General features: G+C 59.7%; 42 protein-coding genes and 1 pseudogene. 25 read left to right on the top strand and 18 right to left on the bottom strand.

The genetic code is table 11. The annotated features are described in order from the left end of the window. Nucleotides 1-192: 192 nt before the first annotated feature. The 3 genes and pseudogenes from D8V06_RS18980 to D8V06_RS18970 all read right to left on the bottom strand — a co-directional run. On the bottom strand, nt 193-1,560 hold the full coding sequence (locus tag D8V06_RS18980; RefSeq protein WP_130931532.1) for a J domain-containing protein: 1,368 nt from the start codon (nt 1,558-1,560) through the stop codon (nt 193-195). Between the two features lie 6 nt (nt 1,561-1,566). Next, a complete protein-coding gene (locus D8V06_RS18975; RefSeq protein WP_130931531.1) occupies nt 1,567-3,258 on the bottom strand; it encodes a molecular chaperone HscC in 1,692 nt (563 codons plus the stop codon). Between the two features lie 250 nt (nt 3,259-3,508). Next, a pseudogene (locus D8V06_RS18970) lies at nt 3,509-3,913 on the bottom strand (transposase); the annotation flags it as partial. Between the two features lie 124 nt (nt 3,914-4,037). Here D8V06_RS18970 and D8V06_RS18965 point away from each other — a divergent pair. The 3 genes from D8V06_RS18965 (at nt 4,038) to D8V06_RS18955 (ending at nt 5,860) form a co-directional block, all read left to right on the top strand. Then, nucleotides 4,038-4,325, top strand: a complete 288-nt coding sequence (locus tag D8V06_RS18965; protein WP_130904651.1) for a barstar family protein — start codon at nt 4,038-4,040, stop codon at nt 4,323-4,325. A 316-nt stretch (nt 4,326-4,641) separates the two neighbouring features. After that, nucleotides 4,642-5,037, top strand: a complete 396-nt coding sequence (locus tag D8V06_RS18960; RefSeq protein ID WP_130904652.1) for a hypothetical protein — start codon at nt 4,642-4,644, stop codon at nt 5,035-5,037. A gap of 463 nt (nt 5,038-5,500) precedes the next feature. Then, the gene (locus tag D8V06_RS18955) at nt 5,501-5,860 is read left to right on the top strand and encodes a DUF6124 family protein (protein WP_130906624.1); all 360 of its coding nucleotides are present in this window, start codon (nt 5,501-5,503) and stop codon (nt 5,858-5,860) included. Nucleotides 5,861-5,939: 79 nt separating this feature from the next. Here the strand turns inward: D8V06_RS18955 and katG are convergent, their stop codons facing one another. The 7 genes from katG to D8V06_RS18920 form a co-directional block, all read right to left on the bottom strand. Then, nucleotides 5,940-8,195, bottom strand: a complete 2,256-nt coding sequence (gene katG / locus D8V06_RS18950; RefSeq protein ID WP_130906623.1) for a catalase/peroxidase HPI — start codon at nt 8,193-8,195, stop codon at nt 5,940-5,942. 341 nt (nt 8,196-8,536) lie between these two features. Further along, complete coding sequence (gene phnE, locus D8V06_RS18945) at nt 8,537-9,304, bottom strand: phosphonate ABC transporter, permease protein PhnE (protein ID WP_130931530.1); 768 nt, start codon at nt 9,302-9,304, stop codon at nt 8,537-8,539. Beyond that, complete coding sequence (locus tag D8V06_RS18940) at nt 9,301-10,128, bottom strand: ABC transporter permease (RefSeq protein WP_130906621.1); 828 nt, start codon at nt 10,126-10,128, stop codon at nt 9,301-9,303. The genes phnE and D8V06_RS18940 overlap by 4 nt, the downstream gene beginning before the upstream one ends. Further along, nucleotides 10,122-10,919 (bottom strand): ATP-binding cassette domain-containing protein, encoded by a 798-nt coding sequence (locus D8V06_RS18935; protein WP_130904656.1) that lies wholly within the window; start codon nt 10,917-10,919, stop codon nt 10,122-10,124. Before D8V06_RS18935 ends, D8V06_RS18940 begins: the two co-directional genes overlap by 7 nt. Next, complete coding sequence (locus D8V06_RS18930; protein ID WP_130931529.1) at nt 10,916-11,767, bottom strand: putative selenate ABC transporter substrate-binding protein; 852 nt, start codon at nt 11,765-11,767, stop codon at nt 10,916-10,918. Before D8V06_RS18930 ends, D8V06_RS18935 begins: the two co-directional genes overlap by 4 nt. 183 nt (nt 11,768-11,950) lie before the next feature. Further along, nucleotides 11,951-16,054: a bifunctional nitrate reductase/sulfite reductase flavoprotein subunit alpha gene (locus D8V06_RS18925; RefSeq protein WP_130931528.1), complete on the bottom strand. Its 4,104-nt coding sequence runs from the start codon at nt 16,052-16,054 to the stop codon at nt 11,951-11,953. Nucleotides 16,055-16,337: 283 nt separating this feature from the next. Continuing rightward, on the bottom strand, nt 16,338-16,820 hold the full coding sequence (locus tag D8V06_RS18920; protein WP_056853348.1) for a hypothetical protein: 483 nt from the start codon (nt 16,818-16,820) through the stop codon (nt 16,338-16,340). 393 nt (nt 16,821-17,213) lie between these two features. Between D8V06_RS18920 and D8V06_RS18915 the strand changes: the two genes are divergently transcribed. From D8V06_RS18915 to D8V06_RS18890, 5 genes are all read left to right on the top strand, one after another. Beyond that, the gene (locus D8V06_RS18915; RefSeq protein WP_130931527.1) at nt 17,214-18,074 is read left to right on the top strand and encodes a hypothetical protein; all 861 of its coding nucleotides are present in this window, start codon (nt 17,214-17,216) and stop codon (nt 18,072-18,074) included. A 145-nt stretch (nt 18,075-18,219) separates the two neighbouring features. After that, complete coding sequence (locus D8V06_RS18910; RefSeq protein ID WP_130904660.1) at nt 18,220-19,218, top strand: bile acid:sodium symporter family protein; 999 nt, start codon at nt 18,220-18,222, stop codon at nt 19,216-19,218. A gap of 100 nt (nt 19,219-19,318) precedes the next feature. Then, entirely contained in the window at nt 19,319-19,699 is a 381-nt protein-coding gene (locus D8V06_RS18905; protein WP_056853351.1) for a RidA family protein, read from the top strand. Between the two features lie 270 nt (nt 19,700-19,969). After that, nucleotides 19,970-21,967 (top strand): U32 family peptidase, encoded by a 1,998-nt coding sequence (locus D8V06_RS18895; protein WP_056853352.1) that lies wholly within the window; start codon nt 19,970-19,972, stop codon nt 21,965-21,967. Between the two features lie 172 nt (nt 21,968-22,139). After that, nucleotides 22,140-23,012 carry a mechanosensitive ion channel family protein gene (locus D8V06_RS18890; RefSeq protein WP_056853353.1) on the top strand — a complete coding sequence of 291 codons (873 nt, stop codon included), beginning with the start codon at nt 22,140-22,142 and terminating at the stop codon, nt 23,010-23,012. Nucleotides 23,013-23,031: 19 nt separating this feature from the next. Here the strand turns inward: D8V06_RS18890 and D8V06_RS18885 are convergent, their stop codons facing one another. After that, a complete protein-coding gene (locus D8V06_RS18885) occupies nt 23,032-23,448 on the bottom strand; it encodes a RidA family protein (RefSeq protein ID WP_130906616.1) in 417 nt (138 codons plus the stop codon). A gap of 121 nt (nt 23,449-23,569) precedes the next feature. Here D8V06_RS18885 and D8V06_RS18880 point away from each other — a divergent pair, with 121 nt between their 5' ends. After that, nucleotides 23,570-24,511, top strand: coding sequence for a LysR family transcriptional regulator (locus tag D8V06_RS18880; protein ID WP_056853355.1), 942 nt, complete (start codon nt 23,570-23,572; stop codon nt 24,509-24,511). A 39-nt stretch (nt 24,512-24,550) separates the two neighbouring features. On the opposite strand, the gene D8V06_RS30410 is transcribed toward D8V06_RS18880, so the two are convergent. Then, the gene (locus D8V06_RS30410; protein ID WP_177434451.1) at nt 24,551-25,135 is read right to left on the bottom strand and encodes a hypothetical protein; all 585 of its coding nucleotides are present in this window, start codon (nt 25,133-25,135) and stop codon (nt 24,551-24,553) included. Nucleotides 25,136-25,333: 198 nt separating this feature from the next. Here D8V06_RS30410 and D8V06_RS18870 point away from each other — a divergent pair, with 198 nt between their 5' ends. Then, nucleotides 25,334-25,876, top strand: a complete 543-nt coding sequence (locus D8V06_RS18870; protein ID WP_130931533.1) for a hypothetical protein — start codon at nt 25,334-25,336, stop codon at nt 25,874-25,876. 149 nt (nt 25,877-26,025) lie between these two features. Here D8V06_RS18870 and msrA read toward each other — a convergent pair whose 3' ends face one another. From msrA to D8V06_RS18855, 3 genes are read right to left on the bottom strand one after another with little or no spacing between them, the layout of a single operon-like run. Continuing rightward, the gene (gene msrA, locus D8V06_RS18865; protein WP_130931525.1) at nt 26,026-26,532 is read right to left on the bottom strand and encodes a peptide-methionine (S)-S-oxide reductase MsrA; all 507 of its coding nucleotides are present in this window, start codon (nt 26,530-26,532) and stop codon (nt 26,026-26,028) included. Nucleotides 26,533-26,583: 51 nt separating this feature from the next. Further along, on the bottom strand, nt 26,584-27,087 hold the full coding sequence (locus D8V06_RS18860) for a copper chaperone PCu(A)C (RefSeq protein ID WP_130931524.1): 504 nt from the start codon (nt 27,085-27,087) through the stop codon (nt 26,584-26,586). Beyond that, nucleotides 27,087-27,692, bottom strand: coding sequence for an SCO family protein (locus tag D8V06_RS18855; protein ID WP_056853360.1), 606 nt, complete (start codon nt 27,690-27,692; stop codon nt 27,087-27,089). Before D8V06_RS18855 ends, D8V06_RS18860 begins: the two co-directional genes overlap by 1 nt. Nucleotides 27,693-27,935: 243 nt before the next feature. On the opposite strand from D8V06_RS18855, the gene D8V06_RS18850 reads away from it, so the two are divergent. From D8V06_RS18850 to D8V06_RS18835, 4 genes are all read left to right on the top strand, one after another. Continuing rightward, nucleotides 27,936-28,136, top strand: a complete 201-nt coding sequence (locus D8V06_RS18850) for a CstA-like transporter-associated (seleno)protein (protein ID WP_056853361.1) — start codon at nt 27,936-27,938, stop codon at nt 28,134-28,136. A gap of 523 nt (nt 28,137-28,659) precedes the next feature. Further along, nucleotides 28,660-31,221, top strand: a complete 2,562-nt coding sequence (gene nirB, locus D8V06_RS18845) for a nitrite reductase large subunit NirB (protein ID WP_130931523.1) — start codon at nt 28,660-28,662, stop codon at nt 31,219-31,221. Continuing rightward, nucleotides 31,221-31,598 (top strand): nitrite reductase small subunit NirD, encoded by a 378-nt coding sequence (gene nirD / locus D8V06_RS18840; RefSeq protein ID WP_130931522.1) that lies wholly within the window; start codon nt 31,221-31,223, stop codon nt 31,596-31,598. Before nirB ends, nirD begins: the two co-directional genes overlap by 1 nt. Nucleotides 31,599-31,629: 31 nt before the next feature. Beyond that, the gene (locus D8V06_RS18835) at nt 31,630-32,070 is read left to right on the top strand and encodes a CBS domain-containing protein (RefSeq protein ID WP_056853364.1); all 441 of its coding nucleotides are present in this window, start codon (nt 31,630-31,632) and stop codon (nt 32,068-32,070) included. 87 nt (nt 32,071-32,157) lie between these two features. Here the strand turns inward: D8V06_RS18835 and D8V06_RS18830 are convergent, their stop codons facing one another. Next, entirely contained in the window at nt 32,158-32,589 is a 432-nt protein-coding gene (locus tag D8V06_RS18830) for a nuclear transport factor 2 family protein (RefSeq protein ID WP_056853365.1), read from the bottom strand. Between the two features lie 175 nt (nt 32,590-32,764). Between D8V06_RS18830 and D8V06_RS18825 the strand changes: the two genes are divergently transcribed. The 7 genes from D8V06_RS18825 (at nt 32,765) to D8V06_RS18795 (ending at nt 41,980) form a co-directional block, all read left to right on the top strand. Then, nucleotides 32,765-33,433 (top strand): DUF2238 domain-containing protein, encoded by a 669-nt coding sequence (locus D8V06_RS18825; RefSeq protein ID WP_130931521.1) that lies wholly within the window; start codon nt 32,765-32,767, stop codon nt 33,431-33,433. A gap of 103 nt (nt 33,434-33,536) precedes the next feature. Further along, nucleotides 33,537-35,150, top strand: a complete 1,614-nt coding sequence (locus tag D8V06_RS18820; RefSeq protein WP_130931520.1) for a methyl-accepting chemotaxis protein — start codon at nt 33,537-33,539, stop codon at nt 35,148-35,150. A 422-nt stretch (nt 35,151-35,572) separates the two neighbouring features. Continuing rightward, complete coding sequence (locus D8V06_RS18815; protein WP_241667847.1) at nt 35,573-37,117, top strand: ABC transporter substrate-binding protein; 1,545 nt, start codon at nt 35,573-35,575, stop codon at nt 37,115-37,117. A 14-nt stretch (nt 37,118-37,131) separates the two neighbouring features. Next, nucleotides 37,132-38,073 (top strand): ABC transporter permease, encoded by a 942-nt coding sequence (locus D8V06_RS18810; RefSeq protein WP_130904681.1) that lies wholly within the window; start codon nt 37,132-37,134, stop codon nt 38,071-38,073. After that, on the top strand, nt 38,070-38,945 hold the full coding sequence (locus tag D8V06_RS18805; RefSeq protein WP_130904682.1) for an ABC transporter permease: 876 nt from the start codon (nt 38,070-38,072) through the stop codon (nt 38,943-38,945). The genes D8V06_RS18810 and D8V06_RS18805 overlap by 4 nt, the downstream gene beginning before the upstream one ends. Nucleotides 38,946-38,947: 2 nt before the next feature. After that, a complete protein-coding gene (locus D8V06_RS18800) occupies nt 38,948-40,579 on the top strand; it encodes an ABC transporter ATP-binding protein (protein ID WP_130904683.1) in 1,632 nt (543 codons plus the stop codon). A 114-nt stretch (nt 40,580-40,693) separates the two neighbouring features. Further along, complete coding sequence (locus tag D8V06_RS18795; RefSeq protein ID WP_130931519.1) at nt 40,694-41,980, top strand: OprD family porin; 1,287 nt, start codon at nt 40,694-40,696, stop codon at nt 41,978-41,980. Nucleotides 41,981-42,183: 203 nt separating this feature from the next. Here the strand turns inward: D8V06_RS18795 and D8V06_RS18790 are convergent, their stop codons facing one another. Continuing rightward, nucleotides 42,184-43,062, bottom strand: coding sequence for a GntR family transcriptional regulator (locus tag D8V06_RS18790; RefSeq protein WP_130904685.1), 879 nt, complete (start codon nt 43,060-43,062; stop codon nt 42,184-42,186). Between the two features lie 189 nt (nt 43,063-43,251). Here D8V06_RS18790 and D8V06_RS18785 point away from each other — a divergent pair, with 189 nt between their 5' ends. The 3 genes from D8V06_RS18785 to D8V06_RS18775 are packed head-to-tail and all read left to right on the top strand — an operon-like array spanning nt 43,252 to nt 47,526. Further along, nucleotides 43,252-44,751, top strand: a complete 1,500-nt coding sequence (locus D8V06_RS18785; protein ID WP_130904686.1) for a serine hydrolase — start codon at nt 43,252-43,254, stop codon at nt 44,749-44,751. 30 nt (nt 44,752-44,781) lie between these two features. Then, entirely contained in the window at nt 44,782-46,089 is a 1,308-nt protein-coding gene (locus D8V06_RS18780) for an aminotransferase class III-fold pyridoxal phosphate-dependent enzyme (protein ID WP_130904687.1), read from the top strand. A gap of 9 nt (nt 46,090-46,098) precedes the next feature. After that, nucleotides 46,099-47,526 (top strand): aldehyde dehydrogenase family protein, encoded by a 1,428-nt coding sequence (locus D8V06_RS18775; protein WP_130904688.1) that lies wholly within the window; start codon nt 46,099-46,101, stop codon nt 47,524-47,526. A gap of 207 nt (nt 47,527-47,733) precedes the next feature. Here D8V06_RS18775 and ilvD read toward each other — a convergent pair whose 3' ends face one another. Next, nucleotides 47,734-49,416 (bottom strand): dihydroxy-acid dehydratase, encoded by a 1,683-nt coding sequence (gene ilvD, locus D8V06_RS18770; protein WP_130931518.1) that lies wholly within the window; start codon nt 49,414-49,416, stop codon nt 47,734-47,736. Between the two features lie 365 nt (nt 49,417-49,781). Here ilvD and D8V06_RS18765 point away from each other — a divergent pair. Beyond that, a partial coding sequence (locus tag D8V06_RS18765; RefSeq protein ID WP_177434450.1) for a malate:quinone oxidoreductase occupies nt 49,782-50,292 on the top strand: 511 nt, incomplete at its 3' end.

The raw sequence follows: 50,292 nt of genomic DNA, 5'->3' as shown, positions 1-50,292 counted from the left end.
TACTGGGGGTCGGCCGGGGTGCAAGTGGAAGTCGAGTTCGCCGGGGTAGGGCGGGTTGCCTTGTCGACTTGATGCGATTCAACGGCTCTCAACTCTTTACAATCGCTATGCGTCGAATTGCTTCGGGCCAATAGCTTCCTACAGACGTTTAGCAACTCGTCTTGCCTGCGCAATGCCACGGAATCTCATCTTCTAAAAACCAGGTTTCATACGCGAATAGGTCGAAACACCCATCACCAGCATGATGATCAAGACCACGAAGACTTCGCGCTGCAATACTCGCAAGAGTAACTGCCCGACCTTGTGTCTAATCGCTCGTAGCGCTGCAGTCCACATCGAGACCTTCCCGCCGCGCAGTGCCATATTCGTGAAATAAAGCGTGCCCAGGAACACTACCAGCGGACTGACCCAGCGTATCCACGGCACATGACTGGCCCACGCATATGCCAGGGCTGCGGGCACGGCAGTGGGGAGTACATGGCGCAGCAACAGCAGCCCGGCACCTTGCCTGTACCAACGGCGCGGGAGTATCCGGCGGCTGAGCAGCACATCCAGCGACCCCGCGGACACCGCCACCAGGGACCAGATCTGGTAAGCCTTCATCCCCAACCAAATCACGAGCGGTATGAACAGGGGGATGACAAGCAGACCGGCCAGCCCATCCCTTTTTGCAGTTTCGGCAAACACCGAAGGCATAACAACAACCGCCAACGCGAGCCACAGGAAAAGGTACACCCCTCGAAAGCTCTCGGGCGGCAACCAATCCCGCCAGTTGTCCAGTATTTTTAGCCCGAGACGTTGAGGCAACTCTGGGTACTGGTATTCGATGGATTGCGCAATCTGAGTAAAACGTTGCCAGTCGAGGCTGGTGAGGTAGTCGGCCAATCCACGACGTCGGCTATCGCTCATGGGTTTGAATAGTAAGGCGGCGGCCTGCCCATGAATATTATCGGCGTCGAACCTGGCAAGGTCACGGCGCACGGATTCTTCCATGACCTGCATTTCGCATCGCCGGATCAGGCGATCCCAGCGCCAGTATTCACACGGCAAATTACCCTGGGCTTCGTCCCACCCCATGGCCTGGCAGACGTCGTCGAAAAAGGATGGCGACCATTGCGAGGCAGATTCGAGCCAATCCAATATGCTCTCCTCAAACTGCTGGCGGCGCTCGAAGGGAAGTAGCCAGTCGCTGGCAAGCCAGTGGCGCAAGGCGTCCATTACCTGGCGGCCTTTACCCTCGGCCAACCATTGCTGCATTTGCTCCAGGGACGGTTCTGGAGGACTGACGGTGATCAGGGTGTCGACGGACTCCAAGGGGCTGACCAGTGGGGAGTATTCTGCGGTAGGCGCGATGATGGCTAACGGGGCATCAACGACCTCCTCTTCAATCTGCGCGCGCCAGCGAGCCTCAGCCAGTGAGGTTTCATAGGCTTCACGCAGGCGCTGAAATACATCGGGATTTTCGTCCGGGCGGTGATTTTTCAACAGCCGCGCATAAGCGCGCTTGATGCTGCGTTCGTCCGCGTCCGGGGTAAGATTGAGCAATTGCCAATGGCTCATGGTGGCTTAACCCTCTCGTTCGAAATGAGCAAGGCGCTGAGTGATATCGCTGCGCGCTGCGCGTATCCGGTGCTCGTCCTGGGTGTCGAGCATTTGCTGGAAATAGTTCGCCAGCCCGGCAATATGCTCCCGGCCATCACCGAGGCTTTCCTGATACAAACGGTCCAGTCGTGCCAGCAACAGGGTATTGATCTGCTGATCGCGTGGGTGCACCTTCAGCGATTCTAGGGCGACCAGCCGCCGGGCGATTTCTTCTGCAGGCAGGACGCCAGGGTTGTTCTCGATCACTAGCCGGCGAGTGTCGCCGTTGATCGGCAAATGCACCTGAGCTTCGAGCAAGCCGTTGTTGTCGTAGGTGAAGCGCACATCCAGGGTGACTTCACCGGCCTTGCGCGGCGGCACCGGAATTTCCAACTCCCCCAGGAAAATGTTGTTATTCACCAGCCGGCTTTCGCCCTGATAGATACCCAGTTTGACCACGCTCTGGTTGTCACTGAGGGTGGACACGGTACGGGACCGGCTTACCGGCACCACCGTGTTGCGCTCGATGATCGGCAAGTAATGGCCGCTTTGGAAACCGCCACCTTGCTGTACCGACGTCTCGATGCCCAAGGTGTAGGGGCACACATCGGTGAGCACCACTTCTTCAAGGGAGGCATGGCGAGCCTGAAGCGCCGCCTGAATGGCCGCACCTTGCACGACCACTTCGTCCGGGTTGAGCTGCATCGCCGGGATTCGCCCGAACAGGGATGCGACCAGCTTGCGCACCAGCGGCATGCGTGTCGTGCCGCCCACCAACAATATTTCGTTCAGGTCCGCGACCTTGATGCGGGCATCACGCATTGCGCGTTCGATCGGCGCACGCAGGCGGTCCAGCAGGGGACGAACGATGTCAGCAAGCTCGCCTTGAGTCAGTTCAATGCTCCACTCACGCGTTTGCTCGCGAAGGGTAAAGCGTGCCGCCTGCGCCGGCCCCAAGGCATGGCGAACCCGTTGAGCTTCACGCCGCAACCGCTGTGCGATGGCAGGGAGGCTGGTGTCTGGCAGGTCAGCGGTGCCGATTTTTGCGATGAAATGCTCCACGAGCAGGTCATCGAAGTCTTCACCGCCAAGGAAGTTGTCTCCCGCGCTCGCGCGGACTTCCATCACGCCTTCGAATAGTTCCAGAATGGACACATCAAAGGTGCCACCGCCGAGGTCGAACACCAGAAAGGTCGCTTCGTTTCGCTGTTGAAGACCATAGGCCAAGGCTGCGGCGGTGGGCTCGTTGACCAGTTTTTCAATTTTCAACCCGGCCAGTTCGCCAGCAATGCGCGTCGCCTTGCGCTGAGCATCGCTGAAATACGCAGGCACGCTGATCACCGCTTCGTGAACAGGCTCGCCCAAGGCACGTTCGGCGTCAGCCTTGAGACTGCGCAGCAGCATCGCCGAGAGCTCTTCCGCGCGGTAAGCGCGTGCGCCCAGTAGCGTTTCGCGGGAGCTACCCATGTAGCGCTTGAACAGAGACGTGGTGAGGTGCGGGTGGGTGTGCAACCGCTCGCGGGCAATATCCCCGACGACCAGTTGGCCGTGGTCGTCGAGGCCAACGACGCTAGGCGTGAGAAGGTTACCCAGGGCATTGGGGAGTATCCGGGCATGTTCGCCGTCCCAGGCAGCCACGAGGCTGTTGGTGGTGCCCAGATCGATACCTATGATCACAATCACTTTTCCTTAAATGACGCGGCCGATCAGCAGAGCACTTTGGTCGCAAGGTCAGTCGTCACAGTCGTACCAGCGGTACGAAAATCCATGGCTGGAGTTATCGGCAGTGCTGGCGGCAGCTTTAACCCGACTCGAGGAAAAATGGGGACCGTCAGCAATCGGAAATGGCGCCGAAGCGAACCCGCAGAAAAGGGGACGAATTTATTATTCTAAAAATAGATCTGTCCCCTTTTTCACGCTTTTTCACGAACAGTCCCAACTGCTGACACAGCACAACGAACTGGCGGCAGACGCCTCGGGTGGCCTTGCTGTTGTCTTTTCGGAAGTTGGCGATGGTCTTGAAATCCGGCATCAAACGCCCGGTCAGCCACATCAGCTCGACGTTGCGTTGGGCTTCCCGCTCCAGGCGTCGACTCGACTGAACCCGGTTCAGATAGCCGTAGATGTAAATCTTCAACAAGATCGCGGGGTGATAAGCTGGCCGGCCCGTCACTGCCGGTATGACACCGTCAAAACCAAGTTTGGCCAGGTCGAGTTCGTTGACGAAGACGTCGACTACGCGCACCGGGTTGGTATCGCTGACGTAGTCGTCAAGACTCTCGGGAAGTAAGGTGCTTTGACCGCGATGTTCGCCTTGGATGAAGCGCTTCATTGACGATTCCTGGAGTTAAACACCTCGGAAAATCATAGCAAAGGTGTATACCGGCATAGGCTCCCTGACAGAGGCGGACTTCAGTTACCCCTCTTACTGGCGAACAATTTTTGAGGTGCTGACGATGACCCGCTTACAGGTTGTAAAGTTTGACTTAAGTGAGGTGACGAATTCTGACGAACTCCATTCCATCTTGAAAGATGCACTCGAATTCCCTGGCTGGTACGGCTGTAATTGGGATGCTTTCTGGGATGCAATTACGGGACTTGTGGAAATGCCCATACACTTGAAAATCTCAGGGTGGAATACTTTATCCAGACGTTTACCGGAGGATGCGAAGCTGATGCAAAAAATCCTTGAAGACATGAAGATCGAGTATCCAGAACTCGCACCAGATGTGGAGTTCGACTAAACGATTTTTAGGTCGACATTTGGCCGGAGCCACGTAAACCGCCAGCCTTCCTCAGGAAAATTTTCAGTAGATCCCGCACCGAGATTCTTGGCTCACTGCCGTTGGCTGCCGGCACCATCTGTTTTTACACACTCTGGGCCGATCGCTGCCTGTCTACAACACCCACTATCGGCCCCATACCTAACGAATGCCAACAAAACGTAGAAGTGTGCACCTCACCGTCAACCGTTGGGCGCCTGTACCGGGGTGGGTCAAACGCGTTGACTAAGCTTTGATTTACCGAAAATTTTTTCGGAAAATACAAGGAAGGTGCGGCATGACTTTCTTAAAGTTCGGAATGATCGCCTCGTTGATTTTTCTCGCTGGATGCGCAAGCAGTAGCGCTTATCAACCGCCATCTGTGCCGGCAAACGCCGTCACGTTAAATGACGAGCAAATCCACGGCACGTTAATGAACAAGAAGCTGTATGGCACCACTCGGGAGGGCAGTCGTCCGTATTCGATTTTGTTTTCGCCCGATGGAACGGACATTTTTCAAATGGCACCTGACCCTCCCGAGAAGGAACGCTGGACACTTAACGAGGGTGTTGTTTGCGTCATACCCAAAGGCTACCCAACGGAATGCAGCCAGGTGAAAGTAGCTAATAATGAGTTCTGGTTTGTTGATCCAAAAAGCGGGCGGGTCAATGCGCATTTGAAACTCAATCCGTGACGCGAGGCAGGTCCACGGGGGCTCCGGCTGGAGCGGCACCGTCCTCTCTGGCTCTTTTCGCGAGCAGGCTCGCTCCTACAGGTGAGTGTTTGGCGTTTTTAAACGTCGATGTGGGGTTTGTGTTTAAACGTCCTCAGGCTTTCTTCCAGAAAGCCACAAAACCTTGCGCCGTTGCCTACGGTTACGCCAGAATCCGCCGGCTTGTGCGTCTTGGGGCTGGGTTCTATTGTTTGCCGGTCGCTGAAAAAAACAGCGATCGGGTTTGGTAGCCCGGCCACCACAAGGCGCACAGCGTCACCTTTTGCAGGTGCTTTTCGACACCTGTTTTATGGTGGCCATGCGCAGGGCGCCTTCGGGCGCGCCGGGTTTGCCTTGTGTGCCGGTCTACCAACCTTCGTATGGTCACCACCCTTCGTTTGGTAGCAAGGGTGATGACTCCTTTAAATACACAAGGAGTTTCATCATGATCAAACCCACGCCGAATCCGCCAGAAACCGATCCCACGTCACCCTACGAACCCGATCCAAAGACTCTCAACGACGCCGCCGAGCGCGCGCTCAACTCCCACTTCCCCTCGACGGCCGACATCAAGGCCACGCCGCGCACAGTCAGCACGCTGTTTACGGTAGACCCCGAGGTCAAGACTGAAACCCTGATGGTGTATCTGGTGGAGACGCTGGCCTCGGTGGATGTGATGGTGCATCAATTGGTCGATCATCTGGAGGGTGGCGACCGCAATGCGCTGCTGGGCATTTCCAACAGCATCATGCTGGCGGAGATCACGGCGAACCGCGTACTGGATCAGATTGACCCGCCGCAATGATCCGCTAATTGACGAAGGACCAAAAAAAAACCACCCCGACACCTTCAATGCCGGGGTGGCTCATCAGTACTTCGCTATTTCACTTCAAGTCGAACCGATCCAGGTTCATCACCTTGGTCCACGCTGCCACGAAGTCCTTGACCAATTTCTCCTGGCCGCCGGCGCTGGCATAAACTTCGGCCAGCGCCCGCAGTTGAGAGTTGGAGCCAAAGACCAGATCGACCCGCGTCGCGGTCCATTTCTGTTGCCCGGTCTTGCGGTCTGTTCCGGTGAATTCCTCATTGGCCTCCGACACCGGTTTCCATTCCACGCCCATGTCCAGCAGGTTGGTGAAGAAATCATTGGTCAGCGCTTCCGGGCGGCTGGTGAAGACGCCGTGGGCGGTTTTGCCGACGTTGGTGTTGAGCACACGCATGCCGCCAATGAGCGCAGTCATTTCCGGTGCGGTGAGCGTCAACAATTGCGCCTTGTCGATCAGCAACTTTTCCGCCGGGACGGTGTAACGGCCCTTGAGGTAGTTGCGGAAACCATCGGCGATGGGTTCAAGGAAGCCGAAAGACTCGACATCGGTCTGCTCCTGGCTCGCATCCATTCGCCCGGGTGTGAAAGGCACCGTGACGGTGTGTCCGGCATTTTTCGCTGCCTGCTCGACCCCGGCACAACCGGCCAGCACGATCAGGTCAGCCAGCGAGACTTTCTTGCCGCCGGCGTTGAACTCCTTCTGGATACCTTCGAGTTTTTCCAGCACACCCGAGAGTTGTTCCGGCTGATTGGCCTGCCAGAATTTCTGTGGCGCCAGACGCAGGCGCCCGCCGTTGGCACCGCCGCGTTTGTCGGAGCCGCGGAAGGTCGACGCCGCCGCCCAGGCTGTGGAAACAAGCTGCGACACCGACAGACCCGAGGCCAGCAGTTTGCTCTTCAACGCAGCGACATCACTGTCATTGACCAGCTCATGATCGACCGCTGGAATCGGGTCTTGCCACAGCAGTTCTTCGTTGGGCATTTCCGGGCCGAGGTAGCGCGAAAGCGGCCCCATGTCACGGTGGATCAGTTTGTACCAGGCGCGGGCAAAGGCGTCGGCCAGTTGGTCGGGGTTCTCCAGGAAGCGCCGTGAAATCGGCTCGTAGATCGGGTCGAAGCGTAGCGCCAGGTCGGTGGTCAGCATGGTGGGATCACGCCGTTTGGACGGATCGTGGGCATCCGGGATGATGCCGGCGCCTGCTCCATTTTTTGGCTTCCACTGATGCGCGCCAGCAGGGCTCTTGGTCAGTTCCCACTCGAAGCCGAACACGTTCTCCAGGAAGTTGTTGCTCCATTGGGTCGGGGTCGTTGTCCAGGTGACTTCCAGGCCGCTGGTAATGGTGTCGGGGCCTTTACCGGTACCGAACTTGTTCCGCCAGCCCAGCCCTTGCTCTTCCAGGCCGGCCGCTTCGGGCTCGGCCCCGACATTGTCCGCGGGACCCGCGCCGTGGGTTTTGCCGAAGGCGTGACCACCGGCGATCAGGGCCACGGTTTCTTCATCGTTCATCGCCATGCGACCGAAGGTTTCGCGAATGTCCAGGCCGGCGGCGACCGGATCCGGATTGGCTTCGGGGCCTTCCGGGTTCACATAGATCAGGCCCATTTGCACAGCGGCCAGCGGGTTTTCCAGATTGCGGCCAGGCTCGACACGGCTGTCTTCGTTTTCCCCAGGCTCGGCAACGAGCGGGCCTTCACCGGGTTTCTGCATCGGTTGATCGTTTTTGCCGTAACGGGTATCACCGGCCAGCCATTTGCTTTCCGAACCCCAATACACATCTTCGTCCGGTTCCCAGACGTCCGGGCGGCCACCGGAAAAACCAAATGTCTTGAAGCCCATCGACTCCAGCGCCACGTTGCCGGTGAGCACGATCAGGTCGGCCCAGGAAATGTTGCGGCCGTATTTTTGCTTGATCGGCCAGAGGAGCCGGCGAGCCTTGTCGAGGCTGACGTTATCCGGCCAGCTGTTGAGCGGTGCAAAGCGTTGCTGGCCCGAGCCGGCACCACCGCGCCCGTCACCGGTGCGATAGGTGCCGGCGGAGTGCCAGGCCATGCGCACAAAGAGCGGGCCATAGTGGCCGAAGTCGGCGGGCCACCAATCTTGCGAGTCGGTCATCAGTGCCGTCAGGTCTCTTTTGACGGCTGCAAAGTCCAGCTGCTTGAAGGCTTCGGCATAGTTGAAGTCTTCGTCCATGGGATCGGAGAGGGACGAGTGCTGGTGCAGGATCTTCAGATTCAGTTGATTCGGCCACCAGTCGCGGTTGGTTGTGCCACCGCCGGCGGCCTGATGAAACGGGCATTTCGATTCAGTTGCCATGTGTGAGCTACCCTCGGTCGTGTCATTCAGCTGACCGCCCCGGTTGTGGTCGGACAGCGGTGATTGAAATCAATGACTCAGGCTTGCGGCCGTGCAATACGATCTTCTGATCGATCTGGCCTTGCGGGTATTCTGAACACAGGCAACGCAATTGCCGACAGGATGACCCACGGTACGCCCAGTCAGTTGCAGACTCGTTCTTATCTCGTTATCAGGTCTTGGCCGGCCAGATGGCACCGGCGTTAGATAATGCTAGTCGCCCCTTGGTAAGTCAGCTAATAGCCGCAGTATTGGCAGCCGATAGGCGAAATCTTTCAGGGCGAGGCGTTTTGCAAAAGCCGTCAGGCCTTGACCCAGCGTTGACGGCTCCAGCTGCTCAACGTATCGACAGCGAATACCAGTAATAGCATGGCCAGGATGACTGTGCTGGCCTGAGCCTCTTGAAACAGGCTGAGACTGACGTACAGCATCTGTCCCAGACCACCGGCACCGACGAATCCGAGCACACTGGCCATGCGGATGTTGTTTTCCCAGCGATACAGAATGTAGGCCACCATTTGCGGCCACAGGTTGGGCAGCGTGCCGTAACAGAACGCCCATATCGCGTTGCCACCTTGCTGGCGGATCGCTTCGGCAGGTTGCGCCGGGGTGTTTTCCAGCGCTTCGGCGAACAGCCGGCCGAGTACTCCGGTGGTGTGCAGGGCCAGCGCCAGGGTGCCGGCATTGGGACCGAGCCCGGCCGCCAGCACCATCAACGCCGCCCACACCAGTTCCGGTACTGCGCGCAGGGCGTTGAGCACCAGGCGTGACGCGCTCTGCAACGGCCAGCCGAACCGTCCCGCCGCCGGCAATGCCAACATCAGGCCGAATACCGCCGCGAGCAAGGTGCCCAAAGCCGACATGGCGATGGTTTCCACTGCGCCATGACCGATGGCTTGCAGGTGAGTTGGGCTCAAGTCCGGGCTGAGGAAACGCCGGGCATAATCGGCCATGCGCCCGAAATTGCCGGTGGCGCCGAGTTCGCCGAGGTCGATACCCAGGTAGACGAAAGAGGCGATGGCCGCGGCGACGATGCCCAGCAAAAGCGCCAGGTTGATCAAGCGATTCATGCCAGCCTCCAGCGCAGCAAACGGCTGAGTTGATCGGCGAACAGCACCAGCACCAGGAACGTCAGTAACAGACTGGCGACTTCACCGCCGGCGAACATGCGCAACGACAGGTCCATTTGCTGGCCGAGGCCCCCGGCACCGACAAACCCCATCACCACCGAGGCGCGGATCGCGCATTCCCAGCGGTACACCGTGTACGACAACAACTCCGCCGCGACATTGGGCACAATCCCGTAGACGAAGGCCGCGAGGCGACCACTGCCGGCTTGCAGCAACGCATGGGCGGGGCGCTGGTCCACCGACTCGTAGATCTCCGCGTAGACCTTGCCCAACATGCCGCTGTAGGTAATGGCAATGGCCAGGACCCCGGCCGTCGGCCCGAGGCCCACGGCACGCACGAACAACAGCGCCCAGACGATCTCCGGCACGCTGCGCAGGAAGATCAGCAAGCCGCGCACCGGCCAGCGCAGCCATTGGCCCCAGGAATCGGGACGCCCTGCGCGGGACGCCGCCGACAACGACAACGCCCGGCTGGCCAACAGGCTGGCGGGCACGGCCAGCATTAGCGCCAGTGCCATGCCCGCCGTGGCGATGGCCAGGGTTTGCAGGGTGGCTTGCAGGAGCAACTGGAAGAATTCTTCGCCATGGGCCGGTGGCCAGAACGCCGAGACAAAACGGCCCATCTCGCTTTGGCTGTCGCTGGCCACCAGCACGCTCAAATCCAGTTCACTGAAGTGAATGCCTGGCCACAGCAAGGCAATGACCAATAGCGTCAGCAGCAGACGCGGTCGGGCGGCCGGGTCTCGGGTATCGCGTTTCAGCATCGAGGAATCTGCACAACCAGAGGGACCGGTGGGACCGGAGGGGAAAGCAACTGTTCGTTGGCGTAGAGCCTGTCGAGCAGTTCGCGGTCGACGGCGCTGGCCGGCAGGTCGAACATAATCTGTCCGTCGCGCAAGCCGATGATCCGTGAAAAATGCGCCAGGGCCAGTTCCACTGCATGCAGGCTGGCGACCAGCGTGACGTTGTGTTCCCGTGCATGACGGCACAGCACTGACAGGGTGTGTTCGGCCAGTACCGGGTCCATCGCCGACACCGGCTCATCGGCCAGCAACACCTCGGGCGCCTGATACAGCACGCGCGCAATGCCCACGCGCTGAAGCTGGCCGCCGGACAGTTGCTGGCATTGGGCGAACAACTTGTCGCCCAGGTCCAGCCTGGCCAACGCCGCCCGTGCGCCGGCGACATCCAGCGGATGCAGCAGGTTCATCAGGCTTTTGCCCAGGCCCCACTGGCCAATTTTGCCGGCCAGCACCGCCGTGACCACCCGTTGGCGCGGCGGCAGCGGCGGCGACTGGTGGACCAGGCCGATTCGCGCGCGCAAGCGTTGGCGTTGGCGGGCAGACAGTTGCCACGCACGTTCGCCGAGCAGTTGAAGCTCGCCGCTGCTCGGTTGCAGGGCGGTGCCCAGCAGATTGAGCAGGCTCGATTTACCCGCACCGGACGGGCCGATGATGGCGACCTGTTCGCTCGCCGCGATGTGCAAGTCCACGTTATGCAGCGCGTGGATGCCATTGGTATGGGTCAGGTTGACCCGGGTCAGCTGCAGGGTCATTTGAGCAGGTCGGCAGCGCGCGCGGCTTCCTCGATGCCCTTGTAGTTATCCGGGCTGGTTTCGATGAAACGGCTGGCGGCCTGCAGGTCGAGAATGGCCTTGTCCGCCGGTTTTGCCGGATCGAGGGCCAGGAACGCTGCCTTGATTTTCGCGGCCAGTGCCGGGTCGAGGGTGCCGCGCACGGTCCAGTTGTAATCGAAATAGGTGGGCGTGGTGGCAAACACTTTGACTTTGTTGGTATCGACTTTGCCGGCAGCAACCAGTTTTTCCCAGACGCTGGCGTTGAGCACGCCGGCATCGACTTTGCCGGCCTGGACCCAGGCAACCGTGGCGTCATGGGCGCCGGAATAGCCGACGCGGCTGAAATAAGTTTCCGGCTTGATGCCGTCCTTGAGCATGAAGTAGCGCGGCATCAGACTGCCGGACGTGGACGACACCGATCCGAAGGCGAAGGTCTTGCCCTTGAGGTCGGCGAGGGATTTGACGGCCGGGTCCGCGGTGATGAATTTGCTGGTGAACTGCGCGTCCTGTTCACGCTGGACCAGGGGAATGGCGTTGCCGGTTTTCAAACGGGCCTGGACGAATGTGAACCCGCCAAGCCAGGCCAGGTCGATTCGGTCCGTGGCCAGCGCTTCGACCACCGCCGGGTAGTCACTGACAGGCACGAACTCGACTTTCATACCCAACTGTTGTTCCAGATAAGCGCCCAGTGGCTTGAACTTGCGCAGCAATTCGGTCGGGGCTTCGTCAGGAATGGCGCTGACTTTAAGGGTGTCGGCGGCCTGCGCCAGCAAGCTGCTGATGGACAGGGTCAAGCCGACGGCCAGTGCCAGGGTACGCATGAGCATGAAAGTTCTCCGTTTCATTCACTACAAAAAAAGGCGCTGCGTCCCGCATGGGCGGTGAGTGGCATGGCGCAGTGTGAGGGTAGCCGAAACGGAGGGTGAGCATGAACTCCTGCTTTGCACTCAGTTAGTTTGATCAGGCCGACCGGCGACCTGAAAGGACCGCCAGACGCCAGCGATCAAACGTCAATAAACATCCCGCAGGTAGCGTTTTTGCTCGCTCATCTGCCGCCAGTAATCGGCGGCGCAGTCCGCGCCAAGTCCGCCATGCTGTTGCGCAACCTGGCGCAAGGCCCGGTCGACGTCCTTGGCCATCTGGCTGGCATCGCCGCAGACGTACACCTGCGCGCCTTCCTGCAACCAGCGCCACAGTTCGGCGCCTTGTTCGCGAATGCGGTCCTGCACGTAGATTTTTTGCGCCTGATCGCGGGAAAACGCCAGGCTCAATCGGGTCAACAAGCCATCGCGCTGCATGCCCTGCAATTCGTCGCGGTAGTAGAAGTCGCTGGCGGCATGTTGCTCGCCAAAAAACAGCCAGTTATGGCCCTGATCACCCCGTGCCCGACGCTCCTGCAGAAAGGCGCGAAAGGGCGCCACGCCGGTGCCGGGGCCGATCATGATCATCGGTACATCCCCATCGACCGGCGTGCGGAAGTGCTTGGACGGCTGGACGAAAACCGGCACATGGCCGTTTTGCGCGCGGTCGGCAAGAAACGTCGAGGACACGCCTTTGCGTTTGCCATAGCGCACGGCGGCGACGGTGAGGTGCACTTCCTGCGGGTGCGCCTTGGGGCTGGACGCGATGGAATACAGGCGCGGTTGCAGGCGCTTGAAGGTGCTGAGCAGTTCGCTGGCCGAGCAATCGACCGGAAAGGCTTGCAGCACGTCCGCCAGTTGCCGGCCCCACAGCCAGTCTTTGAGCTCAGCCTTGCGCTCGCTGCCCAGCAGTTGTTTCAGTGCGGGATTGGCACTGCGTTCGGCAATCAATGCCAGCGTTTCCTGGCTGGGGCGAGCGATTTCCAGATGCTCGGTCAGGGCCTGGTGCAACGGCACCTCACCGAGCTTGTCGAGGGTGACGGTGGCGTCGGCGCTCATGCCCGTCAGTTCGAGCAATTCGTCGACCAGTTCAGGGCAGTTGCGCGGGTAGACCCCCAGTGCGTCGCCCGCCTCGTAGCTGAGGCCAGAGTCCGCCAGGTCCAGGGAAAACATGCGGGTTTCCTTGTTGTTGCTCTGGCGGTTGAGGTGAAGATTGGTCAGCAGTCGCGAGGCATGCGGTCGGGTCTTGCAGGGTGCCTCGACCGTGCTGGGCGCTACGATAATGGCCGGCTCGTCGATCACCGAAGGCGCAGGCTTGAGGACTTTGTGCAATTGAGCGAGCCAGTTGTCGGCACGCTCTTCGAACTCAGTGTCGCAATCGACCCGCTCGAGCAGGCGGGTAGCGCCCAGCTCCTGCAGGCGTTGATCGAGTTGCTTGCCGTGCTGGCAGAACTGGTCGTAGTTCGGGTCACCCAAAGCCAAAACCGCAAAACGCAGGGATTCAAGGCGCAGTTGGGCATTATTGAGGGTGTGCCAGAAACCTTCGCCATTGTCCGGTGGGTCGCCATCGCCGAAGGTGCTGCTGATCAGCGCCAGGTTGGCGGTAGTCGTCAGTTTGCTGGCTGGAAAGTCAGCCATCGGGCTCAGCTCCACGGCTATCCCGTCGTCACGCAGGCGCTTGGCAAAGCGCTCGGCCAGTGCCTCGGCATTGCCGGTTTGCGAGGCCCACAACAGGGTCAGCGCGGGTGTGCGGTCTGCCGCAACCGGGGTCGCTGGCGCCGGGCTGTCGGCCAGTTCGACGCGACTGAACAACCCACCCAGCACACCGTCAAGCCATAGCCGGGTAGTCGCAGCCAGTGGCGCGTTGGCCGGCATGACCGGTACGCCAGCGATCTGGCGGCCCGCGGTGGATTGCAGGCCACTGACAAAACCGGCGAGGTAGGTGCGTTCGTTATCGCTGAGTGACGGGGAGGGCAGGCTGCGAATGCCCGCGAGATCGGCGAAGGTCTCGATGCTCGACATGACGAGTTCCTCGGAGAGTGTGCAAGCGGGGAGTGGGGCGGTGGCCGGTGCAGGCGAATCGAGAAATTGATGGTTGATCAGTTCGACTCGTTGCAGGGCAACGGCACAAAACTTGAATTCCGGTTGCAGGGAGATCGGGTCGACGGCATCGCTGGTGACCGCGTTGATGGCCAGGTTGTCGCCAAACACATCGTTCCAGTGGAAAGGCGCGAAGCAATTGCCCTCGCGCACCCGTTCGGTCACCACCGCCGGCAATACTGCGCGGCCGCGCAGCGAGCGCACTTCGACCGGGTCCTTGTCCTTGATGCCCAGGCGAGCGGCATCTTCAGGATGAATCTCGATGAACGGCCCAGGGTTGAGTTTGTTCAGGGTGTCGACTTTGCCGGTCTTTGTGAGGGTGTGCCACTGATGCTGCAAGCGACCGGTATTGAGCACGAACGGAAAGGTTTCATCGGGCATCTCTGCCGGTGACAGGTGCGGGCGGGCGAAGAACTTGCCCTTGCCGTTCGCGCTCGGGAACACGATGGCGGGTCGGCTGCCGTCGGCTTCCAGCTTGAGTGCCTGGCTTACGCCGTCATTCACATAGCGGATCGGGTTGCGTATATCGGCGCTGGCGTCGGCACACGGCCATTGCAACGACTGTTCGCGCAGACGGGCATGACTGGCGCCACGCATGTCGTAACCGGTCTGCGGATTCCAGGCGCGTTTGATCTCTTCGAACACCTCATTGGCGTCGGTGTAGCTGAAGGCCTCGGCGAAGCCCATTTCGCACGCCACCCTGGCAATGATTTGCCAGTCGGGCAGGGTTTCGCCGGGCGCCTGCACGGCTTGTTGCATCAGCGTCAGGTTGCGTTCGGAGTTGATCATCACGCCCTCCGCCTCGGCCCATAACGCACCCGGCAGAAGGATATCGGCGTAGCGATTGGTCTCGGTGTCGAGAAAGGCGTCCTGGGTGATTACCAGTTCAGCGGCCTGCAAGCCTTCGATCACTTTCTGGCGATTGGGCACGGACGCTACCGGGTTAGTGCAGATGATCCAGCAGGCCTTGATCTGCCCGGCGCTCATCTGTTCGAACATCGCCACGGTGCCGGCACCGGCTGCGCGCGGCAGGCTGTTGTGGGGGATGTTCCACAAATCCTCGATGAATGCGCGATCCGCCTCCACCAGCAGAGAGCGCTGGCCGGGCAGGCCTGGTCCCATGTAGCCCATCTCGCGGCCGCCCATGGCATTTGGTTGACCGGTCAGGGAAAACGGCCCACTGCCCGGGCGGCAGATCGCGCCGGTGGCCAGGTGCAGGTTGCACAGGGCATTGGTGTTCCAGGTACCGTGGGTGCTTTGGTTCAGGCCCATGGTCCAGCAGCTCATCCACTCGGCGGCTTCGCCGATCCATTGCGCAGCCTGACGGATGTCCGCTTCGGGCAGGCCGGTGATTTCTGCGACGGCATCCGGCGAATAGTCCTCTAGGAAACCGGGCATCGCCTCCCAGCCTTCGGTGAAGGTGGCGATGAAGGCCGGGTCGGTGTGGCCGTTTTTCACCAGCAGGTGCAGCAGGCCATTGAGCAAGGCCAGGTCGGTGCCGGGTTTGATTTGCAGATACAGATCGGCCTTGTCCGCCGTGGCGCTGCGCCGTGGATCGACCACGATCAGTCGGGCGCCGGCCTTGACCCGATCCATCATGCGCAGGAACAGGATCGGATGACAGTCGGCCATGTTGGCGCCGATCACGAAAAACAGATTCGAACGGTCAAAATCCTGATAGGAACCCGGCGGCCCGTCGGCGCCGAGCGACAGCTTGTAGCCGCTGCTGGCGCTGGCCATGCACAAGCGCGAGTTGGACTCGATATTGGCGGTGCGGACAAAACCCTTGGCCAGTTTGGTAATCAGGTACTGGGCTTCAAGCGACATCTGCCCCGACACGTAGAACGACAGCGCATCGGGACCGTGGTTATCCAGAATGGTGCGCAGACGGGTCGCCGTCTCAGTGATGGCCGAATCCATTGCCATACGCACCGGATCTCGACTGCGTTCCTGGCGCAGGTAGGCATTTTCCATGCGCCCCGATTCGGCAATGGCCTTGCCGCATGTCGTGCCTTTGGTGCACAGCCGGCCGAAGTTGGCCGGATGGCTTTTGTCACCCGTGACTTTGACCACTCGGTTGTCTTCGACGTGCATGACGATGCCGCAGCCCACGCCACAATAGGGACACACACTGCGCACGGTTTTATTTGCCATCCTCGCCCCTCGAATCTCTACCGGCACCTGAGCGGTGCGCAAACGCAAAAGGCGCCATGCGGCCCTCCGTAAAAAACGGGGGCTACACGGCGCCTTTGTCGTATAGGTGCAATCAGCGTTGACTGCGTTTGAGGTACTTAGCAAACAGCGCGCCAGAATGTCCGGGGCCGCGCCGAATCAGGGGTTCAAGGCAGGAAAGGGTAAATCGGCATGGGTGCTGCGTGCACTTTTATATGGCGATGCACTTAATGGTGCACCAGCCCAAGGCGGGCCTTCGCAGTCCTTACCGGAATGACAGGCGCAAACGGTCAATGATTTGCTCGACGCTCGGGCCCGGGATGTTTGGCGGTTCCGGGCTCTCGCCAAATTCGCGCCAGATGAACAGCGTCAGTTCGGCGCCATCGGTCAGTGTATGAGCGTGGGCACCCGCACCGAAGTTCTTAAGTAATCTGTAGCGATCATCCTGCCAGAACAATTCTTCGACCCAGTGATAGACCGGGATGCAATGGAAATGAATGGGGAATGCCGGGTCATGGCCAAAGCGGCTGATATAGAGCCATTTGGGTTGCAGTTGCGTCTGCAGGATCTTCTGCACTTTGCCGAGCAGGCTGCCGAGTTCAATCAACGCGGCTTCGGGAAGTTCAGCCAGTGAACTGGTGTTGTATCGCGTCCCCAGCACCAGATAGCCAGGGAGCTTTGACGACATGTGATGGTTGAGTATCCAGTGTGCCGTTTCATGGATGATGAATTGTGGAGCTATGTCCATGGATGAGTGTCCGTTGTCGAAGCAGGCAGTAAAGGCATGGTCGTAGAGCGCATTGAACTGCAGCGCAAGGCGTGACTATGCAATCCCTTGGCCGTTGTCGTATACCTCCACTTCAGCAAGACTCTGCGTCACATGAACTCGCATCCGCTACTTCAGATTTTAGTTCCGGCTGTACAAAGTGCGACACGTTTTTCTGGAAAAAAAACGCCTCATTGTCATGCCGGGGATGGTGCAGGTTTCGGGCGGCAGGAATTTATGGATAAAACCGGGTGCTGACCACCAGACAACGGTGTGTTGATTTAACACCAAGGTATAAAGATCGGCCTGACGTGCCGATATACAATGACACCCGCCGAGGTGCCCGCACTTGAGCCTCACTAACAGGGAAGAATCATGAACGTCACTGCGTCCTCGTCCTCGTCCAGCGCCTTGATCGCTGCCTATACCTCTGCCGCCAACACCAGCACGACGAGTGCCCGGGGCAAAGTGGCGGACAGCAGCGCAGCGCCGGATCAAACGCAGAATGATGACGCGGTGAGCTTTTCCAGCGCGGCCACTGATTACAGCGATGCGATTGCCAGCAACGCGCGGTACTTTCCGGTGCGCGCGGGGATGAACGCCGATGCGTTGATTCTTGGTGTGGCCCAGCCCGGTGCGATTTCCAGCTCCAGGGACAAAACCTTCGCCGACGTCGCCCTCGATGCCCGCAAGCGCATGGATGAAAAATATGCGCAGATGTCGGGCAGCGGCAAGCCCTACGACAACAGCATGGCCGACCGTAATGCGCTGATGGGCGACCTTGACCGGCGCTCGTTGTATGCGGTCGCCACCAACGAAGGCGGGAAGTTCACCAAGCAAGAGCAAACCGCAGCGCAGGACGTGATGCGCCAGCAGGCCCAGCTCGCCACTGGCTACTACGTCGGGCCGGAAGATCAGAAGAAGAACTGGCGGGATCCTTTCGCCAATGACCCGGTCGGACGAGCCAAGGCTGCCTTGAGTTTCATGGACAACATGAGCCCCGAAGAGAAGGCCACACCGCAATGGCTGTCCCAGCGCAACACGCTGCAAACCGCGCTGGATCAAGCGACGGCGGCCGATCCCGTAGAGCTGGCGAAGAAAAAACAACTGTATTTCCCGATCCTCGCCGAGATTCTGCAGAACGGCACCAGCTGGTTCGACAAGAAAGACTCGGATGAAAAGAACGCCAGTGACGCGCTGGACAAGCTCAAAGCGATTGTTCAGTCCACTCGGTGAAAAATCAGTCCGGTATTCGCGAGTTAGCCTTTTCGACCGACTGATTTGTCCTTTAGGCGATATGTACTGGCTTATTAGCGTTAGTCGGTAATTCGCCGCAGGGGTAGAGTCGAGATCACGTTCCTGGCCAACCCGGATGATCCCGATGACCCGCCCGCGCTTTTTACCCGACAACTTCACTCTGACCCTGGTCGGTGTGGTCATTCTCGCCAGTTTGCTACCGGCCAGCGGTCAGGTCGCGGTCGGCTTCGGCTGGTTGACCAACATTGCCATTGCCCTGCTGTTTTTCCTGCACGGCGCCAAGCTGTCGCGGGAATCGATCATCGCCGGCGCCGGTCACTGGCGCCTGCATTTGCTGGTGTTCGGCCTGACGTTTGTGCTGTTCCCGTTGCTCGGCCTGGCACTCAAGCCATTCCTCTCGCCGTTGATCGGCGACAACCTGTACATGGGCATGCTTTACCTCTGTGCGCTGCCTGCCACGGTGCAGTCGGCGATTGCCTTTACCTCGTTGGCCCGCGGCAATATCCCTGCGGCGATTTGCAGCGCGGCGGCGTCGAGTCTGTTCGGGATCTTCCTCACACCGTTGCTGGTGACGTTGCTGATGGACGTGCACGGCGATGGCGGTTCGACAGTCGATGCCATCCTGAAAATCAGCGTGCAACTGTTGCTGCCGTTCGTTGCCGGACAAATCGCCCGCCGCTGGATCGGCGCCTGGGTGGCACGCAACAAGGGTTGGCTGAAATTTATCGACCAAGGTTCGATCTTGCTGGTGGTCTATGGCGCGTTCAGCGAAGCGGTGATCGAAGGCATCTGGCACCAGATCCCGTTGCGTGATCTGGCCGGACTGGTGGTTGCCTGCTGTGTGTTGCTGGGGCTGGTGCTGGTGGCTTCTACCGTGCTGGGCAAAGTCTGCGGCTTCAGTCAGGAAGACCGCATCACCATCCTCTTCTGCGGCTCGAAGAAAAGCCTGGCCACCGGTGTGCCGATGGCGCAGGTGCTGTTCGCCGGCAGCACCATCGGTGTGCTGATCCTGCCATTGATGTTGTTCCATCAGATTCAATTGATGGTCTGCGCGGTCCTCGCGCAGCGCTTCGCCAATCGCCCGGAATCGGTGCCCGAGTTGATGGGACAGGTCGATCCTTGATTGCATCCGGCTAACTCACTTGCGGTAAACTGCCTGCGCAAAAGGCGCCGCTGCGTTGAATCGCGGCGGTGCCCCTTTACCTCGCAAGCAAGAGAGTCCCATGGCCAACCAAGACATCACTTTCACCCCCGATCCCGACGCAGACTCCATTTCCTCCGACGTTGCCGGTTTCGGCGGCATGCTGGTCTCCACGCAGATTCCCACCCGCGCCGACGGGAGCCTGGAGCTGGGTGACATTACCCTGCAAAGCGAATGCACCCTGCAAGCGCTCAAGGTTGCGCTGGAGCGTGCCGGCAGTTCCATGGACCGCGTGTTGCACCTGACCATTTACCTCACCGACATGGCCGACCGCGCCGCGTTCAACGAGGTGTACAAGCGCTTCTTCGCCAAGCCATGGCCGGTGCGCGCCGCCGTAGGCGTTGCTTCACTGGCAGTCGAAGGCATGCGTGTGGAAGTCACGGCAATGGCGGCCAAGGCCTGATCCCGGCAGGACGCACACAAACCTGATCGAACAATTTGCATCCTGTGGCGAGGGAGCTTGCTCCCGCTGGACTGCGCAGCAGTCCTTGTTTCAGAGGCGCTTCACGCCCCAGCGGGAGCAAGCTCCCTCGCCACAGCTACAGCGCTTCCACAGGGTTTGAGGCATTCCAGGCCTGCCCGAGGCAGCCACCGGGCAGCCTACGGGTGCCGGTCAGGCGTTTCACCGGTACAATGCGCGCCTCGACCGTGACAGCCTGACTAAAAAAATATTATGTCCCTGCCCAAACATCACCTGGAATTGCTCAGCCCCGCCCGCGACGTAGCCATCGCCCGCGAGGCCATTTTGCATGGCGCCGATGCGATCTACATCGGTGGCCCGAGCTTCGGCGCCCGCCACAATGCCTGCAATGAAGTGAGCGAGATCGCCGAACTGGTGGAATTCGCCCGTCGTTATCACGCCCGGGTGTTCACCACCATCAACACCATCCTGCACGACAACGAACTGGAGCCGGCCCGCAAGCTGATCCACCAGTTATACGATGCCGGTGTCGACGCGCTGATCGTCCAGGACCTGGGTGTGATGGAGCTGGATATCCCGCCGATCGAGCTGCACGCCAGCACCCAGACCGACATCCGCACCCTGGCGCGAGCGAAGTTCCTTGACCAGGCTGGCTTCTCGCAACTGGTGTTGGCCCGAGAGTTGAACCTGCAGGAAATCCGCGCCATCGCCGACGAGACGGAAGCGGCGATCGAATTTTTCATCCACGGCGCTTTGTGCGTCGCGTTCTCCGGGCAGTGCAACATTTCCCACGCGCAGACTGGCCGCAGTGCCAACCGAGGCGACTGCTCCCAGGCCTGTCGATTGCCGTACACCCTCAAGGATGAAAAGGGTGGCGTGATCGCTTACGAAAAACACTTGTTGTCGATGAAGGACAACAACCAGAGCGCCAACATCCGCGCCCTGGTCGAGGCAGGCGTGCGATCGTTCAAGATCGAAGGCCGCTACAAGGACATGGGTTATGTGAAGAACATCACCGCCTATTACCGCCAGCGCCTCGACGCCGTGCTCGAAGAGCGTCCGGACCTGGCCCGCGCCTCCAGCGGCCGCACCGCGCACTTCTTCCTGCCCGACCCGGAAAAAACCTTCCACCGTGGCAGCACTGATTACTTCGTCACTGACCGCAAGATCGACATCGGTGCCTTTGACTCGCCGACGTTCACCGGTTTGCCAGTCGGCGTTGTCGAGAAAGTTGCCAAGCGCGACATGCTGGTCGTGACGCACGAGCCACTGTCCAACGGCGATGGCCTCAATGTGCTGGTCAAGCGTGAAGTGGTGGGTTTTCGCGCGAACATCGCCGAGCCCAAAGGCGAGTTCGAAGAGGACGGCGAGAAGCGCTATCGCTATCGCGTCGAGCCCAACGAGATGCCGGAGGGCATGTACAAGCTGCGTCCCAACCACCCGCTCAATCGCAACCTCGATCACAACTGGCAACAGGCGCTGCAAAAGACTTCTGCCGAGCGTCGTGTGGCCTTGCGCTGGGTCGCTCGTCTGCGTGAAGAACAGCTTGAACTGACGGCCACCAGTGAAGAGGGCGTCAGCGCCAGCGTCACCTTGAATGGCCCGTTCGGTGCCGCCAACAAGCCGGAACAGGCGCTCGAGCAATTGCAGGATCTGCTCGGCCAGCTGGGGACCACTCAGTATCACGCCATCGACATCAAGCTCGACGCCCCACAGGCGTACTTCGTCCCGAATTCGCAGCTCAAGGCCTTGCGCCGCGAGGTGATTGAAGCCTTGACCGATGCACGGATCGCCGCCCACCCGCGTGGCAGCCGTAAAGCCGAAACCACACCGCCACCGGTGTACCCGGAGTCGCACCTGTCGTTCCTGGCCAACGTCTACAACCAGAAGGCCCGCGATTTTTATCACCGCCATGGGGTCAAGCTGATCGACGCGGCGTACGAGGCGCATGAGGAAACCGGCGAGGTGCCGGTGATGATCACCAAGCACTGCCTGCGGTTCTCCTTCAACCTGTGCCCCAAGCAGGCGAAGGGCGTGACTGGTGTGCGCACCAAGGTCGCGCCGATGCAACTGATCCACGGCGATGAAGTGCTGACCCTGAAGTTCGACTGCAAGCCGTGTGAAATGCACATCATCGGCAAGATGAAAGGCCACATCCTTGGCTTGCCACAGCCGGGCAGCGTTCAACCGGTTGTCGGCCACATCAGCCCCGAAGACCTGCTCAAGACCATTCCCCGCGCTCCGCACTGAGTAGCAGCTGAAAAGATCGCAGCCTGCGGCAGCGCCTACAGGAATCCACTGTAGGAACTGCCGCAGGTTGCAATCTGTTGATCGGGTCGTCGCGCTTTGCTTGTTCTCGACTGGCGGGCTTCGCGAGCTGTGCTAGCGTCTTGAGGTCAACCCTCATTTGCGAGCCTCTGCCATGGACGAGACCATCGTTAATGTAACCACCGAGAAGTTCAACGCACTGATCGCCGTGGTGCAGGCGTACGGCGTCGCCTTTGCGGTCAAGATGCTGACCGCCATCGCCTTCTGGATCGTCGGGCGCTGGCTGATCGGTTTTGCGGTCGGCATGGTGCAGAAGGCCCTCGGCAAGCAGAAGGTCGACCCCACCGTGCTGCGATATGTCGGGTCGGCCATCACCGTGACGCTGAACATCATCCTGGTGATTGCCATCCTCGGTTACCTCGGCATGCAGACCACCACGTTCGCCGCGCTGCTCGCTGCGGTCGGCCTGGCCATCGGCATGGCCTGGTCGGGGTTGCTGGCCAATCTGGCGGCGGGTGCATTCATTATTGTCTTGCGGCCGTTCAAGGTCGGCGATTTCATTTGCGCTGGCGGGGTCACCGGTACGGTCACCGAGATCGGTCTGTTCGCCACTGCAATCAACACCCCGGACAACGTGCTGACCCTGGTGGGCAACAACAAAATCTTCAGCGACAACATCCAGAACTTCACCCACAACCCGTTCCGCCGCGTCGATCTCCAGGCGCAGCTGTCGGGCGCGAGCGACTGGAAAGCGGCGGCGGCTTTGCTCAAGGAAAAAATCGCGGCGATTCCCAATGTGCTCGCGACGCCTGCGGTCGATGTGGAAATCATCGAGTTCAATCTGGTAGGGCCGGTGTTGGCGGTGCGTCCTTACTGCCATAACGAACACTACTGGCAGGTCTATTTCGACACCAATCGCGTGATCAAGGATGCCCTCGGCGAAGCCGGTTTCCCGGCGCCGATGCCGGCGCAAACCGTGATCTTCCAGCAAGGCGCCGCACTGCCTGGCGCACTGGCGAAGGAGTGATCGCAGCAAGCGCCGGTGATCATTGAGCCGCTTGGCTTGCAGCGGTTTCTGCAAGTCTGGCGATAACCTTGATTTCGAACGCGAATCCATAGAGCCAGGTGACGCCGACGGCGGTCAATGTCGGATGCGGTGCCTGGCCCCAGAACTCTGGCACCACCTTCCAGATCCTCTCGAATGTCGATTGGGGATCGACCATGAAGACGGTGACGTCCACTACATCGTCGAAGCTGCAACCGGCCGCACTCAAAATCCCGTTCAGGTTGTTGAACGCTTGCCGCACTTGCTCCTCCAGGTCTGCCTTGGGCGAGCCATCCTCGTTACTGCCCACTTGCCCCGACACAAACAAAAAGCCATTGGAGCGGATCGCCGGCGAGTAGCGATTGCGCTCGTAAAGTGCCTGGCGTGCGGGTGGGAAAACGACATCACGTTGGGTCATGACAACCTCCTTCGATTAACGATGGGGAGACTCTAAGGCCAGGCACTTGCCCGATAAACGCGCAACTGCAACTATCACTGTTTGCGAATCCCAAACAATCGAACAGCAATTCGGGGCAGGTATGGACCGTTTCGATGCAATGCAGGCGTTCGCCCGGGTAGTGGAGTCGGGCAGCTTCACCAAAGCCGCCGAGACGCTGCACTTGAGCAAGACCAGCGTCACGCAACTGGTGCAACAGTTGGAGGCGCGCTTGCGGGTCAAATTGCTCAACCGTACGACACGCAAGGTCAACGTCACCGCCGATGGTGCCGTCTATTACGAGCGCGTAGTGCGACTGCTGGCCGATCTGGACGATGCCGAAACCAGCCTGTCGAGTGCCTCGACGGTGCCCAGGGGCAGGCTTCGGGTGGATGTGCCCAGCCCATTGGCCAGTCTGATCCTGGTCCCGGCATTGCCGGAATTTCATGCCCGTTATCCGGATATCCAGGTCGACATGGGCGTCAGTGATCGCATCGTCGATCTGATTGATGAGAACGTCGATTGCGTTGTGCGCGGAGGCGAGTTGACCGATCAATCGCTGATGGCCCGAAGGGTGGGAGACCTGCAATTGGGGGTGTTCGCTTCGCCGGGATATCTGGAGCGTGTCGGCAGGCCATCGCATCCAAAGGATCTGGAAGATTCCGAGCATCGCATCGTCGGTTTCCTGTGGGCGCGAACCGGCAAGGCTTTGCCCTATGCCATGCGCAATCAAAGTGAAAGCCTGGAGATCAAGGGGCGCTACGTGTTGGCGGTCGACGATGGCAACGCTTACATGGCAGCGGGCCTGGCCGGCATGGGCATCCTCTGGTTGCCCGATTACATGTCCAGGCCCTGGCTGGCGAGTGGCCAATTGGTTGCGCTGTTCGAGGATTGGCAGCTCGATCCGATGCCGCTCTACGTGGCGTTCCCCCCGAACCGGCATATCAGCCGCAAGGTACGCGTATTCATCGATTGGGTCGCTGAGCTGATGGCGCAGCACGCGCCGATTGCGGACCGACGTTCTGCGGCGCAATCCGTGACCTGAACGGAAAAGATCCGCACCAGCGATCGCGGGCTCTGCGGATCAAAGCGCAATGTAGCCGAAGTAAATGAAAGCCATGCCCGCCGCGAGGGCGAACGCGCCCAACGCTTTCGTCGTCGATCGGTTGGTGCGCAGCGCGCCGCTGGAGCGTGGCAAGTGCATGCCTGAATCCAGGGGACGCTCAAAGAGGCCTTCCAGGGTGGCCCGGTAGGTGTAGCGCAAGCCCAGCAGGATAAACAGGGCGATCAGGCCAAGTGAAGATGCATTCAGGAAAACCGGGTCAATCCGCGGCTTGGGCAGCTCGTCTTCGCAGGCGGCACTGTCGATTTCGGCGATGCTTATTCTTCCATTGTTGATTGAAGCCAGCGCAGAACCCTTGAGGTACGACGCTTGTTGCTCCAGGTCCAGCGCCTGATACTGCCACAGCGTTGCCGAACCTTCCCGGCAATAGGTAAAACCGCTCGGGTTGGCAGCGACGATGATACAGGCGTCGTGGATACCACTTTTTTTCAGGGTTTCAGTGGCTGAGCGGGTGAAATCCAGTTCGAGGACAGGAATGACGCCATTGGCAAAAGCCCCGGCCGAGACAAACAAGTTCCCCAAAAGGCAGATGGTAGAAATGTTCAAGGTTGAGTGTCCTTGTTTTTATCGGCTTCTGCAGGAGTCGGCGAGGTTTTGACCCTCACAGATGGAGTCTAGATCGCGAATGACGATGTGATGGCAGAACGTGTGAAAGACAATGCTTCCGTTTATCGAGCGACCGGTGACATGGCACCGCCTTCGATCCTGTGCCTTACTCGAAAACCATACCGGGGAGGGTTGGGGATGCGACACAGAGGCGCAAAGTTCTGGTTATGGCTCAACAATCGGTTACCGGTCAAAATTTATGAAGATGCGCTGAACGACGGTCGGCAGATCGAAGTGCATTCACGCATTACGCAAGAAGGAATGACGCAGGTCTTCATCGGCATCTACGACAATCGTGGTGGCGTGATGTTTGAAGACTTTCAGGATCGCGGTTTCCGCGAACCGCTGGCTTCAGCATTGAAGTGGGGGGCGTCCTGGGCTCGGGAAGTTATTCTGGACATGCAACCTTTCACGGCGCCCCATCGGCCGCAGTTGACGTTGAGCACGGTGATCGCCGACGAATCGATCCTGGCATTGCGGCGGATGGAACTGACTGAAAGTCAGAGACGCAAAATCAGATTCGATGATGCTCGGGCTGAGTATCAAGCCGCTCAGGCGGCCATGCTCGAGTTGATGCGCTCGACCACCACGGTTGACCCAAAAGTATGGGCTGAGCATCAGAATCGATTGCGAGAGGCGATTGACCGCAGGATCTGGGTGCAACGCAGCTACCTGTGCTGAATTTGATCACCCACTGCATTTCGTCGAGGTATTGCGTCTGACGCGGGAGCTGCCGAAGGCTGGATCTTTGAATCTTGCTTTAAAAAACAAAATCAGAGATGGCAGCCTCGTTTCGCTCGACAGCTCCGACAGGCCATGCGTTCGCTGCATCAACCACGTTTGGGCAGTGTCCAGTTCGGCCGGATGAAATGGCAGGTGTAACCTTCAGGAAGCCGTTCCAGATAATCCTGGTGTTCGGGTTCTGCCTCCCAGAAGGGGCCAGCGGGCTCGATTTCGGTGACCACCTTGCCGGGCCAGAGCCCCGAAGCGTCCACATCGGCAACGGTGTCCAACGCGACGCGTTTCTGCTCTTCGCTTTTGTAGTAAATCGCCGAGCGATAGCTGGTGCCCAGATCGTTGCCCTGGCGGTTTTTGGTGCTCGGATCGTGGATCTGGAAGAAAAACTCGAGGATCTGTCGATAGCTGATCTGCGTCGGGTCGAAGACGATTTCGATCGCTTCGGCGTGAGTGCCATGGTTGCGGTAAGTTGCATTGGGCACATCGCCGCCCGAGTAGCCGACCCGCGTGGTGATCACGCCCGGTTGGCGTCGCAGCAGATCCTGCATGCCCCAGAAGCAGCCGCCGGCAAGAATGGCGGTTTCGGTGTTCGTCGTCATGGTATGCACCTCCCATCAGATAACGGCCTCGTGGGGGAGGCCGTCAGACCCTCATTGCATCTTGCTGTGATCCATCTTGCTGTGATCCATGTTGCCATGACCCATCGTGCCAAGCGCACGAGCCGGGGCATCGACCTTGATCGTTTCTTTCTCGCCCTTGGCGTTTTCCACGGTCAGGGTCAGGGGAACGCTGTCGCCCTCCTTGATCTGCGCCGTCAGGTTCATGAGCATGATGTGATAGCCATGGGGGTCAAAGCTCACGGCCTTGCCGGCGGGCAGGGCAACCGAGTCGACCTGCTGCATGCTCATCACATCGTCCTTCATGCTGGACTGGTGAATCTGCACCAGCTTCGCCACCGGCGACTGCACGCTCAACAATTTGCTGTCGGTGTCTGCCTTGAGGGTCATGAAGGCGCCGCTCGAAGGCTGACCGGCCACCGTTGCCCGGACCCAGGCGTCGTTGACCTCGGTTTGCGCGGACACCTGCCACGCCATGCCGAGCAGGGAAAGGCCCAGGGCCAGTTGTTTGATGCGTGGCGCGCAGAACGAAATCATCAGCAAACCTCCATGACGGTGAGCAGGTCTTCTGCGCACTCTTGAGCGGTAAGGGACGCGGACAGGCCAAGGCGCAGGTTGCCCCGGGAGTCGAACACGAAACTGGTGGCGGTGTGGGACAGGGTATAGGTGTCGCCGCTCGGGACCTTCTCGAAGAATACGCCGAACTCCTTGGCGGTGGCCGCGGTTTCTTCCAGCGTGCCGTACAACGCCTCGAAACTCGGGTCGAAGGCTTTGACGTATTGGTCGAGCAATTCTGGGGTATCGCGCTCCGGGTCCAGGGTGATGAAGATCACTTGCAGGCGCTCGCCATCGCGGCCCATCAGTTTTTTCGCCTGGGCGGCGCGGGCCAGGGTGGTCGGGCAAACCGCCGGGCACTGGGTGAAACCGAAGAAGATCATCGGCATCAGGCCCTGATAGCTGCCGAGCATCCGGGTTTCGCCCTGGGTGTCCTTGAGCTTGAAGGAACGCCCCATGATCTTGTCGCTCAGGTCCTTGCCGTACTTGAACGACAGCTTGCTGCTGTCATCGCAGCCGGCGAGCAGGCCGAGGCTCAGCAGGCTCATGCCTTGCAGGACCGTGCGACGGGAATACAACGTACTCATGGAAAAAAGCATCCTGTGTAGCGACTGGATATCTACAGTGGCTGATCAATCAGACGAGAAAAAGCGCAGGGATGTTAACAAACTGTTGCCCGTTGGCGCTCAATCGATGGCCGGCCGGTCATGCGCCAAAAGGTCGCGGGCCCGTCAAATACAAGAGAATACAAAGCGCTCGGCTGTCGACACATTGCAGATACAAACATCAGGTTTGATAGGGTCGTCCAATACCTCAAAGAGAGCATCGCCATGTTTCGTAAACTGCAGCAAGCCGCGCGTTTCCTGAGCCAGAGCGGACGTTTGATGGTGGGCATGCCCGACTACGACAATTACGTCGCGCAAATGGCGATCAACCAGCCGGGCGAGCCGGTGATGAGCTATGAGGCGTTTTTCCGCGAGCGTCAGGAAGCGCGGTTTGGCCGTGGGAAATGTAATACGCGGTGTTGCTGAGACAAAGATCCCGTCCACAAGGTCATCCAGAACCCCTGTAGGAGCTGAGCTTGCTCGCGATTGCGGTATGTCTGTGACATCAAGGCTGACTGATGCACCGCTATCGCGAGCAAGCTCGGCTCCTACAGGGATTTGCGCACTTTTAAAGCGCGATGTCCGGCAATTTGCACCAGTGCGAAGCGGTTTCCTGAACCATTCCCCCCTGTAACATCAACCTCTGACAATCCTGCTCACTTCGCCAGAAGCGTTGCGGACACGGCTCTGCAGGTCTGTTTCCAGTTTCTGTGCGCGCTTGGCACAAACACTGCATCCACCCCATCAGCGCCATCTGGAAAAGATGGACCGCCCACTCGGTCAACGACGATCGATCAACCGCACAGGTCGTGGGCAATATCGGTGGATCAGGCATGGCCGTCTGGTTTCAACACCGCAAAAGAACAGGCAAAGACGCCTGGAACCGCAAGGTTTCAGGCGTTTTTTTTTGCTTTTTTTCACCGTGATGGGCTTTGGGCAGGTGTCGTTTATGAATTCCAATGTGGCCACTTTGAACAAGCAGCAAACGCTGATCGTCATCGGCAATGGCATGGTCGGACATCACTGTGTCGAGCAGTTGATCGAGCGCGGTGCCCTTGAACATTATCGCTTGCACGTATTCAGCGAAGAGCCGATGCGCGCCTACGACCGTGTGCATCTGTCCGAATACTTTTCCGGTCGCGATGCCGAGTCGCTGGCACTGAGTGACGCGGCGTTGTACCAGACACCGGGCGTGACCCTGCACCTGGGAGTGCCGGTGCTGGAAATCGACCGTGCCCGTCGCCAGGTGATCACCGCCCAAGGCTCTGTTGCCTACGACAAACTGGTCCTGGCCACCGGTTCCTACCCATTCGTACCGCCGATCGAAGGCGCCGAAGGCGATTCGCGGCTGGTCTACCGCACCCTTGAAGACCTTGATGCCATTCGCGCTGCTGCAGCCAACGCCAGGCGCGGTGTAGTGGTCGGCGGTGGTTTGCTCGGCCTGGAAGCGGCCAATGCCCTGAAAAGCCTGGGGCTGGAAGCACACGTCGTGGAGTTCGCACCGCGCCTGATGCCGGTGCAACTGGACGATTTGGGTGGGCTGGCGCTCAAGGCGCAGATCGAACGATTGGGCGTCGGTGTTCACCTGTCCCGCGCCACGCAATCGATCAGTGCTGGCGAGCAGTACCGCTATCGGATGAATTTTGCCAATGACGAATTCCTTGAAACCGACCTGATCGTATTTTCCGCTGGTATTCGGGCGCAAGATGCCCTGGCTCGCCAGTGCGCGCTGGAGATCGGCCCGCGCGGCGGCGTAGTGATCGACGACACGTGCCTGAGCTGCGATCCGAACATTTACGCCATCGGCGAATGCGCATCGTGGAACGGCAGCCTGTTCGGTCTGGTCGCTCCCGGCTACCAGATGGCTCGCAGTGTCGCGGCGCGGTTGTGCGACGACGTCGCCGAACCGTTCCAGGGCGCCGACATGTCGACCAAGCTCAAACTGCTGGGCGTCGATGTCGGCTCCATCGGTGACGCCCATGCCAATACCCCGGGCGCCCGTAGTTACCAGTTCATCGACGAAACCACCGCCAGCTATCGGCGCCTGGTGGTCGATGCCAGCGGCAAACGGGTACTCGGCGCAGTGTTGATCGGCGACAACAGCTATTACGACACGCTGTTGCAATACATGCAGAACGCGATTGCCTTGCCGTCGGAGCCGGCCGCGCTGATCCTGCCGTCGTCCGAAGGTGCGCCGACCCTCGGCCCGGGCGCCTTGCCGCAAGCTGCCACCATCTGTTCCTGCCACAACGTGACCAAGGGCGCCATCTGCTCGGCCATCGACGGCGGCTGCACCGACCTCGGCCTGCTCAAGTCGCAGACCAAGGCCTGCACTGGTTGCGGTGGTTGCGCCGGGTTGCTCAAGCAAGTCTTCGAACATGAGCTGATTGCCCGAGGCGTCAGCGTCGACAAGAGCCTGTGCGAACATTTCGCCTACACCCGACAGGAGTTGTATGCACTGGTGCGGGTGGAAGGGGTGATCACCTTCGAAGAACTGTTGGCCAAGCATGGCCGTGGCCACACCGGTTGCGACGTGTGTAAACCGGCGGTGGGCTCGATCCTGGCGTCGTGCTGGAACCAGCCAATCATGGATCCGTCGCTGGTGCCGTTGCAGGACACCAACGATACGTTCATGGCCAACATGCAGAAAAACGGCACCTACTCAGTGGTACCGCGCATTCCCGGGGGCGAGATCACGGCCGACAAACTGATTGCCATCGGCGTGGTGGCGAAGAAATACGACCTCTACACCAAGATCACCGGCGGCCAGCGCATCGACCTGTTCGGCGCGCAGTTGCATGAATTGCCGGACATCTGGGCGGAGCTGATCGAAGCCGGTTTCGAAACCGGCCACGCCTACGGCAAATCGACCCGCACAGTGAAGTCCTGCGTCGGCAGCACCTGGTGTCGCTATGGCGTGCAAGACAGCGTGCAAATGGCGCTGACCATCGAAGACCGCTACAAAGGCCTGCGTTCGCCGCACAAGCTCAAGTTCGCGGTGTCCGGTTGCACCCGTGAATGCGCAGAGGCCCAAAGCAAGGACGTGGGGGTGATCGCTACCGAGAAAGGCTGGAACCTCTACATCGCCGGCAACGGTGGCATGCGTCCACGGCACGCCGAACTGTTCGCCACCGATCTGGATGACGCGACGCTGATCCGTTACATCGATCGCTTCCTGATGTTCTACATCCGCACCGCCGACAAATTGCAGCGCACGTCGGTCTGGCGCGAAAGCCTGGAAGGCGGCCTGGATTACCTCAAGGACGTGATCATCCACGACAGCCTTGGCCTGGGCGCCGAACTCGAGTCGCAGATGCAATTGGTGGTCAATCGCTATGAATGCGAGTGGGCCAACGCCCTCAAGGATCCGGAAAAACTCAAGCGTTTCCGCACCTTCGTCAACGACAAACGCCCGGACCCGGACATTCACTTTGTCCAGGAGCGCGGCCAACGCCGGCCGATCATGGCCGCCGAACTCAACCTGATCCCTGTCACCGAGGAGACTGTCTGATGAGCCTGTTTAATACTCAGCGCGCTGCACGTGTAGAGAATATCGATGCCTGGCAATCGGTGTGCAGCCAGCAGGATCTGGTGAGCGATTCCGGTGTCGTGGTGTGGCTCGACGGTGCGCAAGTGGCGCTGTTTTACCTGCCGGGCGCGGAGGGCAAAAAACTCTACGCCATCGACAACCATGACCCGCAATCCGGGGCCAACGTGATTGGCCGCGGCCTGATCGGCAGTATCAAGGGGGATCTGGTGGTGGCGTCGCCGATCTACAAACAGCATTTTCGCCTGGAAGACGGCAGCTGCCTGGAGTATCCACAACAGCGTTTGCGGGTCTGGCCGGTGCGGTTGAAGGAAGGGCGGGTGGAAGTCGGGCTGGCCTGACGTTGTACGCGATTCGCATCAGGAGACGCACATGAAGACAGCCGCACAGTTGCTCAAGCTCAAAGTCGTGGAAAACCAGCAGGTGCACAGCATCGCACCGGATGCCATGGTGCTCGAGGCCGTGAAGAAAATGGCCGAGAAGAACGTGGGCGCGTTGCCGGTGATCGAAAAGGGCGAAGTCGTTGGTGTGATCAGCGAGCGTGACTACGCGCGCAAGGTGGTGCTGCTGGGGCGTTCATCAGTCGGCACCCCGGTCAGGGCCATCATGAGTTCTCCGGTGGTTACCGCTGATAGCCAACAAAGCATCGAGCATTGCATGGCGGTCATGACTGACAGCCATTTGCGGCATCTACCGGTTGTTGAGAATGGCGAGCTGATCGGTTTGCTGTCGATCGGCGATCTGGTCAAGCAAGCCATTGTCGAGCAGGCCGACCTGATTCGTCAGTTTGAACATTACATCCGCGGGCACTGAGACACGCTTTTCATCAGCCACGCAAAAGGGGAGGGATCGGAGGGTAGCCGCCGATTCGTCCCCTTTTTTTGCGGGATTATCCAAGCATCAGAATTTGAACGCCTGCCGTCCTACCAACAGCCATTTCCCGTGCTGTTTTTGCCAGATCTGGAAGTTCTCGATTTCAGTCGGGACCACCTCGGTGCCCTTGAGGGCCTGGGCCGAGAAGTGGTGGCGAACCAATGCAACATCGCCGGACAAGGTGATGGTCTGGTTCTGCATCTCAAGGGTCTTGAAGGCACTTTTGCCGGTTTCGATGTCGGCGATGAAAGCTTTCTTGTCCTGGATCTTGCCGCTGGAATGACCATAAGTCAGGTTCTCGGCGGTCAATGCCTGCAGTTCGGCGATGTCCTTGTGCAACATGGCCTGGGTCAGGTGATCGACGGCTTGTGCTACTTCCTTGTCCGCGGCAGCAGGAGCGGCTGCAACGTAGCCGCTGAACAGGCAGAAAAATCCGATCAGCAATGTGGTTTTTTTCATGAAGGTTTCCTTGTTGTTGTTTAGGGTGACTGAGCTTGAAAATAGATTTGTCAGTCATCGTACAACCTAGCATGCGCTTGCGGAAAAAAGCGAACTTGCGCCGCAGGTTTTTCTCGAAGTTAAACGTTCGTCACGGTTTTTTATTTCAAGTGTCGGATTTCGAGGAATCAATGCCATGCAGCCCAAAGATCATCCGCGATACGAACTGACGTTGCTGGTGACATTGCTGGTCATCGTCGCGGTTTCCGGTTTTGCCCCGCGCAGCCGGATCGATTGGGCGTTGGAAAATCTGTTGGTGCTGTTGTTGGTGGGTACATTGCTGGCGGTTTATCGGCGGTTTCGTTTGTCTGCGACGTCCATCACCCTGGTATTCGTATTCCTGTGTATTCACGAGTTGGGTTCGCACTACACCTATTCCATGGTGCCTTACGACCGATGGTGTTCCGCCCTTACCGGGTTCAGTTTCGATAAAACCTTTGGCTGGCACCGCAACCATTTCGATCGACTGGTGCATCTGAGTTACGGCCTGTTGATGGTCTTTCCCATTCGTGAAGTGCTGGCGCGGCTGACGCCACTGCGTGGGTTCTGGCTGTTTTTTGTCACCGTGAACATCATGCTTTCCACCTCGGCGGTTTATGAACTGGTGGAGTGGGTGGGCGGCGCTTACCTCGGCGACGACACTGCCAAAGCCTTCGTTGGTGCACAAAACGATCCGTGGGATTCGCAAAAGGACATGGCGCTCGCCATTCTTGGGGCCTTCATCAGCCTGTCGCTGGTTTCGCTGCGCAGCAGCCTGTTCCAACCCGCGTTGCCTACCGCGTGTCGCAAAAACTGCAATCAGTGAAGTCAGCCCTTCAATTCCCGTTTGGTGCAGTCGATAACCTCTTCAGCAATGCAAATTGTGCTGGCGCAAGCCACCCGATAAACGTACGAAGAGGAACCACAGAGTGTCCATTAAACTGCGTTTACTGTTGCTGATCGGCACAGGCGTGATCACTGCCTTGATCATGGGGCTGGTCAGTTACCTGGGCAATGGCCAAATGGCGCAAGCGGTGAAGGACAACGACGTCGGCATGACTGCACTGCGTAACCACCTTGAAGCCGACATGATGCACGACGCCTTGCGCGCCGATGTGCTGTCGGCGATGTTGGTGGGATTGGGCAAAAGCACCAGCAGCCAGGCCGAGGTACGGAGTTCCATCGAGGAGCACTCCACGCGTTTTCGCGAAGTATTGGGCGAAAATTTCAAGCTGCCGGTCAACGACACCTTGAAAACCGCGTTGAACCAAATCAAGCCGAGCCTGGACACCTACATCGGCACCGCCGAACGCATCGTCGCGCTGGCGCTGGAGAATCCGCAAGCCGCGCAAGCGCAACTGGGCACGTTCAACCAGGCTTTCGGCCAACTGGAAGACCAGATGGCGGCGCTCAGCGAGTTGATCGAGAGCAACACGCATCAGACCAGCCAAGGCACAGCGCAAGCCATCAGCAACGCTAACTTCGCACTTGCCTGCGTTCTGGTTGCCAGCCTGTTGCTGCTGTTGGCGCAGGGCCGCTGGGTGATTCTCAGCATCATGGCGCCTTTGCAGACGGCCAGCCGCATTGCCGAGCGCATCGCTCACGGCAACCTCAGCGAAACCATCGTCGAGCCGACCCGCAAGGACGAAGCCAGCACGCTGATTCGCAGCCTCGCCACCATGCAGCGCGATTTACGCGGCATGATCGAAGTGGTGCGCAGCAATGCCCATGGTGTCAGCGGCATGAGCGAGCAACTGAGCAGCGGTTGCCACGAAGTCGCCGGCAGCAGCCAGCAGCAAAGCGCCGCCGCCAGTACCATGGCCGCGGCGGCCAGTGAAATGACGGCAAGCATCGAAGAAATCACCCGGCACGCCGAGCGCGCGCTGGATATGGCCAATCAGGCTGAAGCCTTGGCCAAGGATGGTGGGCGGGTGATCCATCAGGTGGTCAACGACATGGACGGCATCGCCCGCTCGGCGCAGCAGTCAGCGCAGGTGATTCGCACGCTGGACAAGGAATCCGAAGGGATTTTCAGCATTATCCAGGTCATCAAGGGCATCGCCGATCAAACCAACCTGCTGGCACTCAACGCCGCCATCGAGGCTGCCCGTGCCGGCGAACAGGGCCGTGGTTTCGCGGTAGTCGCCGACGAAGTGCGCAGCCTGGCCGGGCGTACCAGCGCCTCGACCCAGGAAATCGCCGCCATGGTCTCGCGCATCCAGCAAAGCACCCGCGAAGCGGTGATCAGCATGGAGGAGGGCGTGGCCCAGGTCGACAAAGGCATGGCCGTGACTGCCGACGTCGAACGCGCCATCCGCGAGATCCTCGAAGCTACGCTCAACACCACGCAACTGGTCAACGATATCAGCCGCACCATCGGCGAGCAGAGCCTGGCCAGCAACGAAATCGCCCATCAGGTCGAGATGATCGCCGGCATGTCCGAAGGCAACAGCAAAGTAATCGGGCAAACGGCTACGACGACGGACGAGTTATCGAACCTGGCCGGGCAATTGTCGCAGTCGGTGGATCGGTTTCGGCTTTGACATTCAAATCATCCGTTGCCTGATAAGTCCTCATCGCGAGCAAACTCGCTCCCATACCGGATTTAGGGCGATCACAAGTTTTGTGTTCGCTGAAGATTATCCGTAGACGCGTGCTTGCTCGCGGATACGCTCCCCTGCCTCCCAATCTATTGGTGTGCCAATGCGGGGAGATTCGGTGTGCCCTAAAAATGACATGCAATGTTTTTTGCAAGTTAAAAAAACATTGCAAAGCGATCATCATGCTGTGAATATGTCTCTGCGAATTTAAAAAAACAAAATCGCATGCGGCACTGATCGAGATCAGGCCATTACAAAAACGACATAAACACAGGCTTGAAGCCGGCACTGCCCTTGGCCGGACTTTGCAGCGAAGGAGAACCTCTCCCGTGAATCGCTTATTGAACAGATCTCTTTGCGTCACCCTGCAAGCGCTCGGCGTCATCGCGCTCGGTGCCGCCATTGCGCAGGCTCACGCTGAAAGCACATTGCGTGTTGGCTTGAACGCCGACATCCGTAGCACCGAGCCTGGCGTCAACCGCGACGAGAACACCGATACCGTCATGCTGCATATTGTCGAAGGCCTGGTAGCCCATCGCGAGGACGCCACTGTCGGCCCGCTGTTGGCCAAGGAAGTTCAGGTTTCCGAGGATGGTTTGACCTATACCTTCAAGCTGCGCGAGGGGGTGCGCTTTCACAACGGCGCAATAATGAGCGCCGCCGACGTCAAGTGGACCTGGTCGCATTACCTCAACCCTCAGACGCAGTGGCGGTGCCTGGCGGAATTCGATGGTCGCGGTGGGGCGAAGATCACCGGTATCACCACGCCGGATCCACTTACCGTAGTGTTCCAGCTCGATCAGCCCAGCGGTTTGTTCCTGGCGTCCATGGCCCGTCCGGATTGTGGCGGTGGGGGCATTCTGCATCCGGATTCGGTCGCGGCGGACGGACGCTGGAAGGCACCGATCGGCACCGGCCCGTTCACGCTGGCCGACTGGAAGCCCGGCCAGTCCGTAGAGCTGGCGCGCTTCAAGGATTACAGCGCCCGTGACGATGCCGGACCGGATGGATTTACTGGCAAGAAGCAGGCCTTGGTCGACACCGTGCGTTTCATGATCATTCCCGATGCGGCTTCGGCCAAAGCGGCGTTGCTGTCAAACAACATCGACCTGCTGCCAGACGTTACCGCCAGCGACGCTCAGGAGCTTAAGGCATTGCCGGGAATTGAGGTGTCGGTCAGCCCGATCATGGCGATCTGCGGCCTGTTGTTCCAGACCAACGATCCACTGCTCAAGGATGTGCGCATCCGCCAGGCCATTGCCCATTCGCTGGATTACGGCCAGATGGTCACCGCGCTGTCCAACGGTTTGTCCGAGCCGAACAACTCGGCAATCCCGCAAACCAGCGCGTTCTACGATGCCACCGCCAAGCAGGGCTACAAGTACGACCCGCAAGAGGCGCAACGCTTGCTGAAAGAGGCGGGGTACCGCGGCCAGCCGATCAAGATGATCGTCAACAAGCGCTACCAACAGATGTTCGACATGGGCGTGCTGAGTCAAGCCATGGCCCAGGCCAGCGGACTGAACATCGAGATGGAAACCCTGGAGTGGGGGACGCAACTGGAGCGCTACCAAAGCGGCAACTACCAGATGATGTCGTTCTCCTACTCATCACGGCTGGACCCTGCGCTGGGCTTCGATTCGTTGATGGGCGACAAAACCAAGGAACCGCGCAAAGTCTGGGATAACCCGCAAGCCCAAACGTTGCTGCGAGATGCGGTGCGCCAGAGTGACACCGGCAAACGCCAAGCGTTGTTCGACCAGTTGCACCGGATGATGATCCAGGACACGCCAATGGTGATCATCTACAACGGCACCATTATCGGTGGTCTGCGTGACAGCGTACGTGGTTACCACTCCTGGCCTGTGGCCAAGCCGCGACTGTGGGGCGTCAGCCTCGCGGCCCAGTAACGCGGAGGCTGATCATGTTGCGTTTTATCCTGCAAAAACTCGGGATGGCGATACCGACCCTGTTGCTGATTTCGGTGATGGTGTTCGCGATGATTCGCCTGATCCCCGGTGACCCGGCGCTGCTGATGCTCGGCGATATGGCCGACCCACAGAGTCTGGCCGACATGCGCCGTGACCTGGGGCTCGATCACTCGGTGGTGACGCAGTTCCTGATTTGGTTCAAGGCTGTCCTGAGCGGCGACCTGGGCTTTTCCATCAGCACCAAACAGGCGGTGTTGCCGCTGATACTGGAGCGCTTCAGTGTCAGTGCAATCATCGTGCTGGTGGCTGTGTTCCTGGCCACGCTGATTGCGGTACCGGTCGGTCTGGTCGCTGCGTGGAAACAAAACAGTGCCCTGGACCTGGGGTTGGTGACCACCGCTACCTTGCTGTTGTCGATCCCCAGCTTCTGGCTCGGCCTGCTGTTGCTGCATGCCTTCGGCATCAAGCTCGGCTGGCTGCCGGTGGTGGGCTACGTGAGTTTCGCCCAGGCCCCGTGGCAGGCCATGAGTTTTCTGGTACTGCCGGTGATCACCCTGACCCTGGTGGAACTGGGTGCGATTACCCGAATGGCCCGAGCCAGCACCATTGAAGTATTGCGCCTGGAATACATCGCCCATGCCCGCGCCAAAGGCTTGTCGGAGCGGACTGTGTTGTGGCGGCACGCATTGCCCAACGCCTTTGCGCCGACCTGGACCCTGGTCGGACTGATCCTCGGCAACCTGCTGGGCGGCATCGCGGTACTGGAAACCGTGTTCACGCTGCCGGGCATCGGCCGACTGATGGTGGATGCGATTTTTGCCCGCGACTATCCGGTACTGCAGGGCTGCCTCCTGCTGATCACCTTCATCTATGTGCTGGTCAACCTTTGCGTGGATCTGCTCTACCCACTGTTCGATCCAAGGGTGAAGTTATGAGTTCGAATATTCCTTTGGCGCCATTGGTGGGGGCCGCGAGCCCACCCGTCAAGCGCCCGCGTGGCTGGCCAGCGGCCAATGCACTGATAGGTGGCGGGTTGTTGCTGGTGCTGATCGCTCTGGCATTGCTGGGGCTGGTGTGGACACCGTTCGACCCGTTGCGAATCGATCTGTTGTCGCGCCTGCAAGGCCCGTCCGTGCTGCATTGGCTGGGCACTGATGAGTTCGGTCGCGATGTGTTCAGCCGGCTGTTGATCGGCGCCCGCACCAGCCTGTGGATCAGTTTGCTGACGGTCAGTGTGGCGGTGGTCGCTGGTACGTTGATCGGCATGCTTGCCGGGTACCTGCGCGGCTGGACCGATCGTTTGCTGATGATGTTCAACGATGCGCTGCTGGCGTTCCCCGGGATTCTCATGGCCCTGGGCATCATGGCGATCATCGGTGCAAGCAAGTACGGCATCGTCCTGGCACTGGGGATCGCCTACACGCCCTCGGTGGTGCGGGTGGTGCGTGGCACGGTGTTGTCATTGCGCGAGCTGGAGTACATCGAAGCGTCGCGGGTGATCGGCAATTCGGAGCTGTACACCATGCTGCGGCATATCGCCCCAAACTGCCTGGCGCCACTGTGTGTGCTGGCGACCAGCATGTTCGGTTGGGCGTTGCTCTCGGAAAGTGCCCTGAGCTTCCTTGGCCTGGGTGTGCCACCGCCCGCGGCGACCTGGGGCAACATGCTTGCCAGTAGCCGACCCTACATCGCATCGGCCCCTTGGCTGGGGATCTTTCCGGGGCTGTTCATCTGCCTGGCGTTGTTGGCGATCAATCTGTTCGGCGATGCACTTCGTGATCGTCTCGACCCGCGGATGAGGAAATGAGCATGTCGTCCACCAATGTTTTGTTGAGCGTGGAAAACCTGAAGATCCGCGTGGGTGAGCATGGGCCGCTGGCTGTCGATGACCTGAGCTTCAGCGTCGCACCCGGTGAGATCGTGGCCCTGGTCGGTGAGTCCGGCAGCGGCAAGACCATGGCCGCTCGGGCGGCGATCGGGTTGTTGCCGTTACCGATGCAAGTCTGCGGCGGCCGCCTGGATTTCCAGGGGCGTGATCTGGTGACTGCAGGCACCGCCGGGCTGCGCGCCATTCGCGGCGCGAGTATCGGCATGGTGTTCCAGGAGCCAATGGTGTCGCTTAATCCGGCCTTGAAGATCGGCCAGCAGATGAGCGAAGCACTGGAACTGCACACTGACTTGAATGCCGGGCAGATCCGCGAGCGTTGTCTCACCATGTTGCGACGCATCGGCATCAAGGACGCCGAACGCTGCCTGGAAGCTTTCCCGCACCAGTTTTCCGGTGGCATGCGTCAGCGGATCATGCTGGCCTCGGTGATGTTGCTGCGCCCGGCGCTATTGATTGCCGATGAGCCGACGACCGCGCTCGATTGCCTGGCACAACTGGACGTCATCGAGTTGATGCTTGAACTGACCCGGGAGCAGGGCACGGCGATCCTGTTCATTAGTCATGACCTGTCTTTGGTGGCACGTTATGCGCACAAAGTGGTGGTGATGCGTCACGGCAAATCGGTGGAGCAGGGCACGATCAACGAGATTCTGTTGGCACCCAAGGCCGAGTACACCCGCCAGCTGCTCGAGGCTTTGCCACGACGTGGCGAACTGGCCGCGCTGCCGGCGAGCAACGGCCCGTTGGTGGAAGTTGATCAGGTGTGCATTGAGCATCCCGGGCCGCCATCCTTCTGGGGCAAACGCCAGTACAAACGGGTGGTGCATTGCGCCAGCCTGGCCATTGCACCAGGGGAAACGCTGGCGCTGGTCGGCGGCAGTGGCTCGGGCAAGACGACTCTTGGTCGCTCGCTGGTGGGCTTGATCAAACCCTGTGCCGGGGCGATTCGGTTCAAGGGTGTCGACATTCTCAAGGCCGCCAACCGGACCCATCGCCTGCAATGCCAGATGATTTTTCAGGACCCGTATTCTTCGCTCAATCCGCGGATGAGAATCGGCGAGATTCTCGCTGAGCCGCTGCGGCATGAACCTGGCCTGAATGCTGCCCAGCGTCGCGAGCGAGTCGCGCAGACATTGCGTGATGTGGGCCTTGGCGAGCAGTTTGTCGAACGCTTCCCACATCAACTGTCCGGTGGCCAGCGCCAGCGCGTCGCCATTGGTCGCGCCTTGGTGCGACATCCGCAACTGGTGATTGCCGACGAGCCGATCTCCGCGTTGGACATGACCATCCAGAAGCAGATTCTGGAATTGTTCGAGCGTTTGCAGGCGCAGTACGGCTTTGCCTGCCTGTTCATCTCCCATGACCTGGCAGCCGTGGAGCGAATTGCGCACCGGGTGGCGGTCATGCACCAGGGCGAAGTGGTCGAAATCGGCGCTCGCGAGCAGGTCTTCGACTATCCGCAGCATCCGTACACACGCCAGTTGTTGGCGGCGGCCAGTCCTCTGGAAAAACTCGCCGACGGCGGCTACCGATTACGCCCGGCCAGTTTTTGATTTAACACCCTGATTGCACCTCGCGCGCCAGTCCCGAAACCGGCGCGAAGGGGGAAGTCATGTCCGAAAAACAATAAGACCCACTCACTCACGATGACTGCCAGGAGCCACGCAATGAGCAACAACAGCAACCTCAACCTGATCATGACCGGTGTCAGCCTGATGGGCGGGGGCCTGTTGAGCGCCCCGGCCCAGGCCGATTTCATCAAGGACAGCAAGGCCGATCTGGAGCTGAAGAACTACTACTTCAACCGCGATTATCGTGAGGACGCCGGGCAATCCAAACGCGAAGAATGGGCGCAGGGTTTCATCCTCAATGTGAAGTCAGGGTTCACCGAGGGCACGGTGGGATTTGGCGTGGATGCGATCGGCATGCTCGGTTTGAAACTCGACTCCAGCCCCGACCGTTCCGGCTCGGGCCTGCTGTCGCGGAACAACGAAGCAGAGCCTGGAAAGCCGAGCTATGCCAAGCGTGCCCACGACGAATACTCCAAGTTGGGTGTGACCGGGAAAATGCGTATCGCCAAAAGCGAATTGCGCAGCGGTTATCTGCTGCCCGACCTGCCGACCTTGCAACCGAATACCAGCCGGTTGTTTGCGCAATCCTTCCGAGGCACGCAAGTGACATCCGCGGACATCAAGAACCTGACTCTCACGGGTGGCCAGATCAATCGGACCAAACAACGTGAGTCGACCGACTACGAAGAGATGGGTCTGACCGGTCAAAGCGGCGCCTATAAAAGTTCGGCCAAAAGTGACGAGTTCAATTTTGTCGGCGGCGATTACAAGCTCAGTCCCAACCTGACCCTGACCTACCACTTTGCGCAATTGGAAGACATCTACCAGCAACACTACGTCGGCCTGAAAAACAGCTTCGCGCTGGGTGGCGGCACGCTGAAAACCGACATCCGCTACTTCGACGCGGACAAGGCGGGTGCTGGGCTGGCAGGCAAGGTCGACAACCGCGCATTGAGTACGCGGGTTGCCTACAGCTTTAAAGGCCACAGCCTGGGCGGCGGTTATCAGGAGCAATATGGCGACACGCCCTTTACCTATGTGGATGGCACCAACACTTACCTGTTTTCCGAGTATCAGTTGAGCAATTTCTCCCAGACCAACGAGCGGGTCTGGCATGCGCGCTACGACTTTGATTTCGCGGTGTTGGGAGTTCCGGGGCTGACGTTTTCCACTCGCTGGGTCAAGGGCGATCAAGCTGAAGTCCTTGGGTTTGCTGGTGAGGGCCGCGAGTGGGAGCGGGATATCGATCTGGGCTATGTGTTTCAGTCCGGGGCGCTCAAGGGTGTTTCGCTGCGCTGGCGTAATGGGTTGAGCAAAGCCAATTACCTGCGCGACATGAACGAAAACCGGGTGATCCTCGGTTACACCGTGGCGCTTTGGTGATGCGCTGGCTGTGCACGCTGATCTCCTGCAGGAGCGAGCTTGCTCGCGATGGCGGCTTGCCAGCCCACCGGAATTTGGCCGATGTACTCGATCCCTGTGGGAGCTGGCTTGCCCGCGATGGCGGCGTATCAATCAACGGATATTTTTCAGTGGTGACGCCATCGCGAGCAAGCTCTGCGCCTACAGGGCAAATGAGTTCCGGCTCAGGCCTTATTGCGTGCAACCCCCATCTTGCTGGCCACTTCCAAATGCCGATGCAGCAGGGTCGAGGCCCATTCGTTATCACCTTGCTCCAGTGCATCAAGAATCGCCAGGTGCTCGCGGCAAGAAACTTTCACACGCTCGAGATTGCTCGCCGAATGAAACTCGGTCAGCCGACGCAAGCGGTTCTGCTGCTGGATCGCCTGAAGAATGTAGGTGTTGCCGGATGCCGCAGCGAGCAGTTCATGGAACTCGGCGTTGCATTCGAAAAACCGCTGGCCGTCGACCTGACCTTCGAGCAGTTCGAGCTGGCGTTCCCGGCAGCGCCGGAACTGCTCGGCATTGATCTTGAACGTCGGTTCCAGCAGGCCGGCGGGTTCGACCAGCATGCGGAAGCGATAACTCTCGAAGCGCGTCTGGGGACTGCTCAGGGTAGGCAGGAACATCCAGCCATGGCCGTGTTTGCGCTGCATGACGCCCTCATCGGAGAGCCGCAGCAGACAGCGGCGCAACACACTTTTACCGGCACCGTAGCGCCGCAGCAGATCGCTTTCGGAGATCTGGTCGGGCAAGACCTGATTCAGCCGGTCGTCGATCAGCCGGGTGTAAAGCTCATCTTCCTCGTTGTGCAGTTCATCGAACTGCTCCGCCAGACCGGCAGAAGTTTGCAGAGGAACGCGAAAGCCCTGTTGAGGCAAGGGCTCGATCAATTGCTGCTCGGCCAGGTAGGAAAGGGCGCTGCGGATAGGCGAGCGGGATACGCCCAATCGCTGGCTCAGTTCCACTTCCTTGAGATGGCTACCGGGTTGCAGGTCGCCGGACTGAATGGCGGAAAGGATCTGGCCGGCGACCTTGGTCTGCAGCGAGGTGAGTTGAGCCATGGCGCGTTGTCGTTCCTGTGACAGGGGAGGCAAGGATACCCGAAAAGTACAAAACGCTTCGAAGCAGCGGAAGCTGAATTATAGAGGCTTTAAATACAGGCATGCAGTGGTAGATAAATTAAAAAACGTATTATTTGATATATAAAAACATTGATTCGCAGAGAAACGGCAATTTTGAGGAAGTTAGTCATGACCTATGAACCCCTGCCCAGAGCCTTGCCTCATGAACGAGGTGTCGACCCTCAAGGGGTCGTTGACTTTATCTCGGCGGTGCAGAACGCCGGGCTTGAGCTGCACAGTTTCATGCTTTATCGCCAGGGCGCGGTGGTGGCAGAAGCCTTTTGGCGCCCGTACTCGGCGCGGCGCATGCATGTACAGCACTCGGCGACGAAGAGCTGGACCGCCACGGCCGTGGGCCTGCTGATCGACGATGGACGCTTGAAGCTAGACGACAAAGTGGTCAGCTTTTTCCCCAAGCTGTGCCCGGTCGAGATCAGTGAAAACCTCGCCGCCATGACCGTGGAAGATTTGCTGACCATGCGCACCGGCCACAAGCGGGGCATTTCCGGCGGTGACTGGCGCAACCTGAAAACCAGTTGGGTCGAAGCTTTTCTGCATGAGCCGGTAGCAGTGCCACCGGGTAAGGACTTCATCTACAGCAGTGCTTCAAGTTTCATGCTGTCGGCGATTGTTACGCAGGTCAGCGGCAAAACCATGCATGAGCTGTTGCAGGAGCGGGTTTTGGATTATCTGGGGCTGGACCGTCTGGAGTGGGATCTGGCTCCCGGCGGTTTCAATTCTGGCGGCAATGGCCTGAGCTGCACCACCGAAGATTCGTTGAAATTCGGCGTGTTGCACCTCAATCGGGGCCAGTGGCAGGGACGACAGTTGCTGTCCCCACAGTGGATCGCCGACGCCACTCGCAATCAGGTCGAAGAGGTGTGGATGGGGGAATTCGACGGCAAGCAGTATCTGCCGCGCAGTCATGACCGCAACACTGAGGCGCGACAGGACGGCTATGGCTATCAATGGTGGATGACCGAGCAAGGCGGATATTACGCCTCGGGTGTATTCGGCCAGTACTGCATGGTGCTGCCGGACCAGGACACGGTGATCGTCTTAACCTGCGGTTTGCGCCTGGGCGAACGACGCTTGAAAGCAGCGATCTGGGACCATTTGTTCCCGGCGTTGGGCCGTGCGGCCACCGATCCGCATTCCACCCAAACGCAACTCGACGAGCTGATCGACACCTTGTGCCTGCCAACCCTGCAAGGCTTGAGTGAATCGCCCTGCGCCACCCACCTGCAAGGTCGCTTCGCCGTGGCGCCAAATGAGGACGGAGTGCTGGAGCTGGGCTTCGACTTTCGCGATGACTATTGCGATTTCACCCTCGTTGATCATCGCGGACAGCACCGCTTGCGAGTCGGCCTGCGCCAGCCGGTAGAGTCGCAAACCAGCATCACCGGCAATTATCTGCATCATCAATACCAACCGGAACAGACCCCGGTCATCGCCCACGGACGCTGGAACGAGCAAGGCGAATTGCGGATGGACTGGCGCTTTGTCGAAACCGCTTTCGGCGACCACGTCTGCTGTCGCCTGGAGCACGGCCACTTGCTGTTCGATCGCGGCGTTAACACCAATGCCGGATCGATGCAGCGCTCGACACTGACCGGCACCCGGATCTGACCCCCTGATTAATTGGATGGAGCACAGTAGATGAACCCGATTTCGACTTCCGCGCTGTGGGCGCCCTTTACCCCGATGCGTCAGTTCAATCGCCAGCCGACGCTGTTCGAGAGCGCCGAGGGTATGCATTACACCACCACCGACGGCCACCGCGTACTCGACGCCATGGCCGGACTCTGGTGCGTCAACGCCGGTCACGGACAGGCACGAATCGTCGACGCGATCCGCGAGGTGGCGGGGCGTCTGGATTTCGTATCCTCGTTCAAGATGAGCCACCCGGCAGCCCTCGCCATGGCTGACAAATTGGTGGCGATTGCTCCGGCGGGACTCGACAAGGTGTTCTTCACCAACTCAGGTTCCGAAGCCGTCGACACTGCCTTGAAAATTGCCCGCGCCTATCATCAGGCCCGTGGCGACAGTCGCCGGACCAAACTGATCGGCCGAGCCAAGGGCTATCACGGCATGGGCTTTGGTGGGTTATCGGTGTCCGGTATCGGTCGGCAGAAACGTGATTTCGGACCATTGCTTGGCGACGTTGCACACCTGCCGCTGCCGTATGACGCCGGCCTGCGCTTCAGCGCCGGCCAGCCAGAACAGGGCGCGCATTATGCCGATGCATTGCTGCAACTGCTGGAGGTGCACGACCCTTCGACGGTGGCGGCGGTCATCGTAGAACCGGTGACCGGTTCTGGTGGCGTCTATGCGCCGCCCCTGGGTTACTTGCAGAAGCTGCGCGAGATTTGCGATCGCCACGGCGTGTTGCTGATTTTCGATGAAGTGATTACCGGTTTCGGTCGGTTGGGGCACTCGTTCGCCGCCCAGACATTCGCAGTGACGCCGGACCTGATGACCCTCGCCAAGGGCTTGACCAACGGCGCCGTGCCCATGGGGGCCGTGCTGGTCAGCGGTTCGGTGTATGACGCGTTCATGACCGGCCCCGAGCAAGCCATCGAATTCATGCATGGCTACACCTATTCGGCCCATCCGCTGGCGTGCGCAGCGGGACTGGCGACCCTCGCTGTGCATGAGGAATTGGGCATCAACGCTCACGTCCGACAAGTTGCTCCCGTCTGGCAGAAAACAGCGCTGGCGTTGCGTGAGCAACCGTCGGTGCAGGACATTCGGGCCATCGGTCTGCTGTGCGCCGTCGAGCTGAGATCCCGCGAGGGCGCGCCAGGTGCCCGGGCTGCGGAAGTCGCGCAGCGCTGCTTCGACGCCGGGCTGCTGGTGCGCGCCTCGGGCGAGAACATCGTGCTGTCGCCACCGCTGATCATCAGCGAAGAACAGATTGCGCTGATCTTCGACACCTTGCAGCGGGTACTCGATCAAGTCGCCTGAGGAGGCCCGATGAATTACCTCGATTTCTACATTGATGGCGAGTGGGTCAAGCCCCTGGCGGGCGAATCCATGGTGGTGATCGACCCGACCACCGAGCGTTCCATCGGCGCGATCACGCTCGGCACTCGTTCCGACCTCGACCGGGCTGTGGCGGCGGCAAGACGCGCATTTGCGCAGTACGCACAATGGTCGCGGGAGGAACGCCTGGACCTGCTGGGTGCGATCATCGAAGGTTATCGACAACATAGCGAAGCGCTGGTCGAACTGGTGCACCGGGAGATGGGCGCGCCATTGTCACTGGCGCGCAATGCACACGTGCCTGCGGGGCTTGGTCACTTGCAGCGGGCCTTCGAAGTGCTGCGTAGCTATGAGTTCGACCGCCATCACGGCACGACACTGATCAGCCGTGAGCCGATTGGCGTCTGCGGATTGATCACCCCCTGGAACTGGCCGCTCAATCAACTGACCTGCAAGCTCGCACCGGCTCTTGCCGCCGGTTGCACCATGGTGCTCAAACCAAGCGAAAAAGCTCCGCTGTCTGCCATGTTGCTGGCCGACATTCTTCACCGTGCCGGCGTGCCCAAGGGCGTGTTCAACCTGGTCAATGGCGATGGCCCGACGATCGGCGATGGGATCGCCCGGCATCCGCAAATCGATATGGTTTCGTTCACCGGTTCTACAGCTGCGGGCATTGCCGTGGCCAAGTCCGCTGCCGATACGGTAAAGCGTGTATCCCAGGAGTTGGGCGGCAAGTCGGCCAACCTGATCCTCGCCGATGCCGATATCGAGACGGCGGTGCGCCACGCTGTGAGCAGTTGTTTTCGCAACAGCGGTCAGTCCTGCAATGCGCCGACCCGTCTGTTGATACCTCGGTCAATGCAGGCGCAGGCCATCGAGATCGCCCGGTCCGTTGCCGCGCAGATCTGTTTCGATGACAGTCAGCCGGCCAGCGCCATGGGGCCACTGGCGAATGTCGCGCAATTCGAACGGGTCCAGGCTCTGATCGGTGCCGCCATCGATCAAGGAGCACACTTGGTATGCGGTGGCACAGGGCGTCCCGACGGTGTGTCGTTGGGGTATTACGTCCGGCCGACGGTGTTTGCCGACGTCCACCCGGATATGCCGATTGCCCGGGAGGAAGTGTTCGGACCCGTATTGGTGATCATCGCGTATGACACCGAAGACCAAGCCGTCGCGATCGCCAATGACAGCCCTTATGGACTTTCGGGATACGTCACGTCGGGTTCGCTTGAGCGCGCTCGTGCAGTGGCGCGACGCTTGCGCACGGGCATGGTCCACCTCAATGGCAGCAAGGCGGACAACGGCGCGCCGTTCGGCGGCTATAAACAGTCGGGCAATGGTCGTGAATGGGGCGTGTTCGGGTTGGAGGATTACCTGGAAGTGAAGTCGATGTTTGGGTATGGGTCGGGCGCCTGAATGTTTCGGTGGTTAACAGCGCCGTCATCGCGGGCGAGCCCGCTCCCACAAGGTCTTGTGGTTGCCGCATGATTTAGGCACGCCGCAAAACCCTGTGGGAGCTGGCTTGCCAGCGAAGAGACCGGCACATTCAGCATTGATGGCACTTGAGCCGCCGCCATCGCGGGCAAGTTGAATGCGCCAGGTCAGGCAGCACACCTTTTCGGCTCACAGATACTTATCCGTCACCGCCCCCTCCGAAGCGCTGGACACGGTCTTCGCATATTTGGCCAACACCCCGCGCTTGTACTTCGATTCCGGCCGCACCCAGCGCGACTTGCGCTCGGCCAGCTCAGCCTCGGACACATCCAGCGTAAGCTGCCGTGTTTCGGCGTCGATGGTGATTTTGTCGCCATTCTCGATCAACGCAATCGGGCCGCCCTCAAAGGCCTCCGGCGTGATATGCCCGACCACGAAACCATGGGAACCCCCGGAAAAACGACCATCGGTGATCAACGCCACATCCTTGCCCAGACCCTTGCCCATCACCGCCGACGTTGGCGAGAGCATTTCGCGCATACCCGGCCCGCCCTTGGGCCCTTCGTAGCGGATCACGATCACTTCGCCGGGCTGCACTTCGCCGCTGAGAATGCCAGCCAGCGCACCTTCTTCACCGTGGTAGACCCGGGCCGTGCCTTCAAAGCGCAGGCCTTCCTTGCCGGTGATCTTGGCGACCGCGCCGGTCGGCGAGAGGTTGCCGTGCAACACCACCAGGTGCGAATCCTTTTTGATCGGCCGGTCGAAGGGCAGGATCACGTCCTGGCCTTCGGGATAGTCGGGCACGTTCTCCAGGTTTTGCGCGAGGGTCTTGCCAGTGACGGTCATGACATCGCCGTGCAGCATGCCGGCCGCGAGCATGCGTTTCATCAGGGGCTGAATGCCGCCGATGGCCACCAGCTCGCTCATCATGTATTTGCCGCTGGGGCGCAGGTCGGCGACCACCGGGGAAATCTTGCCCAGCTCGATGAAATCGTCCAGGGTCAACTCGACATCCACTGCATTGGCCATGGCCAGCAAATGCAGCACCGCATTGGTCGAGCCGGCGAGGGCGATCACCACGCGGATGGCGTTTTCAAAAGCCTTGCGCGTCATGATGTCCCGCGGTTTCAAATCGAGCTTGAGCAGTTCCATGACTTGCTGGCCGGCGCGGAAACTGTCTGAGGCCTTATCGCCGCCGACGGCGTCCTGGGAGCTCGAGCCCGGCAGGCTCATGCCCAGCGCTTCGATAGCCGAGGCCATGGTGTTGGCGGTGTACATGCCGCCGCAGGAACCGGGGCCGGGGATCGCCACTTCTTCGATCTGCTTGACCTGGATTTCATTGATGTCGCCGCGGGCATGCTGACCGACGGCCTCGAACACGGAAATGATGTCGGTGTGGCCGGCACCGGGGCGGATGGTGCCACCATAGACAAAGATCGACGGCCGATTGAGCCGCGCCATGCCGATCAGGCAGCCCGGCATGTTTTTGTCGCAGCCGCCCACGGTCACCAATCCGTCGAAGCCTTCGCAACCGACCACGACCTCGATGGAATCGGCAATGACCTCGCGGGATACCAGCGAGTACTTCATGCCTTCCGTGCCGTTGGCGATGCCGTCGGAGATAGTGATGGTGTTGAAAATCACGCCTTTGGCGCCGGCGGCGTTTGCGCCTTTTTCCACTTCCAGCGCCAGCTTGTCGATGTGCATGTTGCACGGCGTGACCATCGCCCAGGTCGAGGCAATGCCGACCTGCGGCTTGTTGAAGTCGTCATCGGTGAAACCCACCGCGCGCAGCATGGCCCGGGCGGGTGCTGCTTCGACGCCATCGATCACTTGGGAGGAGTACTTGCGCAGATAGTCTGTATCGCTCATGACAATGCATCCTTTGAGGCAAACAGCATCAGTATAGAGGTCCCGCCGCGTCGAACCGGACTCACGAGTCGGGAACAGACGCGCGGGTTAGCCTTGTCGTGATATTCTTGGCGCAACTTGGTTTGACCTATTCAGTTTTCCTGTCCATGAGACGGGCGAACAGAATCACTGTCGCTCAAGTAGCTGAAGCCAAAAAAGATAAGAAGTCAGTTCAGTAGGGACATATAACGGGGGTCGATGCACAGACATCGGCCTTGTGTGCCCACCCGGTAGTCCTGCTGTGCCGCACCCATGATCTGCCGTGAAACATGGGCTGTGAGCGCGAGGATGGAAGGGCGGATGGCGTTTTATCATAGGTGCTACAGATGTTTAAAAAAGTGAACACAGCCCTGCTGGGGTTGGCTCTGTCGTTGGGGATGACGACGGCTCAGGCCGAAGAAGCCAAGAAAGTCGATGTGCTGCTGATTGGCGGCGGCATCATGAGCGCGACCCTGGGTGTGTGGCTCAATGAGCTGGAACCTGGCATGTCGATGGAAATGGTCGAACGCCTCGACGGTGTCGCCCAGGAAAGCTCCAACGGCTGGAACAACGCCGGTACCGGCCACTCCGCCCTGGCTGAGCTGAACTACACCCCGGAAGACGACAAGGGCAACGTGTCGATTCCCAAGGCCGTTGAAATCAACGAAGCCTTCCAGATTTCCCGTCAATTCTGGGCCTGGCAGGTTCAGCAAGGCGTGTTGAAGAATCCGCGTTCGTTCATCAACTCCACGCCGCACATGAGTTTCGTGTGGGGCGATGACAACATCAAGTTCCTGAAAAAACGCTACGAAGCCCTGCAAGCGAGCCCGCTGTTCGCCGGCATGCAGTACTCCGAAG

This window comes from Pseudomonas sp. Sample_24 (assembly GCF_004307605.1).
In the GTDB taxonomy this organism is placed as follows: domain Bacteria; phylum Pseudomonadota; class Gammaproteobacteria; order Pseudomonadales; family Pseudomonadaceae; genus Aquipseudomonas.
The sequence above is the reverse complement of the archived record's forward strand: the minus strand, read 5'-3'. Positions and strand labels throughout refer to the sequence as shown.

Bases quoted from the DNA above. Each gene is read 5' to 3' on its own strand.
- D8V06_RS18980 (WP_130931532.1), bottom strand. From the start codon at position 1,560: ATGAGCCATTGGCAATTGCTCAATCTTACCCCGGACGCGGACGAACGC.
- D8V06_RS18965 (WP_130904651.1), top strand. From the start codon at position 4,038: ATGACCCGCTTACAGGTTGTAAAGTTTGACTTAAGTGAGGTGACGAAT.
- D8V06_RS18960 (WP_130904652.1), top strand. From the start codon at position 4,642: ATGACTTTCTTAAAGTTCGGAATGATCGCCTCGTTGATTTTTCTCGCT.
- D8V06_RS18955 (WP_130906624.1), top strand. From the start codon at position 5,501: ATGATCAAACCCACGCCGAATCCGCCAGAAACCGATCCCACGTCACCC.
- katG (WP_130906623.1), bottom strand. From the start codon at position 8,195: ATGGCAACTGAATCGAAATGCCCGTTTCATCAGGCCGCCGGCGGTGGC.
- phnE (WP_130931530.1), bottom strand. From the start codon at position 9,304: ATGAATCGCTTGATCAACCTGGCGCTTTTGCTGGGCATCGTCGCCGCG.
- D8V06_RS18940 (WP_130906621.1), bottom strand. From the start codon at position 10,128: ATGCTGAAACGCGATACCCGAGACCCGGCCGCCCGACCGCGTCTGCTG.
- D8V06_RS18935 (WP_130904656.1), bottom strand. From the start codon at position 10,919: ATGACCCTGCAGCTGACCCGGGTCAACCTGACCCATACCAATGGCATC.
- D8V06_RS18930 (WP_130931529.1), bottom strand. From the start codon at position 11,767: ATGCTCATGCGTACCCTGGCACTGGCCGTCGGCTTGACCCTGTCCATC.
- D8V06_RS18925 (WP_130931528.1), bottom strand. From the start codon at position 16,054: ATGGCAAATAAAACCGTGCGCAGTGTGTGTCCCTATTGTGGCGTGGGC.
- D8V06_RS18920 (WP_056853348.1), bottom strand. From the start codon at position 16,820: ATGGACATAGCTCCACAATTCATCATCCATGAAACGGCACACTGGATA.
- D8V06_RS18915 (WP_130931527.1), top strand. From the start codon at position 17,214: ATGAACGTCACTGCGTCCTCGTCCTCGTCCAGCGCCTTGATCGCTGCC.
- D8V06_RS18910 (WP_130904660.1), top strand. From the start codon at position 18,220: ATGACCCGCCCGCGCTTTTTACCCGACAACTTCACTCTGACCCTGGTC.
- D8V06_RS18905 (WP_056853351.1), top strand. From the start codon at position 19,319: ATGGCCAACCAAGACATCACTTTCACCCCCGATCCCGACGCAGACTCC.
- D8V06_RS18895 (WP_056853352.1), top strand. From the start codon at position 19,970: ATGTCCCTGCCCAAACATCACCTGGAATTGCTCAGCCCCGCCCGCGAC.
- D8V06_RS18890 (WP_056853353.1), top strand. From the start codon at position 22,140: ATGGACGAGACCATCGTTAATGTAACCACCGAGAAGTTCAACGCACTG.
- D8V06_RS18885 (WP_130906616.1), bottom strand. From the start codon at position 23,448: ATGACCCAACGTGATGTCGTTTTCCCACCCGCACGCCAGGCACTTTAC.
- D8V06_RS18880 (WP_056853355.1), top strand. From the start codon at position 23,570: ATGGACCGTTTCGATGCAATGCAGGCGTTCGCCCGGGTAGTGGAGTCG.
- D8V06_RS18870 (WP_130931533.1), top strand. From the start codon at position 25,334: ATGCGACACAGAGGCGCAAAGTTCTGGTTATGGCTCAACAATCGGTTA.
- msrA (WP_130931525.1), bottom strand. From the start codon at position 26,532: ATGACGACGAACACCGAAACCGCCATTCTTGCCGGCGGCTGCTTCTGG.
- D8V06_RS18860 (WP_130931524.1), bottom strand. From the start codon at position 27,087: ATGATTTCGTTCTGCGCGCCACGCATCAAACAACTGGCCCTGGGCCTT.
- D8V06_RS18855 (WP_056853360.1), bottom strand. From the start codon at position 27,692: ATGAGTACGTTGTATTCCCGTCGCACGGTCCTGCAAGGCATGAGCCTG.
- D8V06_RS18850 (WP_056853361.1), top strand. From the start codon at position 27,936: ATGTTTCGTAAACTGCAGCAAGCCGCGCGTTTCCTGAGCCAGAGCGGA.
- nirB (WP_130931523.1), top strand. From the start codon at position 28,660: ATGAATTCCAATGTGGCCACTTTGAACAAGCAGCAAACGCTGATCGTC.
- nirD (WP_130931522.1), top strand. From the start codon at position 31,221: ATGAGCCTGTTTAATACTCAGCGCGCTGCACGTGTAGAGAATATCGAT.
- D8V06_RS18835 (WP_056853364.1), top strand. From the start codon at position 31,630: ATGAAGACAGCCGCACAGTTGCTCAAGCTCAAAGTCGTGGAAAACCAG.
- D8V06_RS18830 (WP_056853365.1), bottom strand. From the start codon at position 32,589: ATGAAAAAAACCACATTGCTGATCGGATTTTTCTGCCTGTTCAGCGGC.
- D8V06_RS18825 (WP_130931521.1), top strand. From the start codon at position 32,765: ATGCAGCCCAAAGATCATCCGCGATACGAACTGACGTTGCTGGTGACA.
- D8V06_RS18810 (WP_130904681.1), top strand. From the start codon at position 37,132: ATGTTGCGTTTTATCCTGCAAAAACTCGGGATGGCGATACCGACCCTG.
- D8V06_RS18805 (WP_130904682.1), top strand. From the start codon at position 38,070: ATGAGTTCGAATATTCCTTTGGCGCCATTGGTGGGGGCCGCGAGCCCA.
- D8V06_RS18800 (WP_130904683.1), top strand. From the start codon at position 38,948: ATGTCGTCCACCAATGTTTTGTTGAGCGTGGAAAACCTGAAGATCCGC.
- D8V06_RS18795 (WP_130931519.1), top strand. From the start codon at position 40,694: ATGAGCAACAACAGCAACCTCAACCTGATCATGACCGGTGTCAGCCTG.
- D8V06_RS18790 (WP_130904685.1), bottom strand. From the start codon at position 43,062: ATGGCTCAACTCACCTCGCTGCAGACCAAGGTCGCCGGCCAGATCCTT.
- D8V06_RS18785 (WP_130904686.1), top strand. From the start codon at position 43,252: ATGACCTATGAACCCCTGCCCAGAGCCTTGCCTCATGAACGAGGTGTC.
- D8V06_RS18780 (WP_130904687.1), top strand. From the start codon at position 44,782: ATGAACCCGATTTCGACTTCCGCGCTGTGGGCGCCCTTTACCCCGATG.
- D8V06_RS18775 (WP_130904688.1), top strand. From the start codon at position 46,099: ATGAATTACCTCGATTTCTACATTGATGGCGAGTGGGTCAAGCCCCTG.
- ilvD (WP_130931518.1), bottom strand. From the start codon at position 49,416: ATGAGCGATACAGACTATCTGCGCAAGTACTCCTCCCAAGTGATCGAT.